Source organism: Methylobacterium sp. Gmos1 (assembly GCF_053764715.1).
This window is the reverse complement of sequence record NZ_JBSNCC010000004.1, coordinates 499,233-556,783: the sequence shown is the minus strand read 5'-3', so window position 1 is coordinate 556,783 and position 57,551 is coordinate 499,233. Positions and strand designations below refer to the sequence as shown.

General features: G+C 71.1%; 45 protein-coding genes and 1 pseudogene (1 of these 46 only partly in view). 20 read left to right on the top strand and 26 right to left on the bottom strand.

The annotated features are described in order from the left end of the window. Window positions 1-653, bottom strand: the 5' end (the start) of a protein-coding gene (locus tag ACS5PV_RS11670) for an aldehyde dehydrogenase family protein (RefSeq protein ID WP_455395488.1). 877 nt of this gene lie to the left of the window's left edge; the window shows 653 of its 1,530 coding nt (coding positions 1-653); its start codon is at window positions 651-653; its stop codon lies beyond the left edge, outside the window. Window positions 654-666: 13 nt separating this feature from the next. Beyond that, window positions 667-1,599, bottom strand: a pseudogene (locus ACS5PV_RS11665) (NAD(P)-dependent oxidoreductase); the annotation flags it as partial. 88 nt (window positions 1,600-1,687) lie between these two features. On the opposite strand from ACS5PV_RS11665, the gene ACS5PV_RS11660 reads away from it, so the two are divergent. From ACS5PV_RS11660 to ACS5PV_RS11645, 4 genes are all read left to right on the top strand, one after another. Next, window positions 1,688-2,602 (top strand): LysR family transcriptional regulator, encoded by a 915-nt coding sequence (locus tag ACS5PV_RS11660; protein WP_455395487.1) that lies wholly within the window; start codon window positions 1,688-1,690, stop codon window positions 2,600-2,602. A 194-nt stretch (window positions 2,603-2,796) separates the two neighbouring features. Continuing rightward, entirely contained in the window at window positions 2,797-3,354 is a 558-nt protein-coding gene (locus ACS5PV_RS11655; protein ID WP_455395486.1) for a YbhB/YbcL family Raf kinase inhibitor-like protein, read from the top strand. 290 nt (window positions 3,355-3,644) lie between these two features. Beyond that, window positions 3,645-7,922 (top strand): AMP-binding protein, encoded by a 4,278-nt coding sequence (locus tag ACS5PV_RS11650; protein ID WP_455395485.1) that lies wholly within the window; start codon window positions 3,645-3,647, stop codon window positions 7,920-7,922. Window positions 7,923-8,062: 140 nt separating this feature from the next. After that, window positions 8,063-8,881: a helix-turn-helix transcriptional regulator gene (locus ACS5PV_RS11645; protein WP_455395484.1), complete on the top strand. Its 819-nt coding sequence runs from the start codon at window positions 8,063-8,065 to the stop codon at window positions 8,879-8,881. Here the strand turns inward: ACS5PV_RS11645 and ACS5PV_RS11640 are convergent. Beyond that, complete coding sequence (locus tag ACS5PV_RS11640) at window positions 8,844-9,338, bottom strand: MarR family winged helix-turn-helix transcriptional regulator (protein WP_455395483.1); 495 nt, start codon at window positions 9,336-9,338, stop codon at window positions 8,844-8,846. The genes ACS5PV_RS11645 and ACS5PV_RS11640 overlap by 38 nt on opposite strands. Before the next feature lie 169 nt (window positions 9,339-9,507). Between ACS5PV_RS11640 and ACS5PV_RS11635 the strand changes: the two genes are divergently transcribed. Beyond that, a complete protein-coding gene (locus tag ACS5PV_RS11635; RefSeq protein ID WP_455395482.1) occupies window positions 9,508-11,961 on the top strand; it encodes a PAS domain S-box protein in 2,454 nt (817 codons plus the stop codon). On the opposite strand, the gene ftrA is transcribed toward ACS5PV_RS11635, so the two are convergent. After that, window positions 11,958-12,965, bottom strand: coding sequence for a transcriptional regulator FtrA (gene ftrA / locus ACS5PV_RS11630; RefSeq protein WP_455395548.1), 1,008 nt, complete (start codon window positions 12,963-12,965; stop codon window positions 11,958-11,960). The two genes, ACS5PV_RS11635 and ftrA, sit on opposite strands and share 4 nt — an antisense overlap. 106 nt (window positions 12,966-13,071) lie before the next feature. Here ftrA and ACS5PV_RS11625 point away from each other — a divergent pair, with 106 nt between their 5' ends. Further along, window positions 13,072-13,473, top strand: a complete 402-nt coding sequence (locus tag ACS5PV_RS11625; protein WP_455395547.1) for a rhodanese-like domain-containing protein — start codon at window positions 13,072-13,074, stop codon at window positions 13,471-13,473. Window positions 13,474-13,676: 203 nt separating this feature from the next. Here the strand turns inward: ACS5PV_RS11625 and ACS5PV_RS11620 are convergent, their stop codons facing one another. The 4 genes from ACS5PV_RS11620 to ACS5PV_RS11605 form a co-directional block, all read right to left on the bottom strand. Continuing rightward, entirely contained in the window at window positions 13,677-13,892 is a 216-nt protein-coding gene (locus tag ACS5PV_RS11620; RefSeq protein WP_455395481.1) for a type II toxin-antitoxin system RelE/ParE family toxin, read from the bottom strand. Beyond that, window positions 13,882-14,157, bottom strand: coding sequence for a type II toxin-antitoxin system ParD family antitoxin (locus ACS5PV_RS11615; RefSeq protein WP_455395480.1), 276 nt, complete (start codon window positions 14,155-14,157; stop codon window positions 13,882-13,884). The genes ACS5PV_RS11620 and ACS5PV_RS11615 overlap by 11 nt, the downstream gene beginning before the upstream one ends. A 109-nt stretch (window positions 14,158-14,266) precedes the next feature. Then, window positions 14,267-15,352 (bottom strand): tartrate dehydrogenase, encoded by a 1,086-nt coding sequence (locus tag ACS5PV_RS11610; protein WP_455395479.1) that lies wholly within the window; start codon window positions 15,350-15,352, stop codon window positions 14,267-14,269. Between the two features lie 14 nt (window positions 15,353-15,366). Continuing rightward, window positions 15,367-16,746 (bottom strand): aminotransferase class III-fold pyridoxal phosphate-dependent enzyme, encoded by a 1,380-nt coding sequence (locus tag ACS5PV_RS11605; RefSeq protein ID WP_455395478.1) that lies wholly within the window; start codon window positions 16,744-16,746, stop codon window positions 15,367-15,369. A gap of 253 nt (window positions 16,747-16,999) precedes the next feature. On the opposite strand from ACS5PV_RS11605, the gene ACS5PV_RS11600 reads away from it, so the two are divergent. The 6 genes from ACS5PV_RS11600 to ACS5PV_RS11575 all read left to right on the top strand — a co-directional run bounded on the left by ACS5PV_RS11600 (window position 17,000) and on the right by ACS5PV_RS11575 (window position 23,571). After that, entirely contained in the window at window positions 17,000-17,209 is a 210-nt protein-coding gene (locus ACS5PV_RS11600; protein ID WP_455395477.1) for a hypothetical protein, read from the top strand. Between the two features lie 236 nt (window positions 17,210-17,445). Then, window positions 17,446-18,588: an acetylornithine deacetylase gene (gene argE, locus ACS5PV_RS11595; RefSeq protein WP_455395476.1), complete on the top strand. Its 1,143-nt coding sequence runs from the start codon at window positions 17,446-17,448 to the stop codon at window positions 18,586-18,588. Between the two features lie 78 nt (window positions 18,589-18,666). Beyond that, a complete protein-coding gene (locus tag ACS5PV_RS11590) occupies window positions 18,667-18,954 on the top strand; it encodes a hypothetical protein (protein ID WP_455395475.1) in 288 nt (95 codons plus the stop codon). Window positions 18,955-19,207: 253 nt separating this feature from the next. Then, window positions 19,208-20,644 (top strand): aldehyde dehydrogenase family protein, encoded by a 1,437-nt coding sequence (locus ACS5PV_RS11585; protein ID WP_455395474.1) that lies wholly within the window; start codon window positions 19,208-19,210, stop codon window positions 20,642-20,644. A 26-nt stretch (window positions 20,645-20,670) separates the two neighbouring features. Then, window positions 20,671-21,804 carry a CaiB/BaiF CoA transferase family protein gene (locus tag ACS5PV_RS11580; protein ID WP_455395473.1) on the top strand — a complete coding sequence of 378 codons (1,134 nt, stop codon included), beginning with the start codon at window positions 20,671-20,673 and terminating at the stop codon, window positions 21,802-21,804. Window positions 21,805-22,059: 255 nt separating this feature from the next. Beyond that, complete coding sequence (locus tag ACS5PV_RS11575; protein WP_455395472.1) at window positions 22,060-23,571, top strand: fumarate hydratase; 1,512 nt, start codon at window positions 22,060-22,062, stop codon at window positions 23,569-23,571. A gap of 288 nt (window positions 23,572-23,859) precedes the next feature. Here the strand turns inward: ACS5PV_RS11575 and ACS5PV_RS11570 are convergent, their stop codons facing one another. Further along, entirely contained in the window at window positions 23,860-24,663 is an 804-nt protein-coding gene (locus ACS5PV_RS11570; protein ID WP_048446558.1) for a response regulator, read from the bottom strand. Window positions 24,664-24,852: 189 nt separating this feature from the next. Here ACS5PV_RS11570 and ACS5PV_RS11565 point away from each other — a divergent pair, with 189 nt between their 5' ends. Next, complete coding sequence (locus tag ACS5PV_RS11565; protein ID WP_455395471.1) at window positions 24,853-25,074, top strand: NepR family anti-sigma factor; 222 nt, start codon at window positions 24,853-24,855, stop codon at window positions 25,072-25,074. Window positions 25,075-25,158: 84 nt separating this feature from the next. Here ACS5PV_RS11565 and ACS5PV_RS11560 read toward each other — a convergent pair whose 3' ends face one another. Continuing rightward, window positions 25,159-25,335: a DUF1328 domain-containing protein gene (locus ACS5PV_RS11560; RefSeq protein ID WP_048429091.1), complete on the bottom strand. Its 177-nt coding sequence runs from the start codon at window positions 25,333-25,335 to the stop codon at window positions 25,159-25,161. Between the two features lie 198 nt (window positions 25,336-25,533). On the opposite strand from ACS5PV_RS11560, the gene ACS5PV_RS11555 reads away from it, so the two are divergent. Then, window positions 25,534-25,734, top strand: a complete 201-nt coding sequence (locus ACS5PV_RS11555; protein WP_455395470.1) for a hypothetical protein — start codon at window positions 25,534-25,536, stop codon at window positions 25,732-25,734. 133 nt (window positions 25,735-25,867) lie between these two features. Here ACS5PV_RS11555 and ACS5PV_RS11550 read toward each other — a convergent pair whose 3' ends face one another. The 14 genes from ACS5PV_RS11550 to ACS5PV_RS11485 form a co-directional block, all read right to left on the bottom strand. Beyond that, window positions 25,868-26,059: a hypothetical protein gene (locus ACS5PV_RS11550; protein WP_455395469.1), complete on the bottom strand. Its 192-nt coding sequence runs from the start codon at window positions 26,057-26,059 to the stop codon at window positions 25,868-25,870. Between the two features lie 202 nt (window positions 26,060-26,261). Further along, complete coding sequence (gene recN / locus ACS5PV_RS11545; RefSeq protein ID WP_455395468.1) at window positions 26,262-27,935, bottom strand: DNA repair protein RecN; 1,674 nt, start codon at window positions 27,933-27,935, stop codon at window positions 26,262-26,264. 112 nt (window positions 27,936-28,047) lie between these two features. Next, a complete protein-coding gene (locus ACS5PV_RS11540) occupies window positions 28,048-28,950 on the bottom strand; it encodes an outer membrane protein assembly factor BamD (RefSeq protein WP_455395467.1) in 903 nt (300 codons plus the stop codon). Between the two features lie 268 nt (window positions 28,951-29,218). Next, the gene (gene lpxC / locus ACS5PV_RS11535) at window positions 29,219-30,166 is read right to left on the bottom strand and encodes a UDP-3-O-acyl-N-acetylglucosamine deacetylase (protein WP_455395466.1); all 948 of its coding nucleotides are present in this window, start codon (window positions 30,164-30,166) and stop codon (window positions 29,219-29,221) included. A gap of 390 nt (window positions 30,167-30,556) precedes the next feature. After that, complete coding sequence (ftsZ, locus tag ACS5PV_RS11530) at window positions 30,557-32,392, bottom strand: cell division protein FtsZ (RefSeq protein WP_455395465.1); 1,836 nt, start codon at window positions 32,390-32,392, stop codon at window positions 30,557-30,559. A gap of 116 nt (window positions 32,393-32,508) precedes the next feature. Then, entirely contained in the window at window positions 32,509-33,834 is a 1,326-nt protein-coding gene (ftsA, locus tag ACS5PV_RS11525; RefSeq protein WP_109957878.1) for a cell division protein FtsA, read from the bottom strand. A 100-nt stretch (window positions 33,835-33,934) separates the two neighbouring features. Continuing rightward, entirely contained in the window at window positions 33,935-34,969 is a 1,035-nt protein-coding gene (locus ACS5PV_RS11520) for a cell division protein FtsQ/DivIB (protein WP_455395464.1), read from the bottom strand. Between the two features lie 496 nt (window positions 34,970-35,465). Continuing rightward, entirely contained in the window at window positions 35,466-36,386 is a 921-nt protein-coding gene (murB, locus tag ACS5PV_RS11515; RefSeq protein ID WP_455395463.1) for a UDP-N-acetylmuramate dehydrogenase, read from the bottom strand. Between the two features lie 373 nt (window positions 36,387-36,759). Beyond that, entirely contained in the window at window positions 36,760-37,062 is a 303-nt protein-coding gene (locus tag ACS5PV_RS11510; protein WP_455395462.1) for an endonuclease domain-containing protein, read from the bottom strand. Between the two features lie 15 nt (window positions 37,063-37,077). Next, window positions 37,078-38,496, bottom strand: coding sequence for a UDP-N-acetylmuramate--L-alanine ligase (gene murC, locus ACS5PV_RS11505; protein ID WP_455395461.1), 1,419 nt, complete (start codon window positions 38,494-38,496; stop codon window positions 37,078-37,080). Window positions 38,497-38,598: 102 nt separating this feature from the next. Continuing rightward, a complete protein-coding gene (locus ACS5PV_RS11500) occupies window positions 38,599-39,714 on the bottom strand; it encodes a UDP-N-acetylglucosamine--N-acetylmuramyl-(pentapeptide) pyrophosphoryl-undecaprenol N-acetylglucosamine transferase (RefSeq protein ID WP_455395460.1) in 1,116 nt (371 codons plus the stop codon). 109 nt (window positions 39,715-39,823) lie between these two features. Then, the gene (locus tag ACS5PV_RS11495; RefSeq protein WP_455395459.1) at window positions 39,824-40,963 is read right to left on the bottom strand and encodes an FtsW/RodA/SpoVE family cell cycle protein; all 1,140 of its coding nucleotides are present in this window, start codon (window positions 40,961-40,963) and stop codon (window positions 39,824-39,826) included. Between the two features lie 131 nt (window positions 40,964-41,094). Further along, on the bottom strand, window positions 41,095-41,337 hold the full coding sequence (locus ACS5PV_RS11490; RefSeq protein WP_455395458.1) for a hypothetical protein: 243 nt from the start codon (window positions 41,335-41,337) through the stop codon (window positions 41,095-41,097). Window positions 41,338-41,470: 133 nt separating this feature from the next. Next, the gene (locus tag ACS5PV_RS11485) at window positions 41,471-42,100 is read right to left on the bottom strand and encodes a ParB-like protein (protein WP_455395457.1); all 630 of its coding nucleotides are present in this window, start codon (window positions 42,098-42,100) and stop codon (window positions 41,471-41,473) included. A 553-nt stretch (window positions 42,101-42,653) separates the two neighbouring features. Here ACS5PV_RS11485 and ACS5PV_RS11480 point away from each other — a divergent pair. From ACS5PV_RS11480 to ACS5PV_RS11470, 3 genes are read left to right on the top strand one after another with little or no spacing between them, the layout of a single operon-like run. Continuing rightward, the gene (locus ACS5PV_RS11480) at window positions 42,654-43,967 is read left to right on the top strand and encodes an efflux RND transporter periplasmic adaptor subunit (protein WP_455395456.1); all 1,314 of its coding nucleotides are present in this window, start codon (window positions 42,654-42,656) and stop codon (window positions 43,965-43,967) included. Window positions 43,968-44,016: 49 nt separating this feature from the next. Then, a complete protein-coding gene (locus ACS5PV_RS11475; RefSeq protein WP_455395455.1) occupies window positions 44,017-47,154 on the top strand; it encodes an efflux RND transporter permease subunit in 3,138 nt (1,045 codons plus the stop codon). Window positions 47,155-47,159: 5 nt separating this feature from the next. Next, the gene (locus ACS5PV_RS11470; protein WP_455395454.1) at window positions 47,160-48,872 is read left to right on the top strand and encodes an efflux transporter outer membrane subunit; all 1,713 of its coding nucleotides are present in this window, start codon (window positions 47,160-47,162) and stop codon (window positions 48,870-48,872) included. A gap of 179 nt (window positions 48,873-49,051) precedes the next feature. On the opposite strand, the gene ACS5PV_RS11465 is transcribed toward ACS5PV_RS11470, so the two are convergent. After that, window positions 49,052-50,596 carry a DUF1598 domain-containing protein gene (locus tag ACS5PV_RS11465; RefSeq protein WP_455395453.1) on the bottom strand — a complete coding sequence of 515 codons (1,545 nt, stop codon included), beginning with the start codon at window positions 50,594-50,596 and terminating at the stop codon, window positions 49,052-49,054. Between the two features lie 26 nt (window positions 50,597-50,622). Then, window positions 50,623-51,492, bottom strand: a complete 870-nt coding sequence (locus tag ACS5PV_RS11460; RefSeq protein ID WP_455395452.1) for a hypothetical protein — start codon at window positions 51,490-51,492, stop codon at window positions 50,623-50,625. Window positions 51,493-52,149: 657 nt separating this feature from the next. Between ACS5PV_RS11460 and ACS5PV_RS11455 the strand changes: the two genes are divergently transcribed. The 3 genes from ACS5PV_RS11455 (at window position 52,150) to ACS5PV_RS11445 (ending at window position 57,482) form a co-directional block, all read left to right on the top strand. Beyond that, window positions 52,150-53,139, top strand: coding sequence for a DUF808 domain-containing protein (locus ACS5PV_RS11455; RefSeq protein ID WP_455395451.1), 990 nt, complete (start codon window positions 52,150-52,152; stop codon window positions 53,137-53,139). Window positions 53,140-53,236: 97 nt separating this feature from the next. After that, window positions 53,237-55,312 (top strand): penicillin-binding protein 1C, encoded by a 2,076-nt coding sequence (gene pbpC, locus ACS5PV_RS11450; RefSeq protein ID WP_455395450.1) that lies wholly within the window; start codon window positions 53,237-53,239, stop codon window positions 55,310-55,312. Between the two features lie 163 nt (window positions 55,313-55,475). Next, window positions 55,476-57,482 (top strand): AI-2E family transporter, encoded by a 2,007-nt coding sequence (locus tag ACS5PV_RS11445; protein WP_455395449.1) that lies wholly within the window; start codon window positions 55,476-55,478, stop codon window positions 57,480-57,482. Window positions 57,483-57,551: the final 69 nt, after the last annotated feature.

The window sequence follows — 57,551 nt, the reverse complement described above, 5'->3', positions numbered from 1 at the left end:
ACGTTGACGACGCCCGGAGGGAGTCCGGCCCGCTCTGCGAGCGCCGCCACGGCGAGCGAGGTCAGGGGGGTGAGCTCGGAGGGCTTGAGCAGCACCGCGTTGCCGGCGGCGAGCGCCGGGGCGAGCTGCCAGCCGCAGGTGAAGACCGGGGCGTTCCAGGGCGTGATCTGCAACACGACGCCGACCGGCTCGCGGCGGGTGTAGTTGAGGTGACTGGTCGGGACCGGGATCACCTCGCCGTGCAGCTTGTCGGCCCAGCCGGCGTAGTACTCGAACATCTCCGCGACCTTGGTCGCCTCGACGCGGCAATCGCGGATCGGCTTGCCGGCATTCAGCGCCTCGAGGCGGGCGAGCGGCTCGATCTCGGCCCGGATCGTGCGGGCGATCTCCTGCATCACCCGGCCGCGGGCCGCCCCCGTCAGCGCGGCCCAGCGCGCCTGGCCGGCTTGCGCCGCCCGGGCGGCCTGCGCCACCACGTCCGGCCCGGCATCCGGGTACTCGGCGAGGGCGAGCCCGGTCGAGGGATCGACGAGGTGCACCGGCTCGCCGGTGCCGGGGACGAGGCGGCCATCGACCCAGGAACCTATGGTGGTCGTCCCAGGGAAGAACGGGCGCAGGAGGGCGGCGAGCGCCTGCGGGCGGGTCTCGGTCATGCGGGTCTCCCGGTCAGTCGAGCTGGAGCTTGACGATGGCGTTGAAGTCGGCGTCGTCCGGGATCCCGGCGCTCTCGCGCCACAGCCGGGCGGCCTCGCCCGCGAGCGGCAGGTCGAGGCGAAGCGCGCCGATCAGGCCTTCGGCGAGGCGCACGTCCTTGCGCATCAGCTTCATGGTGAAGCCGGAATCGAAGGCGCCGTTGAGCACCCAGGTGGGGAAGTTCACCTGCGTCACGCCGCTGCGGCCCGACCCCGCGTTGATCCCGGCGAGCAGGCGCTCGGGATCAACGCCGGCCTCCCTCGCCATCCGCACCGCTTCCGCCGCGGTGATGAGGTGGGCGGCGCAGAGCAAGTTGTTGGCGAGCTTGGTGACGTGGCCGGCCCCGACATCGCCGACATGGACCCGCGTCGCGCTCATGGCGGCGAGCACCGGCTCGGCCCGCTCGACGGCGCGGTCGCTGCCGCCGATCACCATCGTGAGCGTCGCGGCGTGCGCACCCTTCGGCCCACCGCTGACCGGCGCGTCGATCAGGTCGATGCCGGCCGGCTCCAGGGCGTTCGCGATGCGCCGGGTGACGGCCGGATCCGAGGTCGAGGTGTCGATGACGAGCAGGCCGGCTTGCGCCCCGTGCCGCGGCCCGTCGGGCCCGAGCAGCACCGCCTCCACCACCTCGGGCGTCGGCAGCGACAGCACCACCGCGTCGCAGGCCTGCCACAGCGCGGAGGCCCCCGCGACGATCGCGATACCGTCCGCCGCTGACGCCTCGCGCGCGGCGGGGGCGGGGTCGTAGCCCATCACGGCAAAGCCTCGCCGCCGCAGCGAGAGGGCCATGCCCCGGCCCATGTTGCCGAGCCCGATGACGCCGATCGTCCGCATGTCCGAAGTTCCCCGGAGGCGACGCCGGGATCCGTGCCGCGGCGTCTTCTGGGAACGGGAGAGTGGGGCAGACCGGCGTTGAGCGGAATGGCGCTGGCCGGTATTTTACGTTGCCTTGCCGGCAACGCAGCCGGCGCCGCGCGGGAGGGGGGAACCGATGCACAGCCTCGACGAGCGTTGCCTGCGCTACCTGGCGGAGGCGGTCGGCTGCGGCTCGGTCCGCGCGGCGGCCGACAAGCTCGACGTCAACGCCTCGGCGGTGAGCCGCCAGATCGCCCAGATGGAGGGGCAGCTCGCCACGCCACTGATCGAGCGCCATCACCGCGGCGTGCGGGCGACTCCGGCCGGCTCGCTCCTCCTTGACTACTACCGGCGCCAGGCCTCCGACCGGGAGGACGTCCTGGCCAAGCTCGCCGCGCTGAAGGGCCTGCGCCGCGGCCACATCGACGTGGTACTCGGCGAGGGCTTCATCGGCGACCTGATGTCGGGCCTGCTCCAGGGCTTCTGGGCCCGCCACCCCGACCTGACCATGACCCTCGACCTCGCGGCGACCAACGACGCGGTGCGCCGCGTCGTCGAGGACGAGGCGCATCTCGGCCTCGTCTACAACCCGCCGCCCGAGCCGCGCCTGCGCACCCACCTGGCGATGCCCCACCCGATCCGGGTGCTGGTGCGGCACGACCACCCGCTCGCCGGCCATTCCGGCCCGGTCCGCCTCGCCGACCTCGCCGGTCACCGCCTCGGCACGATGCACCCGGCCTACGGCATCCGGCAGATCATCGCGGCCGCCGAGCGGGCGGAGGGGGCGCGGCTCGAACCGGCGCTCATCACCGGCTCGATCGGCGTGCTCAAGCAGTTCGTCGCGTCGGGCGCCGGCGTGACGCTGCTGCCGGCCTTCTGCGCCGCGCAGGAGGTGGCCGAGGGAACCCTGGCCGCCCTGCCGCTGGCCGATCCCGGCCTCACCGCCGTCGAGGCCCGGATCGTCACGCGGCTGGGCCGCCAGCTCCCGCCCGCGGCGGCCGGGCTCCTCCAACACCTCGCCCGCGGGATGGCGGGGGAAGCGAAGGGCTGAAGGCCCGCAACCGCTGCCGGGGGCGCCTTTGACGCAAGCCCCCGCCCCGCCGGGATGCGTGCAGCGCATCATTTCTCGCTGCGTTGCGAAGAATGCGCGTTTCGGCACAAAGATTGAGCGGAATCCGACTAATGGTGCCGGGCGAATCTCCCTAGGCTCAAGACTGTTCAAGTCTCAATGCGGGGAGAGTTCGCATGAAGAAAATATATCTCGGCATCGTACTGCCGCTCTCGATCATCTTTTCCGGTCCGGCCATGGCCGAGTCGTTCAAGCTGACCAGCTCGGACATCGCCCCCGGCAAGTTCATGGGCCAGGCCCAGGAATTCGAGGGCTTCGGCTGCAAGGGCGGCAACCGCTCGCCGCAGCTGTCCTGGAGCGGCGCGCCGGAGAAGACGGAGGCCTTCGCCGTCCTCGTGCACGATCCCGATGCCCCGACCGGGAGCGGCTGGTGGCATTGGCAGCTCGTGAACATCCCCAAGACCGTCACCAGCCTCGCGGCCGGCGCCGGCGACGCGAGCAAGAACCTCCTGCCGCCCGGCAGCGTCAGCATCCGGAACGATTACGGCGTCGCCGGCTTCGGCGGGGCCTGCCCGCCCAAGGGGCACGGCGTCCACCGCTACCAGTTCACCGTGCACGCGCTATCGAAGAAGCTCGACCTGCCCGACGGCGCGTCCGGCGCCCTGACCGGCTACATGGTGCGGGCGAACTCGCTCGGGTCGAGCACGATCGAGGCGCTCTACAAGCGCGACTGACCGGAGCCGGAGCGGCGCCTGCCGCTCCGGCGCCTTGAGGGCGCCGGCCGCTCTCCCGCGACGCCCCGCCCCCCCCGCGAGGACCGGGCCGTCGATCGATCAGAACAATGCAGAACCGGGAGGGAGCGATGACCGAACGCCGCCATCGGCTCGAATAGAGCGCGAGAAACTCAAGCCAATAAAGACTAGCGACACGGGCTACTGGCAGCCGGACCGATCACGGTCCGGCTGCTTGAACGCCGTGTTGCGTGATTTTTTGTCTTGAGTTTTATAATTTTGGAGTTGGAAAAATGGAAAACATATTTCCATTGAAAGCGAAAATTCTCGCACTGCACGGACAGGGGAGCAGCAGCGCCGTCACGGAGCTGCAATTGCACAATCTCGGCCTGGCAGGCTCTGACTTCGCGATCACCTACCTCGACGGGCCCCGGCTTGCCGAAGGCCCGGGACCGGGCGTCGCGGCGCTCGCGGAATGGGTCGCCGGGCCGTGGCATTCCTGGCTGCCGCCGGCGGGGAGCGGCGACTGCGACGGCCGCGCTCTGCGCCGCGCGCTGTGCGAGGCGGTCCGCACCGTGCTGGAGGCGATCGAGGCGCACGGTCCCTTCGACGGCATCTACGGCTTCAGCCAGGGCGGCCTCGTCGCGAGCCTGGTCAACGGCCTGCCCTTCGACGACGCCCTGGCCGCCGCGCTGGCCGAGCATGCCGGCCGGGATTACGCGCACCTGTTCCGCGAGCACCGGCTCTTCGACGGGGTGGTGATCGCCTGCGCGGGCGCACCCGCCACCGTCGCCGAGCTGCGCGCGCGGGCCGGCCTGGGGGCGGGCCCCTCCGGGTTCGCGTCCTCGCAGGTCGTCCATCTCATCGGGCGCAGCGACGAGTACAAGCCGTGGTCGGAGGCGCTCGCCCTGGCCTCCAACCCGGACACGACGACCGTCCTCTACCTGGCCGGCGGGCACGAGATCGCCCGGCTCCGCCCCGAGGATGCCGAGACGGCCGATATCGTCCGGTGCTGCCTCCGGGGAGAGGACGCGACGCGGCGGGCGCGCCCGGTACCGGGCCGCGACGGCTGGCAGGCCTCGAGCGCGCGGAGCCTCCGGTCGATGGCGGAGGACGTGCAGATCGCCGCGGTCCGCAGCGACACGCACGGGCTGCCCGACACGATCCTCGGCCTCCTCGCGGCACAGCCGGCCGAGGCGCCGCTCCTGCGGCACGCGCGCGAGACCGCCGCCGCCCCGTACACGACCTACGGCCAGCTCCTCGCGTTCTGCCGGCCCGGCGGAGACGGCGACCTGCGGCGCCTCGGCGTGCGGGCCGGCGAGGTCGTGGCCTATCTCGCCCCTCCGGGCGGCAACGCCACCGCGGCCGCCGCCTTCCTGTCGATCGCCGCGCAGACCTGTGCCGTCCCGTTCCCGGCGGGACTGAGCGAGGCCGACGCCCTCCAGGCCCTCGAGCAGTACGGCGTGCGCCACATCGTGCAGTTCGACGGCGTCGCGGCCCCGGGGGCGCGTGCGGCCTTCGCCCGCTACGCGCGCGACGGCCGGGCGAGCCTGCACCGCGCCGCCGCCGCGGGCCCGCTGCCGGGATTGTTCCACTACCCCGAGTCGCGGGAGGATGACGGCGGCCGGCCGGCCCTGGCGGCCGCGCCGGACGCGGTCTGCGTGCTGCTGCGCACCTCGGGCAGCACCTCGGTGCCCAAGCTCGTCCCCCTGCGCCAGCGGGACGTGGTGCTCAACGCCGCCATCCTGGCCGACGGCCTCGGCATCACGGCCTCGGACGTGACCTACAGCGTCATGCCGCTCGACCATATCGGGGGCTTGAGCGCGTCGATCCTGTGCAGCGTCGCGGTCGGCGCGTCGATCACCTGCGACGGCCCGTACACCCCGCGCGGCATGGTCGAGGCACTGTCGCGCTCCGAGCCGCGGCCGACCTGGTACTCGGCCGTCCCGACCATCCACAACGCGACCGTCCGCTACCTCGCCGACAACCGCGACGAGTTCCTCGACGCGGCCGGCCGGTGGCGCGGCCACGGCCTGCGCTTCGTCCGCTCGGGCGCGGCCGCCCTCAAGGAGGCCGACCGGACGGTCCTCGAGGCCACCCTCGGCTGCGAGGTGGTCGCCACCTACAGCATGTCGGAGCAGATGCCGATCGCCCAGCCGCCGCGGACCGGCGGGGCCTGGCACCAGAAGCCCGAGGCCGTCGGCGTCCCGGTCGTCGCCTCGATGGCCGTGGTCGATCCGGTCACCCTGCGCCCGCTCCCGTTCGGCGCCACCGGCGAGGTCGCCATCTCGGGGCCGACGGTGTTCTCGGGCTACGCCGACAACCCCGCCGCCAACCGGCAGACGCGGTTCCTGATGCGCACGCACGAGGGCAACGGCTTCGAGACCTGGCTCCTGACCGGCGATCTCGGCGAGCTCGACCGCGCCGGGACGCTGTCGCTGCGGGGGCGGATCAAGGAGCTCATCAAGCGCGGCGGCGAGCAGGTCTCGCCGTTCGAGGTCGAGGCGGCGCTGACGCAGCACCCCTGGGTCGCCACCGCCCTGTGCTTCCCGGTGCCCTCGGAACTCTACGGCGAGGAGGTCGGCTGCGCCGTCGTCCTGGCCTCGCCCGCGGCCGGCAAGGTCACGCAGGCCGAGCTGGTCCGGGAGCTGCGCGATCTCCTGCGGGGCCAGTCCCTCGCGGCCTTCAAGGTGCCGACGCATTGGGCGCTGGTGGAGGACGAGCAGCTGCCGAAGACCGCGAGCCGGAAGTACATCCGCAACGGGCTCGCCGAGGTGCTGGGCCTGCCGGCGGCCCGGGCGGCGGGCGCGGCACCGGCGGCGCGGGACCCCGTCTCGCCTCCCGCCCCGGCCATCGACTGGTCGACGCTCGCGGGGCTGCGCTTCCTGCTCGCCTGCTACGTCATGTTCATGCATATCGGCTCGGACCAGTCCTGGGGCGCCTTCGCCAACCTTCGGCAGTTCCCCTGGCACGTCCACGCGTTCTTCGTCGTGGCCGGATTCTCCCTGGCCGCGTTCATGCCGCCCCCCATCGAGAGCAAGACCGCGTTCTTCCGCGCGCGCATCCTGGCGATGTACCCGCTCTACGCGCTCGCCGTCCTGCTGGCCCTCGTCAACGTGCTCCCGAACTGCCAGCCCGGCATGTTCTCGAGCGTCTTCCACTGGAACGCCCTGCCGGGCGACGCGGCCCGGACCTTCTGCGAGGGGACGCCGCTCCTGCAGGGCTCCGTGCTGAACTCGTGGGGCGCCAACCTCGTCTCGACGCTGGCGATCTACCTGACCGGGTTATCGGCGACGCCGCTGTGGGGCGCATCGTGGTTCCTCGGATTCTATCTGTGGTTCATCTCGATGTACTTCCAGTGCCTGACCGTCTTCCCCTTCCTGTACAACGCGCTGTACCGCAGGCGGGGCAGGACCGGGCAGCTGATGCTGCTGACCGGCCTCGTGGCACTGGCCAACGTCGTCGTGCTCTTGGGCTTCTGGTACGGCTACGCGGCCGACGCCGTCGGCTACCCGTTCGTCGACCAGGCAAGCGGGCAGAGGATCGCCCCGAGCGCGGCGCAGATGCAGGCGGCCGACCGCGATAACGCCGTCATGCTCGGCTTCTACCTGTTCGCCCCGTTCTGGATGATCTACTTCGTCGGCGGCGTGTGCGTGGCGTTCATCTGCGACGCGGTGCGGCCCGCCGCCCAGGCCCGCGCCCATCTCTGGGGCTGGGTCGCCGATGCGATCACCGTCGCCATCGTCCTGTTCAGCGTCGCCCACGTGGCGCAGGGCTACATCCCGCACGGGCCGAGCATGGGATCGAGCATGGCCCGGGCGTCCCTCGACACGTTCTTCCTGCGTCCGGCCGCGGCCGACAGCTTCATGGATCCGGGCATCGTCAACCGGATCTGGGATGAGGTGAATTCGCGCCTCTGGGCGCCGGTCACCCTCGTCTGGCTCCTCGCGCTCAGCACCGGCCGCGGCCTCACCGCCCGGATCCTGCGCTCGAACCCGATCGCCCTGACCCTGGCCCCGACCGCGTATGCCTGCTTCCTGTTCCATCAGATGGTCGGGCAGTGGTACTACGCGCTCACGCGCCACGGCGACTGGTGGAACTGGTGGAGCTACCGCAAGGACTTCTACTGGTTCAGCCCGCAGCCGCTGCCGGTCGAGTGGTACGAGTACTTCTACGTCGTCGGCCTGGTGGTGATCTTCGGCAAGGCGGTGCAGCCGCTCGACGGGGTCGTGCGGCGCGGCCTCGGCGGCGCCGTCCGGCTGCTGAAGGGACAGAACCCGGCGGCCCGGCCGGAGCGGGACACCCTGGCGACGATCCTCGAGATCGTGGGCCGGACCTCGGGCCTGGAGGCGAGGCCGGACTGGAGCCTCGAGGAATGCGGCCTCGCCTCGCTCGGCATCGTGCAGTTCACCGCGACGCTGGAGACCGAGTTCGCGACCGCGAAGCGGAAGCTCGCGCTGTCGGTCTCCGACATCGTGGCCGCGGCGAGCATCCGCGAGGTCGCGGCGATCGTCGACGCCGCGCGGCGCAAGCCGGTCGAGGTGGCCGCTCCGGTGCTGCAGGCGGCGTGACGCTCCGGCTACGGGATCTCCGGCGGCGCGCCCGACCGGCGAACGCCCGCTGACCCTGGGTGAAGGCCCTCTCGCCGGACGGCGAGAGGGCCGATATGCTTGGCGACACTGCCCCCGTAAGCGATCCATGGGAGAAGGGCGTGACGGCCTGTCGTGACGTGCAGGAGTTGATTGCCGCGATGAGGCAGGCGATCAACGCCGATCAGCCGCGTCCATTCTCGGTCTACTCGTCGTTCAAGGAGCAATGCATCCTGAATGCGCCGATCGCCAAGCCGCTGTTGATCTGCGTCCTGGTCGGGGTCAAGGAACTCGGCAGCAAGGGTGAGATCGTCTGTCCGGTGCAGAGCTTCATTTTCCTGCCCAACATCGCCACCATCGACATGCGCAACATCCCGGGGGAGGAGTACCTGGCGCTGCTGATCGAGTTCGAGCATTCCGACTTCGACCAGTTCCGGACCCGGGGACGCAAGGAGCCCCGCCTCGTCCAGGGGGCGATCGACCGCGACCTCGCGCGCACCCTGACCCAGTTCATCGAATGGTCGAGCTACGCCCGGCCGGAACTCTGGCATTTCCGCCGGCAGGAACTCCTCGGCGCGCTCTACCTCGCCGGCCACGAGGACGTGGACTGCATCGCCGGGCGGGACAGCCTGTCGCACCAGATCCACCGGATCGTGTCCGCGAACGTCGCGGACGACTGGACCGTCGAGCAGATCGCCTCGAAGCTGGCGGTCAGCCAGGCGACGCTGCGCCGCCGCATCAAGGCGGAGGATACGAGCATCAAGGCCGTCGTCGAGCGCGCCCGCCTCGGTCACGGCCTCCATCTGGTGCAGACGACGATGGAGCCGGTCGGGCGGATCGCGGAGCGGTGCGGCTACCTCTCGCAGTCGCGGTTCACGGACAAGTTCAAGCGCCTGTTCGGGGTCACGCCGTCGGAGCTGCGCCGGACGCGGATGCCCTGAGAGCCTCCGCCGGCGCGGCCGCGAACGCCTCGCGGAAATCCGGCAGGGCCAGCCGGTACAGGAGGTCGCGCAGGAGATCGGCCTGCTCGGGCCCGAACGCGGCGTCGAAGCGGGCTTGCGCAGCGCGCCACAGCGGCGTCGCCTCGGCGAGCTTGGCGGTGCCGGACGGCGTCAGGGAGATGCGCCGCGCCCGGCGGTCGCGCGGGTCCGGCACCACGCTGACGTAGCCGTCGCGGGTCAGGGGCTTCAGGGTGTGGGCGAGGCCCGAGAGGTCCATCACCATCGCGTCGGCGAGTTCCCCCATGGTCGGGCTGCCGAGGCGGCGGATCGTGCCGAGCAGGCCGAACTGCGTCGTGCGCAGGCCGCTCGGCGCCAGGGCGTCGTCGTAGAGCTGCCCGACGCTGCGCGTCGCCCGGCGCAGGGCCGCATTGCTGCAACGGGTCGGTGGGATCGTCACGCACGCCTCCGGTCCCCATTATGCGTCCTTCGCCGCCCCGTCGCAATGCGGGCCCGGCCGATGGTCGCGGGGCGACAGGGTGGAGACGGGGCACCCGCCTCCGCTATATGGGCGGCAGGGATTGGGCAAAGGCGCGGGAGCGCGCGGCCCCGATGCGGATGGGAGAGGAATGGCGGATCCCGGAGACGGCCCGGACCTCGTCGCGGAGAACGCGCGGCTGCGCGCCGCCCTGGCAGAGGCGGAGCAGGCGCGGGCCGAGGCCGAGGCGGCCCTGGCCCGGGCCGGACGGCTGCGGGAGGAGGGTGGCGTCCTGGCGGATCCGCGCCTGCGCACCGCGCTCGACATCGAGACCGTCGGGGCGATCGTCTTCGACATGGCCGGCCGGGTGCTGGAGGCCAACGACACCTTCCTGGCGATGAGCGGCTACAGCCGCGAGGATCTGGCCCGGGGCCGGCTCACCGGCGCCACCCTGGTGCCGCCGGAATGGCAGGCGATGTCCCGGCGCGTCATCGCCGAGCTCCAGGCGCGGGGCCGCTCGGATTCGACCGAGCGGGAATACCTGCGCAAGGACGGCTCGCGGTTCTGGGGCCTGTGCGCGGCCACCCGCCTCGAGGATGGCACCGGCTTCGAGTTCATCATCGACATCACCGGCCGGCGCGAGGCCGAGGAGGCGCTGCGGCGCAGCGAGACGCGCTACCGCACGCTGTTCGAGGCGATCGATGCCGGCTTCTGCGTCATCGCCCTGCGCTTTGCCGCGGAGGGACGGGCCGAGGATTACCGCTTCCTGGAGGTGAACCCGGCCTTCGCGCGCCATACCGGCCTCGACGACGCGGTCGGGCGCTGGATGCGCGACTTGTCCCCCACCCACGAGCAGCACTGGTTCGACCTCTACGGCCGGGTGGCGCTGACCGGCGAGCCGGCGCGCTTCGTCCAGCCGGCGAAAGCGCTCGGCGATCGCTGGTACGAGGTCTACGCCTTCCGGGTCGATCCGCCGGAGGCGCGCCACGTCGCGATCCTGTTCAACGACATCACCGCCCGGCGCCGGCTCGAGGAGGCCCTGCGCGGCCTCAACGAGACCCTGGAGCGCCGGGTCGCGGCCCGCACCGCCGAGCGCGACCGGATCTGGCAGGTGAGCCGCGACATGCTGGGCGTGGCCGATGCCGACGGCGTCTGGCTCAGCGTCAACCCGGCCTGGACGGCGATCCTCGGCTGGCAGCCCGAGGAGGTGGTGGGCCGCACCTCCGCCTGGCTCGAGCACCCGGAGGACCAGGACCGGACCCGGTCCGAGATCCGCCACCTCGGCACCGGCGCGCCGACGACCTCGTTCGAGAACCGCTTCCGCACCCGGGACGGCGGCTACCGCACCCTGTCGTGGCGGGCGGTGCCGTTCGAGGGCAACCTGTACTGCGTCGCCCGCGACGTCACCGAGCAGCGCGAGCGCGCGCAGCGCCTCGTCCAGGCCGAGGAGGCGCTGCGCCAGTCGCAGAAGATGGAGGTGGTGGGCCAGCTGACGGGTGGTGTCGCGCACGACTTCAACAACCTCCTGACCATCATCCGCTCGTCGGTGGACTTCCTGCGCCGTCCCGAGCTGCCGGAGGCGCGCAAGCGCCGCTACCTCGACGCGGTCTCCGACACGGTCGACCGGGCCGCCAAGCTCACCGGGCAGCTCCTCGCCTTCGCCCGCCGCCAGGCGCTGGCGCCGGAGGTGTTCGACGTCGTCGCCCGGCTCCAGGGCGTGGCCGACATGCTCGACACCGTCACCGGGGCGCGCATCCGTGTGGTGACGGAAAGCCCCGACGAGCCGTGCTTCGTGCGCGCGGACCTGAGCCAGTTCGAGACGGCGCTCATCAACATGGCGGTCAACGCCCGCGACGCCATGGAGGGGGAAGGGACGCTGACCCTTCGCGTGACGTGCGGGGCGGACAAGCCCGAGATCCGCGGCCACGCCGCGGCACGAGGCCCGTTCGCGGCGATCTCGCTCACCGATACCGGCGCCGGCATGACGCCGGCGGTGATCGAGAAGATCTTCGAGCCGTTCTTCACCACCAAGGAGGTCGGCAAGGGCACGGGCTTGGGGTTGAGCCAGGTCTTCGGCTTCGCCAAGCAGTCGGGCGGCGACGTCGACGTGACGAGCCGGCCGGGAGAAGGTTCCACCTTCATCCTCTACCTGCCCGAGGTGGCGGCACCCGCCGAGACCGGCCGGCCGGCGCCGGCGGACGAGGGCCTGGCGCCGGCCCGGGCCGGCCAGCGGGTGCTCCTCGTCGAGGACAATGTCGGGGTCGGCCGCTTCGCCGCGCAGATCCTCAACGACCTCGGCTACGTCGCCACCTGGGTCACCAACGCCGAGGCCGCCCTCGACGTGCTGGCGCAGGACAGCGCCTACGACGCGGTGTTCTCCGACGTGGTGATGCCCGGCATGGGCGGTATCGAGCTCGGCAAGACCTTGCGCCGCCGCCATCCCGGCCTGCCGGTGATCCTCACCTCCGGCTACAGCCACGTCCTGGCGCAGGAGGGCTCCCACGGTTTCCCGCTGCTGCACAAGCCGTACTCGGCCGAGCAGCTCTCGCACATGCTGGCGAGCGCGATCGGGCAGCGCCGCCGCAGCACGGCGCCGGCGGGTTAGGGACTGCGCCCGGCGAAGCTCCGGCGGTAGGCCGCCGGGCTGGTGCCGAGGCGGCTGCGGAAATGGTGGCGCAGGCCGGCCGGGTTGCGAAAGCCGCTCGCCTCGGCGATCTCGGCGAGGGACACGGGTCCCGGCCGCTCCAGCATCTCCCGGGCGAGGCGCAGCCGCTCGGCGATGATCCACTCCCCCGGCGGCAGGCCGGTCGCGGCGATGAACCGGCGCTGGAAGGTGCGCAGGCTCATGCCGGCGAGGCGGGCCAGGGCGGCGAGCGGCCGGTCCTCGTGCAGGCCCGCCCGCATCGCCTCGATCACCGGCCCGAGCCGGGCCGCCTCGCGGGCGCGCAGCACCGGCGCCTCGATGAACTGGGCCTGCCCGCCCTCCCGGTGCGGCGGCACGACGAGGCGGCGCGCCACGGCATTGGCGAGGTCCGGCCCGAAATCGCCGCGCACGACGTGCAGGCACAGGTCGATGCCGGCGGCGCTGCCGGCGGCGGTGAGGATCCGGCCCTCGTCGACGTAGAGCACGCGGGGATCGAGGGCGACGGCGGGGTGGCGCGCGGCGATCGCCCCGGCGTAGCGCCAGTGGGTGGTGGCCCGGCGCCCGTCGAGGAGCCCGGTCGCGGCCAGCACCGCGACCCCTGAGCACAGCGACATCAGCCGGGCACCGCGGGCGTGGGCGTCGGTGAGCGCCCGCACGAGGCCCGGCGGGACGGGTGCATCGATCGCCCGCCAGCCCGGCACCACGATCAGGTCGGCTTGCCCCAGCACCTCGAGCCCGCCCTCGACCGCGAGGCTGAGACCGCCGCCGGCGCGCAACGGCCCGGGCTCCGCCGCGCAGACCGCGTAGCGGTACCAGCCGGGCCCGGCTTCCGGCCGGGGCAGCCCGAACACCTCGTAGGCGACGCCGAACTCGAAGGTGCACAGCCCGTCATAGGCCAGCACCGCGACGCGCGGGCCGGACGGGCTGCTCGGGAAGGCGGCGCTCGATGGGGCGGGGCTCGGCAAGGCGGGACGGTTTGGCACGATCTCGACGCAGAACGGCAGGCGGCCCGGGCGCGGGCCTGCGGCGGAGAGGGCAGGATAGGGCGGTCGAGAGGAAAGCGAAGCCGTCATATCGAACCCGGTCACCGCCGTTCCCCCTGCCCCCGCCGCCGAGGTCGCGGCGCATTACGCCCGCCGCCTGAGCCTGGAGACCGACTGCGCCGACGTGCACGCCGCCTTCGCCAGCCCCGAGCCCGGCTTCGTGCTCCTCGACGTGCGCGGGCCGTCCCTGTTCGCGAAGGGCCACCTCCCCGGCGCCCTCAACCTGCCGCGGGGCAAGATGACGCCCCGGCGCATGGCCGAGTGGCCCGCCGGCACGCTGTTCGTGGTCTACTGCGCCGGTCCCCATTGCAACGGCGCCGACAAGGCCGCCCTGCACCTAGCCGAACTCGGATTGCCCGTGAAGGTGATGATCGGTGGGGTGACCGGTTGGGTGGATGAGCGGTTCGGCCTCTCGCAATCCGCCGACTGAGCGGGCTGGATCAAGCAACGGCAGGAGGCGTCGCCTGTCCCCTGTCGTGCTGCCGAGAGACGCTTCTGTCTGATTCCGCCCGCAATGGTTCCACCTCAATCGGGAGGTAGATACTCAGTGAGGCAACTGGTCGGCTTGGAAATCGCGTCCGGCATAAAGGACTCGCGGAATCTCCACCTGCCCTTGTGGCAGGCGGTAGACGATCAGGATCCTGCGCTCGATCGCCAGGTTCGCACTCCGACCGCAATGTCATTGCGCGGCGTTCCCTTCTCGGGAAAATCTTTGAGGCCGTTGCAGGCCGTCTCGATACGACCGAGATACGTGCTCGCTCGCGCCGAGCCGCTCTGCCGTTCAATGTAGTCGTAGATATCGAACAGGTCAGCACGAGCGAGGCGGTGGAAGACGATCTCACGCGTCACGGCCGGCGGTCTTCAGGCGCTCTGCGTGATACGCACGCAGTTCCTCGAACACCTGGTCGGCAGGAATGGGGGGGCTCGGATCGTTCAGAGCCTCTTGCACCTTCTGGCGGAGCACGGTGTCGAGCGCTGCTTCTTCCCGGTCGAGAGCGCGCAAACCTGCCCTCACGACTTCGCTGACCGATGCGTAGGCACCCGATCGGACCCGCGCCTCGACCTTTTCCTGCATCTCGGCCAGAGTGACGGTGACCGGCTTGCTGCGTCTCATCAAGGCACCTCGCTAGGCACCTCACCGTATCATGCTGTGTGACGATGTCATACAGATCTACCTTTCGGGGCGGTCCGGGACACCTCACGCTTCCGGCCCGCCCCACGCCTCACCCCACCACGAACGCCCGCAGCACCGCCTCTCCCGCGTCGCGGGTGCTCGCCGTGCCCTTGAGGTCGCGGGTGCGCGAGGCCGGATCCCGCAGAGCCGCCTCGATCGCCGCCACAATGGCGCTTGCCGCCTCCACCTCTCCCAGATGCTCCAGCATCATCGCGGCGGTCCAGATCTGGCCGACCGGGTTGGCGATGCCCTGGCCCGCGATGTCCGGCGCCGAGCCGTGGACCGGCTCGAACAGCGAGGGGAAGCGCCCCTCCGGGTTGATGTTGGCCGACGGCGCGATGCCGATCGTGCCGGTGCAGGCGGGCCCGAGATCCGACAGGATGTCGCCGAAGAGGTTGGACCCCACCACCACGTCGAACCGGTCGGGGTTGAGCACGAAGTGCGCCGTCAGGATGTCGATGTGGTACTTGTCGCGCCGCACCTCCGGATAGCGCTCGCCCATCGCCTCGACGCGCTGATCCCAGTACGGCATCGTGATGGCGATGCCGTTCGACTTGGTGGCCGAGGTCAGGTGCTTCTTCGGACGCGATTGCGCGAGGTCGAAGGCGAATTTCAGGATCCGGTCGACGCCGTGGCGGCTCATCACCGTCTCCTGGATCACGATCTCCCGCTCGGTGCCCGGATACATCGTGCCGCCGACGGACGAGTACTCGCCCTCGGTGTTCTCGCGCACGACGTAGAAGTCGATGTCGCCGGGCTCGCGGCCGGCGAGCGGGCAGGGCACGCCCGGCATCAGCCGGACCGGGCGCAGGTTGACGTACTGGTCGAACTCGCGCCGGAACTGGAGCAGCGAGCCCCAGAGCGAGACGTGGTCCGGCACCGTCGCCGGCCAGCCGACGGCGCCGAAGAAGATCGCGTCGGTGGGAGTCAGCAGCTCCTTCCAGCTCGCCGGCAGCATCGTGCCGTGCGCGGCGTAGTAGTCGCACGAGCCGAAGGCGTGGTGCTCCAGGTCGAGACGGAAGCCGAACTTGTCCGCGGCGGCCTCCAGGATGCGGACGCCCTCCGGCACAACCTCCTTGCCGATGCCGTCGCCGGGGATCACCGCGATGCGGTAGTGGCGGTTCTTGGTCGTCATAGCGAGAAGCCTTCTCACGCCAGCGCGGCGCGCACGTCGGCGACGTCGAGGACGTCGTTCAGCGTCCGCTCGAAGCGGGCGAGCAGGGTGTCGATGTCCTCGTCCGTGCAGCAGAGCGGCGGAGCGAAGCCGACGATGTCGTCGGCGAAGGCCCGGAAGATCACGCCGTTCCTGTAGCCGAACCGGGCGAGATGGCCGGAGATGCCGAGGTCCGGTGACGGCTTGGTGCGCTTGGCCTTATTCGTGACGATCTCGACGCCGGCGAGCAGGCCGCGCACCCGCACGTCGCCGACGAGGGGGTGATCGGCGAGGCGGCGGAGGCCCGCGGTGAAGCGTTCGCCGGCGCGCCGGCCGTTCTCCAGGATGCCGCCCTCGGTGTAGAGCCGCAGCACTTCCAGGCCGACCGCGGCGCTGACCGGGTGGGCCGAGTAGGTGAAGCCGTGGCCGATCGGCTTGTTCGCCGGGGCGTGGTCGGCGATGGCGCGGTAGATCCGGTCGGACATCAGCACCGCGCCCATCGGGCTGTAGCCCGAGGTCAGGCCCTTGGCGGTGGTCATCAGGTCCGGCACCACGCCGTCATGCTCGCAGCCGAAGAGCGGGCCGGTGCGGCCGAAGCCGGTGATGACCTCGTCGGCGACGAACAGGATGTCGAGCTCGCGCGCCGTCTCGCGCATCGCCTTCAACCAGCCGTCCGGCGGCACGATCACCCCGCCCGAGCCCTGGATCGGCTCGGCGAAGAACGCCGCGACGTTGTCCTGGCCCAGTTCCTCGACCTTGGCCTTCAGCGCCGCGACCGATGCGGCGATCACCGCCTCGTCCGAGTCGCCGGCCGGGTTGCGGTAGGGATAGGGCGAGGGGATGTGGTGCTGGAGCTGCGTCGGCGCGTCGAAGCCGTCGTGGAAGGCGGGAATCGCGGTCAGCCCGGCGCCGATGGTCGAGGAGCCGTGATAGCCCCGCTCCAGGGCGATCATGTGCTTCTTCGCCGGCCGGCCGGTGACGTTGTGGTAATAGCGGATGAACCGCACCGCCGAATCGACCGCGTCCGAGCCGCCCAGCGTGAAATAGACGTGGTTGAGGTCGCCCGGCGCCAGCTCGGCGAGGCGGGCGGCGAGGCGGATCGCCGGCTCGCTCGAGAAGTGGAAGTAGCCGGTGGCGTAGGGCAGCCGCCGCATCTGCTCGGCCGCCGCCTCGACGATCGACTCGTGGCCGTACCCGACATTGACGCACCACAGGCCCGAGAACCCGTCGAGCAGGGTGTGGCCTTCCGCATCGGTGAGGTACGCGCCTTGCGCCGATTGCAGCACCGTGGCGCCGCGCGCCTCGTGACCCTTCCACGAGATCACCGGGTGGATGAGGTGGTCGCGGTCGAGCTCGATCAGGGAATTGGGGCGCATGGGTCTCGGGGCTCCGGGCGGCTGGGCCCCGACCATGCGCGGAGGACGGCGGGATATTTTGCCGATCTGGCCCCGCAGGCCCGCGCGGGGTGCGGGTTTGACGGGGCGGGGCGGCAGAAATGACGGGCGGGCGGGGATCGCGCCCGGCGCCGCGTCCGATCTCTCATCGACGGGCCGGCCTGTGCTCCTCATTCGGTGTGATGGTGGGCGAGCGGCCCGCCGACCGATGAGAGCCCGTCGACCTGCGAGGGCGGTGCCGCGGAACGTCCTTCTTTCCCACCCACGCCCTCATCCTGAGGTGCCGCGTAGCGGTCTCGAAGGAGGGCTGAAGCCGTCCGCCGAGGGCCGGAAGCTGGCGCGCGACGCGACGATCGCCCCGTACACCGCCATCTTCGCGGCGTTCACGGCCGGCGCCGCCATGTTGGGCGCCGTCGTGACGCTCGTGAAGATCCCCGGGCCGTGATCGTCGGCATCTGATCCCGGACCGACCTTGCTCCGGATCGGGACGCTCACCGGATCGTCGGTGACCGGAATCGTCGCCCGGAGTCGCCCCCTCCGGAGCGACGGCGGTTTCCTGCCGCGCCGGGCGTCTCCCGCCGCAGGTTCTGCCGCCGCGAGCCCCGCTTCGACCGGGGAGCGCCCGCCCGCCCGGGCTATGCTCCGCCAAAGCCCCGCCCGAGACCGCCCCCGAGACCACCCATGTCCGACGCCGCCGCCCTGCTCTCCGACCTCGTCGCGTTCCCGTCCGTCTGCCGCACGCCCAACGGCGCGATCGTGAACTGGGTGCGCGACCGTCTCGCCCGCCACGGCGTCGAGGCGACGGTGCTGCCGGGGCCGGAGGGCGACCGCGCCAACCTGTTCGCGACGATCGGGCCGCGCGACGTGCCCGGCATCGTCCTGTCGGGCCACCTCGACGTGGTGCCGGCCGGCGAGGGCTGGAGCGGCGATCCCTTCGCCTTGCGCTCGATCGGGGACCGCCTGGTCGGGCGGGGCGCGGTCGACATGAAGGGCTTCGTCGCCTGCCTGCTGGCGTTGGTGCCCGAGATGGTGCGGCCACGGCTCGCCCGGCCGATCCACCTCGCCCTGTCCTACGACGAGGAGGTCGGCTGCGTCGGCGTCCGCCACATGATCGCGCGGCTGCCCGAGCTCTGCGCACCCCCCACCGCCTGCCTCGTCGGCGAGCCGTCCGAGATGCGCCCGGTCCTGCGCCACAAGGGCAAGGTCGCCGGGCGCCTCACCGTGCGCGGCCGGGCCGGCCATTCCTCGCGCCCCGACCTCGCCGACAACGCCGTGCATCTCGCCGCCGACATCGTCGGGCTGGTGCGCGGCCTGCACGAGGGCCTTGCCCGCCGGGGTCCGTTCCACCCGCTGTTCGAGCCGGCCGCCTCGACGCTCCAGGTCGGTGTCATCGCCGGCGGCACCGGGGTCAACGTCGTGCCCGACACCTGCCGGGTGGAGTGGGAGGCCCGCGCCGTGCCGGGCACCGACCCGATGACGATCCACGACGCGCTCCAGGCCGACATCGGTGACCTCGTGGCGCCGCTGCAGGCGGCCGGGCGCATGGTCGCGGTCGAGAGCGAGGTGCTGTCGCTCTACCCCGCCCTCGACCTGCCCGACGACGCGCCCCTGCGGAGCCTCGCCGAGGCCTGGTCCGGCCGGGCGGCGCTCGGGGCGGTGAGCTACGGCACCGAGGCCGGGCTGTTCCAGGCCGCCGGCATCCCGTCGATCATCTGCGGCCCCGGCCGCATCGCCGAGGCGCACCGCCCCGACGAGTCGATCGGCCGCGCCGATCTGGAGGAATGCTGCGCGATGCTGCGCCGCGTCATCGCGCATCACAGTTGACGACAGTCGAACCGGATCAGATCGCGCGCGTTATCGGGTCCAGGATCTAGCGAATTCGGGATCCGACAGGAGAGCAGCATGCGTTCGATTCTCGCAGGACTCGCCGCCGGCCTTCTCGTCGCCGGCGCGGCGTCGGCCCAGACCGCCGCCCCCTCCACCGCCCCCGGCACGATGGGCACGGCGCCTGCCACCACCGGCACCGTCGCGCCGACGCAGAACAACACCGGCGGCCGCACCGGCGGCGTTGTGGCGCCCGGACCGACCGGCGCCTCGACCATCACCGGCAACTCGGCCGCCGGCGGCAATGCCGGCCAGCCGGAGCGGGCGGTGCCGCAGGGCAGCAGCAACAGCGGCGGCGGCCGGTAAAGGACGGCGGACCGAAGCGGGGACGGGGCGCGCCGCGCATCCGCCCCGCCTCGGCAACCCGGCGTGCGGCGACAGCGATCGCCATGGCGCTCCACGTCCCTCCCGCACGATCGGGGATGCCCGGCGCCATATCGCGATTCTATCGCGGGTACCCGTCGATGATATTGGATTACGACCTCCCGGCGCGGTAACACCGCGCCCAAGAGCTGGCCGGCCGCCGTCAGGGCGGCCGGCCGCCACGGGAGGTTGAAGCATGAACGCCCACCAGCACTTCATCGGCGGCACCTGGACCGGCAGCGAGGCGAGCCTGCCGGTACTCAACCCGTCGCACGGCCAGGAGATGGCCCGCATCGCCCGTGGCGGCGCGGCCGAGATCGACGCCGCCGTCAAGGCCGGCCAGGCCGCCATGGACGGCGAGTGGGGCCGGCTCGACGCCGCCTCCCGCGGCCGGCTGCTGCTGAAGCTCGCCGAGCTGATCCGCCGCGACGCCGAGATCCTGGCCAAGATGGAGAGCGAGGACGTCGGCAAGCCGATGACGCTCGCCCGCAACGACGCCCAGGTCTGCGCCCGCTACTTCGAGTATTACGGCGGCGCCGCCGACAAGGTGCACGGCGACACGATCCCGTTCCAGAACGGCTTCACCGTCATGACCGTCTACGAGCCGCACGGCGTCGTCGGCGTGATCGTGCCGTGGAACTACCCCCTCCAGATGACCGGCCGCTCGGTGGCGCCTGCGCTCGCCATGGGCAACGCGGTCGTGCTGAAACCCGCCGAGGACACCTCGCTCTCGGCGCTGCACCTCGCCAAGCTCGCGGCCGAGGCCGGCTTCCCGGCCGGCAGCCTCAACGTGGTGACGGGCTTGGGCGAGGAGGCGGGCGCGGCGCTCGCCTCCCACAAGGGCATCCACCACATCAGCTTCACCGGCTCGCGCGAGGTCGGAACCCTGATCCAGACGGCGGCGGCCAAGAACACGATCCCGGTGACGCTCGAGCTCGGCGGCAAGTCGCCCCAGGTGGTCTTCGCCGACGCGGATCTCTCGGAGGCCGGCAACGTCATCGTCAAGGCGATCACCCAGAATGCCGGCCAGACCTGCTCGGCCGGCTCCCGCGTGGTGATCGAGGACGCGATCTACGACAGCTTCACCGCCGATCTCGCGAAGCGCTTCAAGGACCTGCGCGTCGGTTCGGGCGAGCAGGACCTCGACCTCGGCCCCGTGGTCAACGCCAAGCAGTGCGAGCGGGTGCAGAGCTACATCGACCTCGCCCGCCGCGACGGCCTGACCATCCTGGCCGAGGGGGAACTCGGCACCAACGTCCCGGGCGAGGGCTACTACGTCCGTCCGACCCTGATCGGCGACGTGCCGCCCGACCACCGCCTCGCCCAGGAAGAGATCTTCGGGCCCGTCCTGGTGGCGATCCGGGTGCGCGACGAGGCCGAGGCCTTGAGGGTCGCCAACGGCACCGAGTACGGGCTGGCCGCCGGCATCTGGACCCAGGATCTCGGCAAGGCCCTGCGCCTGTCGAAGGGCATCAAGTCGGGCCAGGTCTTCGTCAACAATTACGGCGCGGGCGGCGGCGTCGAACTGCCCTTCGGCGGCGTGAAGGGCTCAGGGCACGGCCGCGAGAAGGGCTTCGAGGCGCTCTACGGCTTCGGCTCGATGAAGATGATCGCGATCAAGCACGGGGTCTGACGATCATGGCGACGGGGAGCGGGGCAGTGGGAAATGGGGTCCTGCCGCTCAAGGGCCTGACCGTGGTGGCGCTGGAGCAGGCGGTGGCAGCCCCCTACTGCTCCTCGCGCCTCGCCGACGCGGGCGCCCGCGTCATCAAGATCGAGCGGCCGGAGGGCGACTTCGCCCGCGGCTACGACGCCGCGGTCAACGGCCTGGCGAGCTACTTCGTCTGGCTCAACCGCGGCAAGGAGAGCCTGGTCGCCGACATCAAGGAGCCGGGCGATGCCCGGCTCCTCCACGCGGTGCTGGCCAAGGCCGACGTGTTCATCCAGAATCTGGCCCCCGGCGCCGCGGCGCGGGCCGGGTTCGGCTCGGAGAGCTTGCGGGCGCGCTATCCGCGGCTCATCACGGTCGACGTCACCGGCTACGGCTCGGGCCATTCCTACTCCGACATGAAGGCCTACGACCTCCTGGTCCAGGCCGAGAGCGGCCTGGCCGAGATCACCGGGCACCCGGCCGGTCCCGGCCGGGTCGGGGTGTCGGTCTGCGACATCGCCTGCGGCATGGCGGCCCACGCCGCGGTGCTGGAGGCGCTGATCGCCCGGGGCATCACCGGCGAGGGGGCGAAGCTCGAGGTCAGCCTGTTCGACGGCATGGCCGACTGGATGAACGTGCCGCTGCTCTACTTCGAGGGCACCGGCCGGGCGCCGCAGCGGGTCGGCTTGGCGCATCCGTCGATCTGCCCGTACGGCGCCTTCCCGACCCGGGACGGGGCGATGGTGCTGCTCTCGATCCAGAACGAGCGCGAATGGCGCAAGTTCTGCGCCGAGTTCCTGCGCCAGCCCGACCTGCCCGCGCGCGCGGGCTTCGAGAGCAACAACGCCCGGGTGGCCAACCGGCCCGAGGTCGACGCCGTGGTGGCGAAGGTCTTTTCGGAGTTGAGCCGCGACGAGGCGGCGGACCGGTTGCGCACAGCCGGCACGGCCTTCGGCTTCGTCAACGGGCTCGCCGACCTCGTCTCGCACCCGGCGCTCCGGCGGGTCACCGTCGAGACCCAGGCCGGCCCGGCCTCGATCGTGGCGCCGCCGGCACTGCGCAACGGCCAGGCGCCGGCGCTGGGCCGGGTGCCGGGGATCGGCGAGCACACCGAGGCGATCCGGCGGGAATTTGCGGCGTAGACCTTCCGCAACACCGGTAAAGTCCAGCACACTCCCCTCTCCCATGTGGGAGAGGGGTCGGGGGTGAGGGTGGCTCGGGTTCAGGATCGAACTCAACCGTCGAGCTGCCGGCACGACGGTAAGTGCTTCATACGGAAGCGCGCCACCCCGCGCGATCTTCGATCGCCCCTACCCCTCTCCCACACGGGAGAGGGGATCCCGCGCCTTATAAAATTACAGCTGCGGTGATCAGATCATTGTCTCGGGAGGACAACCATGGCCACCATCCGCGAAGACGACCTGGTCGCCTCCATTGCCGACGCCCTGCAATTCATCTCGTACTACCACCCGGCGGACTACATCCAGAACCTCGCCGATGCCTGGCGGCGCGAGGAGAGCCCGGCGGCCCGGGACGCGATGGCGCAGATCCTGGTCAATTCCCGCATGGCCGCCTTCGGCCGGCGGCCGATCTGCCAGGATACCGGCACCGCGCAGGTCTTCATGAAGGTCGGGCTCAACGCCCGCATCGTGTCGAACCGCTCGCTCCAGGAGATCGTCGACGAGGGAGTGCGCCGGGCCTGGCGCGAGGAGCGCAATCCGTTGCGCGCCTCCGTCGTCTCCGAGCCTTTGTTCGGGCGCCGCAACACCGGCGACAACGCGCCCGCCATGCTCCACGTCGAGATGGTAGCGGGCGACACGGTCGAGGTCCACGTCGCGGCCAAGGGCGGCGGCTCGGAGAACAAGGCGAAGTTCGCCGCCCTCAACCCGAGCGATTCCGTCGCCGACTGGGTGGTGCGCACGGTCGAGACGCTGGGCGCCGGCTGGTGCCCGCCCGGCATGCTCGGCATCGGCGTCGGCGGCTCGCCCGAGAAGGCGATGACGCTCGCCAAGCTCTCGCTCCTCGACCCCATCGACCTGCCGCAGATCCGCGCCCGCGGCCCGTCCTCGAAGGAGGAGGAGCTGCGCCTGGAGATCTTCGAGCGGGTCAACGCGCTCGGCATCGGGGCGCAGGGGCTCGGCGGCCTCACCACCGTGCTCGACGTGAAGCTGAAGACCTTTCCGGTCCACGCCGCCTCGCTCCCCGTCGGCCTGATCCCGCAATGCGCCGCCGACCGGCACGCCCACTTCACCCTCGACGGCAGCGGTCCGGCGGTCTTCACCCCGCCCTCCCTCGACCTCTGGCCGCAGGACATCAGCGTCGCCACCGCCGCCGGGCGGCGGGTCGACCTCGACCGGCTGACCCGCGAGGAGGTGGCGACCTGGCGCGCCGGCGAGACCCTGCTGCTGTCGGGCCGCCTGCTCACCGGGCGCGACGCGGCGCATCTGCGCCTGACCCAGATGCTGGAGGCGGGCGAGCCGCTGCCCGTCGATCTGCGCGACCGGGCGATCTACTATGTCGGGCCGGTCGATGCGGTCGGCGACGAGGCGGTGGGGCCGGCCGGCCCGACCACCGCGACGCGCATGGACAAGTTCCTGGAGCCGATCCTGTCGCGGACCGGGCTCCTGGTGATGGTCGGCAAGGCCGAGCGGGGTCCGGCCGCCGTCGAGACCATCGCCCGCCACGGGGCCGCCTACCTGATCGCGGTCGGGGGCGCGGCCTATCTCGTGTCGAAGGCGATCAAGTCGGCGCGGGTGCTCGCCTTCGGCGATCTCGGCATGGAGGCGATCCACGAGTTCATCGTCGAGGACATGCCGGTGACGGTCGCGGTCGACGCCGCCGGCACCTCCGTCCACCGCGACGGTCCCGCGAGGTGGCGCCGGCCCGCGCGGGAGATGGCGGTGGTGTGAGAGCCGGACGGGTCGTCGGACGAGCGGGCGCCCCCTCCCCCGCTGCGGGCCACGGCCTGCGCGGGGACGCCGGCAGGCACAAAGCACCATGCGCGCCTGCAGATCGGCCCGGCCCCGCCTCTGCTCGGGGCGTCGGCGAGACGGCACGAACCGGCGCCCTGCGGCCGCTCGATACTGTCATGTCGACGCTGTCACGCCGCACAGGCGGCACCGGCAAAGACGAGGCCCCGGCACCCGCCTCGCGGCGGGCCCGGGGCCTTCGGATCCGTGCTGTGGTCGCGCGCGGCGTCAGGCGCTCGCGCGGGCCTCGCGGCGGCGGGCGCTCTGCTGGAAGAACAGCGCCTGGCTGATCACCGCCGAGACGTTGGCGGGCTGGAAGGGCTTGGCGATCAGGAAGGCCGGCTCGGGCCGCTCGCCGGTGAGGAAGCGCTCCGGGTAGGCGGTGATGAAGATCACCGGCACCTCGAACGACTTCAGGAGGTCGTTGACCGCGTCGAGGCCCGACGAGCCGTCGGCGAGCTGGATGTCGGCGAGGATCAGGCCCGGGCGCTTGGTCGAGGCGAGCTTGACCGCCTCGGTGCGGGTGCGGGCGACGCCGGTGACGTTGTGGCCCAGACCCTCGACCAGGGCCTCGAGGTCCATGGCGATCAGCGGCTCATCCTCGATGATCAGGATCTCGGTCGCCATGTCGGCGGCGAGCTCGCGGCCGGCCTCGTCGACGAGGTCGCGGACCTCCGAGACGTCGACGCCCAGGATGGTGGCGGCGTCCTCCTCGGAGAATCCCTCGAGGCAGGAGAGCAGGAAGGCCTGGCGCGGCAGCGGGGTGATCTGGCCGAGCCGCACCTCGGCCGGCAGGTCGTGCTGCGCCTGCTCGGTCTGGCCGTTGACGGAGAGCGAGTTCCAGATCCGGGTGAAGACGCGGAACAGGTCGGCCTTGACGTTGGTGCTGCGCCCGAGGGTCTCGGGCTCGTTCACGAGCGTTTCGAGCGTCGCGGCCACGTAGGCATCGCCGGCCACCTGGCTGCCCGTGAGGGCGCGCGCGTAGCGGCGCAGGTAGGGCAGGTGCTGCACCACGAGTTGTGCTGTCGACATTCAGGTCCCCTTGGTGTTGTCGTTCGCGCGTCGGCCCTCACGCCTCAACGCCGTGAGGGAGCATTCGTTCCGGATGGCTGCGGAACTGACTGCGCCGGCGCGCGTTGTCGCCGCAAGCGCGCGACCCGGCATACCGGGCGCCATGGCATCGCCCTGTCCGCATGTCCAGGACGGGCGAAGGGGAATGGTATGATCGAAGGCAAGGGCCCGCGGGCGCCCCTGGAAGAGGATGTTCCCGCCGCCGGGCCCGAGCAGCCCGCCCTCGACCGGAGCGTCCAGGGACGCATCGGCTCGCACCTGCGCGCCATGTACGACGAGCTGATGCAGCAGCCTATTCCCGACCGCTTCGTCGACCTCATCGCCGAACTGGAGCGCAGCGCGACCCGGGAGACGCCGGAGGCGGAATCCTGACCCGGCCCCTCTCACGATGACGCCGTCCCCGCGGGAGGGACGGCGCATGACTTGACGGCGGTGGAGCGTCGTCGGCCGGCGACGTCAGAGTGTCGGCGACCGGCCCCGCATCAGGCCGACCACGGCCGAGATGGCGAACAGCACGACGGCGACGAAGAAGATGAGCTTGGCGGCCTCGACCGCGGTGCCGGCGATGCCGCCGAACCCGAACAGCGCGGCGACCAGGGCCACGACGAGGAAAGTGACAGCCCAACCCAGCATGGCGAGACCCTCTTGTCTGATTCTCGGCCCCTCGGCCGATCGTGAGCAGACAACGTCAAGCATGACCTTGAGTTCCGCTTTGTCGCAGGTGGCGCGAACGGGTCGGGCACCCCACATCATGGTGACGGCCGGGGGAGCGGCCGGGCGGAACTCCGGTTTCGCGCCACACGTTCTCACCGGCGTCTGGATGGAGGCTTGATGATGATCCGTTCCAATGCCCTGCGTGCCGGCCTCGCGCTGCTCGCCCTGCTGGCGGGTCTTCTCACGGCCTCGCCGATGGTCGTGACCGGTATCGTGACGGCGCTCGGCCTCGCGGGGGCCCTGGCGCTCGCCGGGGCGCGGGCGCAGGCGGCGCCGGCTCTCGTCCCGGTGCGGGTGCGCGACCGTCGGCGGCGCTGAAGCCGCCCTCCCCTGCCGGTCCCGTTGCGGGACCGGACCGGCGAGGACGCGAGCCGTTCGCTCCTCGCACATTCCGCTCCGCCTTTCCGGCGGAGCGCTCCATGCTCATCGGTGATGTCGAGGTGACCGGCCGTCAGCGCTGGCGCTGCAATTCGCGCTCGCGATGCCGCAGGCGCAGCAGCAGGTCGACCTGATCGAGGGGGATGGGCTGGCCGTCCACCGTGCGCTCGTAGAGCGAGCGCAACGTCCGCCCGAGCCGATGCTGCGCCTCGATGCAGATCGCCGGCAGGGCCGGATCCTGGACGGTCTCCCGGGACGCACTCACTTCCTGCTTCATCGGACCACCGGCCCCGTACCGTTGCGCGGGTCCGAGGGAAGGCTGGCCCGCGCCGAGAGGAGGCAGTCTCGGCGGATATGGTAAAGAAAAAGTTAACTTTTCTCTTTGTTCACCATGCCGGCGGCGCGTAGGGGCGGTCGCCGAATCGCCCGGCCGAGCTTAACCGCATGGCAATGTCTGTCGAGGGGCGTCACGCCGAGGCCGCCTGGAGCAGCCGGGCCGCGGCGGCGCGGGCCTCCTCGGTCACCGTGGCGCCGGCGAGCATCCGGGCGATCTCCTCCTGGCGTGGCACCGCCGCGAGCGGCTTGACCCGGGTCGCGACCCGGTCCGAGCCCTTCACCGCCTCCTTGGCGATCAGGAAATGCGTCGAGGCGCGGGCGGCGACCTGGGGCGCGTGGGTGACCGCCACGGTCTGGACCCGGGCCGAGAGCCGGGCGAGGCGGGCGCCGATCGCGTCGGCCACCGCGCCGCCGACGCCGGTATCGATCTCGTCGAAGATCAGCGTCGGGGCCGAGCCCTTGTCGGCCAGCACCACCTTGAGGGCGAGCATGAACCGCGACAGCTCGCCGCCGGACGCCACCTTCATCATCGGGCCGGGCCGGGTGCCCGGGTTGGTCTGGGCCCAGAACTCGACCCGGTCGAGGCCGGCGGGGTCGCGGGCCTCGGGGTCGGTGGCGATCTCGGTGATGAAGCGGGCGCGCTCCAGCTTCAGCGGCGGCAATTCGGCCTGCACCGCCTTGTCGAGGGCGGAAGCGGCCTTGCGCCGGCCCTTGCTCAGGGCCTCGGCCTTCTCGAGATAGGCCGCGTCGGCCGCCGCGAGGTCGGCCTCGAGCCTGCCGAGCGCTTCCTCGCCGGCATCGATCACCGCGACGTCGCCCTCGTAGCGCTCGCGCAAAGCCGCGAGGTCGTCGACCGCGACGTTGTACTTCCGCGCCGCCGCGCGCAGGCCGAACAGCCGCTCCTCGACCCGCTCCAGCTCGCGCGGATCGAACTCCGCCGCCTGGAGCGCGTCCTCCAGGCTGGTACGGGCCTCGTCGAGGGCGACGAGCGCGTTGTCGAGGGCGTTGATGCTGGGCTCGACCAGGCTCGGGGCCTGCGCGGCGCGGCGCTCCAGCTTGCGCAGGGCCGCCGAGAGGTGCGCGGTCGGCGAGCCCTGGCCGGCGACGGCGTCGAGGGCCTCGTTGAGCTCGCGGGCGACCTTCTCGCCCTGCTGCATCGCGGTGCGGCGCTCGGCGAGCTCGGTCTCCTCGCCAGGCTTGGGGTGGAGGGCGGCCAGCTCCTCGACGGCGTGGCGCAGGAAGTCGACCTCCTTGCGGGCGGCCTCGACCCGGGCGCGGTGCTCGGTGAGGGCGAGGCGGGCCTGGCGCACCCGGCGCGCGCTCTCGGCCACCGCCGCCTGCCGGGCGTTCAGGCCGCCGAAGGCGTCGAGGATCGCCCGGTGGGTGGTCGAATCCGACAGGGCCCGGTCGTCGTGCTGGCCGTGGATCTCGACCAGCGCCGCCCCGATGGCGCGCAGGACCTGCACGCCGACCGGCTGGTCGTTGACGAAGGCGCGGGTGCGCCCGTCCGCGACCTGGACCCGGCGCAGGATCAAGTCGCCCTCGGTGTCGATCTCGGACGCCGCCGCGAGCGCCCGGGCCGGATGGTCGGCCGGCACATCGAACACCGCGGTCACCTGGCCCTGCGCCTCGCCCTGGCGCACCAGGCGCCCGTCGCCGCGCCCGCCGAGCGCCAGCGTGAAGGCATCGAGGAGGATCGACTTGCCGGCGCCGGTCTCCCCGGTCAGGACGCTCAGGCCTTCGCGAAAGTTCAGCTCGAGCTTATCGATCAGGACGATGTCGCGGATCGCGAGCTGAACCAGCATGCCACCCTTGCCGGGACGTGAAGGAGGAGATCGGGCGGGTATCTACAGCCGAACGGGCCGCGGCGCGAGTGCGCGCCACGGCCGCATGTCTCGGGTTCGAATCGCGAGGCTCTTACTGCGCCTCGGCGGTGCGCGTGTCCATCCCGATCACGCCGCGGAACGCCTTGCTGATCCACGACGCCTTCTCCTCGCGCGGCTGCAGGCCGCCGTTCTGGAGCAGGTTGTAGGCGTCCTTGTACCAGGGCGAGTCGGGGAAGTTGTGGCCGAGCACCGCCGCGGCGGTCTGCGCCTCGCCGGTGATGCCGAGCGCCATGTAGGCCTCGGCCAGGCGCTCCAGGGCCTCCTCGACGTGGCGGGTGGTCTGGTACTTGCTCACGACGTCGCGAAAGCGGTTGATCGCCGCCGGGAAGTTGCGCCGCTCGAGGTAGTAGCGGCCGATCTCCATCTCCTTGCCGGCGAGCTGGTCGCGGGTGATCTGGATCTTGGCCTTGGCGTCGACGGAGTATTCCGAGGTCGGGTACTTCTGCACCAGCTCGGTGAGCGCCACGAGGGCCTTCTCGGAGCGGTCCTGGTCGCGGGTCACGTCCGGGATCTGCTTGTAGTGCGACATCGCCAGCAGGTACTGGGCGTAGGCCGCGTCCTTCGAGCCCGGGTGGCGCTGGAGGTAGCGCTTCGAGGCGGTGATCGCGTCCTCGTAGCGGCCGCCCTCGTAGTTCGAGTAGGCGGTCATCAGCACCGCCTTCCGCGACCAGTCGGAATAGGCGTACTGCTTGTCGAGGTCCTCGAACTTCTTCGTGGCGCCCTCGTAGTCGCGGTCCTCGAGCTTGCCGAGGCCCTGGCTGTAGAGCTTGTCGGCCGGGATGTCGGCCACGACCTCAGTCTTGTACTTCTCGGATGCGAACGGGTTGATCGAGTCGATCGCGTCGCAGCCGGCGAGCCCCAGGCCGCACGCCGCCAGCAGCGCGGTCCGCAGGACGGTCACCTTCGCGTCGCGAAGCGGGTGGGCGAACGGCATTCGGGTTCTTCCCCAAGCAGGCGGCCTTGCATGGCCGCTGATCCACGAGCCCCTTAGCCCAGGCCGGCGCGGCGCGCCAAGCCCGTGACGGCCACAGCACGGAGCTGGCGGCCATCGGTCAGGAACCTCTTAACCCTGCGGGGCGAATGGGGCACCAAGACGGCGCGGAGGCGGCGCGAGGCGGTGCAGGTTCCGGTGGTCGCCGTCGCGCGGCGACGAAATCGTCCCGATGTGGCCCGGCGGCAACGCGGGCCGGACGACGTCTCGTTCAGAGTTCCGGGGCGTAGACGGCGGCGCCGAGGCCGACGCCGAACTCGGCGAAGACCGGCTCGCGCCGGGCGCCCGCGCCCTCGACGATGGCGTAGTTGGCCCGGTCGGCGAAGAGCTCGCCCAGGACCGCCACGTTGAGGCCGTGGCCGCCGCAGAACGACTGGTAGGCGCCGAGGATCGGCAGGCCGGCGAGCGCCAGGTCGCCGACCGCGTCGAGGATCTTGTGGCGGACGAACTCGTCCGGGTAGCGCAGGCCCTCCGGGTTGACCACGCCGCCGTCGCCGACCGCGACGGTGTTCTCCAGCGAGGCGCCGAGGGCAAAGCCCGCCTTCCAGTAGCGCTCGACGTCGCGCATCATCCCGAAGGTGCGGGCGCGGGCGATCTCGCGGCGGTAGGCGGCGGGGGTGAGGGTCAGGGCCTTGCGGCTGCGGCCGATCACCGGGCTCTCGAAGTCGATCTCGACGTCGAGGTGGAAGCCGCGCTCGAACGGGCGCAGCTCGGAATAGGCGCGGCCCTTCTCGGTCCGGACGGTCTTGAGCACCTTGATGAAGCGGCGGGGGGTGCCGCAGGAGGTGGTGCCGACCGCCTCGATCGCCGCCACGAAGGGGGCGGCGCTGCCGTCGAGGATCGGCATCTCGGGCCCGTCGATCTCGACGAGGCAGTTGTCGATGCCGAGCCCGTAGAGGGCGGACATCAGGTGCTCGATGGTGGCGACGGCGCCGGTCTCGCGGCTGCCGATGACGGTGCAGAGCTCGGTGGCGCTGACCTGGGCGTACTGGGCCTGGATCAGGCGGTCGCGGCCATTCGCGAGGCCGGTGCGCAGGAAGGCGATACCGTGATGCGCCTCCGCGGGATGGAGAGTGATCGCGACGGGGTTGCCGGAGTGGACGCCGATGCCGGAGAGGCTCGCGGCGGAGCGTAGGGTCGTCTGCTGACTTGTTCTCATTACCTCAGCCCTCGGCCGCGACTCACCAGCGTGTCCCGTTTCCAGGCCCACGTTTCGAGGCGATCCGTCCGTTGCTTGAAGCCCCTGTGGGTGTCCGTGCCGGCGGTCCCGCGCGGCCTTCGCCCTTGTGCGTAGGACACCTATAGTCGCGCTCGAAAGCACGGCCAAATCACGGATTCTTACGCTCTGTAACAGTCCCGAGGTTCCGCTACGGACACGAAAAGCCGTTATCCCTCAAAAGCTTGAACAACGCGTAAACCCCGAGGCCGGGCGGCCTCGGGGTGTGTCATTTGGGCGGCACCGGCGCCCCGCGTGGCAGGATCGTGGCGCCCGGCGACGGCCCCCGGGCCGTCGCGCCTTGCGGCGCAGGCCCGGGGGCCGGCCCCAGCGTCAGTTGGCCTGGCGGCGCAGGAAGGCCGGGATCTCGAGCTGGTCGTCGTCCATCATGCGGGCGCCGGCCGGCACCGCGCGGCCCTGCGGGTCGAGGTTGCCCTGCGCCGGGCGGTAGCCCTGGGGCTGGGCCGGGTAGCCCTGCGGCGCGTAGGCCTGCGGCGGGGCCTGGCGCGGCGCGGGGGCATGGGCCGGGGCGGCGTGGTGCTGCATCGGAGCCTGCTGGCGCACCGGCGCCTGGGGCATCGGCCGCTGCTGGACCGGCTGCGGCGCAGGCGCGGGAGCGGCCTGGACCGGCTGGCCGGCTTCGTCCTCGCGCCGGCCGCCGAAGCCGACGGTGGCGAGGCGGCGCAGCAGCGAGGTGCGCTTGGCGTCCGGCGTCGGCGTCTGGTGCAGCGGCTCCTCGCCGCGGCTCGCCCGGATCTGGTTCTGGCCCGGCAGCGGCAGGTCCTGGATCCGCGGCATCGCCGGCGCGCGCACCACCGTCGGGGACGGCGGGATGAACGGGCCGGAGGCCATCGGCATCTGCGGCTCGGGCGCCGGGACCGGGGCGGGCTCGTAGACCGGGGCGCTGCGCGGCTGGGCCGGGGTGATCTGCACCTCGTCGCGCATCAGGCTGGCGAGCTGCTGGGCGCTCGGCATCTCCATCCGGACCGGCTCAGGCTGCGGCGCCGGGGCGTGCGCCACCGGCTCCGGCGCCGGGGCCCGCGCTACCGGGGCCTCGGCGGGACGAAAGGAGGCGGTGGAGGGGGGCGCCGACGGGGTGGCGGCCCGGGCCCGGGCCTCGGCGCGCAGGCGCTCGGCGACCTCGGCGATGCGCTGCTCGGTCTGGGCGATCTCCGGCGAGCCGATCGCGTTGGCGTTGATCAGCGCCGGCTCGATGCCGGTGGCGACCACCGAGACCCGGATGATGCCGTCGAGGCTCTCGTCGAAGGTGGCGCCCAGGATGATGTTGGCGTCGGAATCGACCTCCTCGCGGATGCGGGTGGCGGCCTCGTCGAGCTCGTAGAGGGTCAGGTCGTTGCCGCCGGTGATCGAGATCAGCAGGCCGCGGGCGCCCTTCATCGAGACGTCGTCGAGGAGCGGGTTGGCGATCGCGGCCTCCGCGGCGCGGTTGGCGCGCTTCTCGCCCGACGCCTCGCCGGTGCCCATCATCGCCTTGCCCATGCCGCGCATGATCGCCCGCACGTCGGCGAAGTCGAGGTTGATGAGACCCTCCTTCACCATCAGGTCGGTGATGCAGGCGACACCCGAGTAGAGCACCTGGTCGGCCATCGCGAAGGCGTCGGCGAAGGTGGTCTTCTCGTTGGCGACCCGGAACAGGTTCTGGTTCGGGATCACGATCAGGGTGTCGACGGCCTGCTGCAGCTCGTTGATGCCCGACTCGGCGGTGCGCATGCGGCGCACGCCCTCGAACTGGAACGGCTTGGTGACCACGCCGACCGTCAGGATGCCCATGTCGCGGGCGGTGCGGGCGATGACCGGGGCCGCGCCGGTGCCGGTGCCGCCGCCCATGCCGGCGGTGATGAAGCACATGTGGGCGCCCGAGAGCTGGTCGCGGATCTCGTCGATCACCTCCTCGGCGGCGGCGCGGCCGACGTCGGGCTGCGAGCCGGCGCCGAGCCCCTGCGTCACCCCGATGCCCATCTGGATCACGCGCTCCGCCTTCGAGGAGGTCAGCGCCTGGGCGTCGGTGTTGGCGACCACGAACTCGCAGCCGAGGAGACCCGACTCGATCATGTTGTTGACGGCGTTGCCGCCGGCGCCGCCGACGCCGAACACGGTGATGCGGGGCTTCAGTTCGCGGATGTCCGGAGCTTGCAGGGAGATGGCCATGATGCGCGAGCCTCTGATGATACGTTACGTTTCTGGTGGCGCCTGATCGGCGCCGTTTGCCGTCCCACCTCGCCGGCGCGGCCCGTTTCCGGGGCCCGCGCCGGGAGGCGATCCCGTTAGAAGCTCTCCCGGATCCAGCGTCCGACCTTGGAGAGGTAGGTGTCGGAACCGAGGCCCGCATGGCCGGACTGGCCGCGGGGCTCGAAGTGCTCGACGTGCGAGACCTGGGGGTAGACCAGGAGGCCGACCGCGGCCGAGAAGGCCGGGCCCTTGGCGGCCTCGGGCAGCCCCTTGATGCCGAGGGGCCGGCCGATCCGGACTTGGCCCTGCAGGATGCGGCGGGCGACCTCCGGCAGGCCGACGAGCTGGCTCGCGCCCCCCGTCAGCACCACCCGGCGCCCGGCCTGAGCGGCAAAGCCCGCGTTGCGCAGGCGGTCGCGCACCAGCTCCAGCACCTCCTCGACCCGCGGGCGGATGATCCGCACGAGGTGCGATTTGGGGATGTGGTGGGGCAGGTCGCGCTCGTCCTCGTCGACGCCGTGGACCGCGATCATGTCGCGCTCGTCGGACGCCGTCGCCATCGCGGCGCCGTAGAGGGTCTTCAACCGCTCGGCCGCCGCGACCCGGGTCGAGAGCCCGCGGGCGATGTCCATGGTGACGTGGTGGCCGCCGACCGCGAGCGCGTCGCAATGGACGAGGTGGCCGCCGGAGAACACCCCGACGCTCGTCGTGCCGCCGCCCATGTCGACGACCGCGACCCCCATCTCGGCCTCGTCGTCGACGAGCGCCGACAGGCCCGAGGCGTAGGGCGTGGCGATCACCGCCTCGACCCGCAGGTGGGTGTTCTCGACCGCCAGCATCAGGTTGCGGGCGGCCGCGATCTCGGCGGTGACGACGTGCAGGTCGACGCCGAGGCGCTCGCCGAGCATGCCGGACGGATCGACCACCGCGCTCTGCTGGTCGAGGGAGTAGCCGGTCGGCAGGGCGTGCAGCACGGCGCGGCCCGGGCTGATGCTGTGGGTGCTCGCCGCCTCCAGCACCCGCTGCACGTCCGAGCCGGTGACGGCGCCGGTGCGCACCGGGACCTTGGCGTCGAAATGCTGCGAGCCGAGGCGGCCGCCCGACAGGCTGACGATGACCGACTGCACCTCGACCCGGGCCATGCGCTCGGCGGCGTGGACCGCCTGGCGGATCGCGGTCTCGGCCGCCTCGAGATCGACCACGGCGCCGCCCTTGAGGCCGAGCGAGCGCTGATGGCCGATGCCGATGATGCGGGCGAGGTGGGTGCGGCCGCGCAGCGTCGCCAGGGTCTCGACCGGCTGCAGCTCGGCGACGAGGCAGACGATCTTGCTGGTGCCGATGTCGAGCACCGACAGGGTCGCGCTGCGGCGCGCCGAGAGCGGCTTTAAGCGCGGCGTGAGACCGTGCTGGAGGAGACTCATGACGCGATGCTCACGGACAAGGAAACGGTGATGGCGGGGCGGGGGTAACCGGCGGGCAAAGATCCCGGGAGACCCGCGGGCGTCACGTCTCGCGCGCGGGTCATGTCTCGGTTCCCTTCGGTTTCTTCTGCTTCTTCTGGGCCTCCAGGCGCGCCGCCGCGCCCTCCTCGGTCAGCCGCACCACCACCCGGTCGGGCAGCCGCAGGTCGACCGCGATGATGTCCTTCTCGAGCAGGCTCGACTCGGCCTCGAGCTTGACGAGGCGGGCGACCGCGTCGCGGGCGCCGGCCTCGGGCAGGCGCACGTCGATGCCGTCGAGCTTGAGGGTCCAGCGCCGGCCGGAGACCAGGGTCCCGGCCCGAATCCGCTCGCGCAGCGGCCCCGCCGCCTCGAGCAGCGCGAGGTATTCCTTGGTGCGCAGGTTGGCCTCGTCGCCCACCACCAGCGGCAGGTTGGCGAAGCGGCCGTCGCGCATCTGGTCGATCACCGTGCCGTCGGCGGCGATCACGGCGATCTCGCCGTTGCGCTGCCACAGGGCGCTCGGCTCGCGCTCGGTGAGCGTGACCAGGAGCTCGCGCGGGTAGATCTTGCGCACCGAGACCGCGCCGATCAGCGGCACCGTGGACAGGCGGTCGCGCACGTCGACGACGCTGAGGAAGGGCAGCGAGTTGCGCTGGTCGATGCCGGCGGCCTTCAGGATCTCGGCCGAGCGCAGCTGGACGAGCCCGGTGATCGTGACCTTGTCGAGGCCGAAGCCTAAGCCGCGGGCGGCCATGTCGAAGGGGGTGCCGTAGCGGGCCGAGACCTCGGCGTAGCCGCCGCCGGACACGAAGCCGGCAACGGCCACGAGGCCGAAGAACCCGAAGGCCAGGCCCATCCCGAGATGGCGCGGCATCCGCCGCTCGATCGGCACCGCCACCGAGGCGCGGCGCGGGCGCAGGAAGCGCGGCAGGACGCGGGCGAGACGCGACTCGCCGAGACGCGGTTCGCCAAGGCGCAGGTCGCCGAGCCGCGCATCGCGCGAGGGACCGCCCCAGGCCGGCGCCGTCCCCGGCGGGGGAGCGGGCATGCCGGCCTCCTCGCCGGCATAGCCGGCGTCGGTCAGCGGCTCAGGGAAGCGTCCACCACCATCCATGGGGCGAGTTCACCGAAAACGATACCCGGCACGGGCTGCGATCTCCGGCGCGGAGGCGGTCTCGGATCGTCCGGGATTCGCTGTGCCGCCCCGCCTCCGGCCCGCCGGCCGGGGCCGATGGGTCGTCGCGAGGGGTCGGCACGGCTCACGCCCGGCATCCAAGTGCTTGATGCGCCGTTAACGCCAACTCTCGAACTCGCTGGTAAATATCCGGTAAAATTTTCGGGTCCCGCACAGGGATCGCGCAGCCCCGGCGGCCCCCGTCGCCGGGGCGCCACGCCGCGGCGACGGCCCGGCCCGGGATCGTCCCGCGGATCGCGACGGGGCCGGAAAGAGCCGCATCTTCAGGCATTTGCGGGCGGGTCCGCGGGCCCATGCCCCTAGCCGGGATCGGTCCCGGCGGGCGCCGGGAGGCCCCGCGCGGGCGCGGGGCCGGGAGGGTGCGAATGGTTACCGACGGCGGTCCCTGGCGGGGCGCGCCCGGGTGATTCGCGAATCAGCGCGCGGCGACGCCGATGCGCTTGATCTCCCAGTGCAGCTCGATGCCGGAGGTCTCGCGCACCCTCTTGCGCACCTCCTCGCCCAGGCCCTCGATGTCGGCGGCCGAGGCGCCGCCGCGGTTGATGAGGAAGTTGCAGTGCATCTCCGAGACCTGGGCGCCGCCGCGGGTCAGCCCGCGGCAGCCGGCGGCGTCGACGAGCTGCCAGGCCTTGCCCCCGTCCGGGTTCTTGAAGGTCGAGCCGCCGGTGCGCTCGCGGATCGGCTGCGCCGCCTCGCGGGCCGCCGTCACCCGGTCCATCTCGGCCTCGATCGCGGCGCGGTCGCCGGGCCTCCCGCGATAGGTCGCCTGGGTGAAGATCAGGTCGGCGGGCGCCGAGCAGTGGCGGTAGGCGAAGCCCATCTCGGCGTGGGACAGGACGTGCAGGGTGCCGGCGCGGTCGACGGCGCGGGCCTCGACCAGGACGTCGGTGGTCTCGCCGCCATGCGCGCCGGCATTCATCCGCAGCGCGCCGCCGACCGAGCCCGGGATGCCGCGGTAGAAGGCGAGGCCGTCGAGCCCGGCCTCGGCCGCGGCGCGGGCGAGCTTCATATCGGGCACAGCCGTGCCGGCCCGGATCGTCTCGCCCTCGATCGTGACCGACCCGAAGGCCTTGCCGCCGAGGCGGATGACGAGCCCCGGCACGCCGCCGTCGCGCACGATCAGGTTCGAGCCGAGGCCGATCACCGTCACGGGCACCTCCGCCGGCAGGGCCGAGAGCGCGGCGGCGAGGTCGTCCTCGTCGGCGGGCGTGAACAGCACGTCGGCCGGGCCCCCGACCCGGAACCAGGTCAGGTCGGCGAGCGGATGGTCGGGCAGGAGGCGGCCGCGCAAGCGCGCGGGTTCCAGGGCGGCGAGGATGGCGGCGGAGGTCGTCATGGATCCGTTCGGGATGATGCAGGGTGCCCCTCCCCGCTCGCGGCGGGGCTGTCCGAGGCCAGGAAAAGGTGCGGGTTCTCCCCTCTCCCCGCGGGCGGGGAGAGGGCTGCGTCCCCGTTCAGGGGATGCAGCGAGCCCGGAGGGCGGGGGTGAGGGGGTGTCTCCGAAATAGCCTCACTCGTCGAGCCCCCCTCACCCTCGCTTCGGCTTCGCCTTCGCTTGCCGTGTCCCCTGAACGGCGACACGGCCCTCTCCCCGCCCGCGGGGAGAGGGGAAACCCGCGCCTCTTCTTTCCCCGGACAGCCCTGCCGCCTGCCGGGAGAGGAGGGGCGGCGTTCCGTGATGGAAGCCAGGATGGTCTCGACGACGCCGGTCATGTTGCGGGCGAGCCGCCGTTCCAGAAGCGGAGCACGCGCCAGCCCTGCGAGGAGAGCCAAGCGTCGCGGGCGCGATCGTAGCCGCTCTCCGCATGCTGGCTGCCGTCAAGTTCCACGATCAGCTTCGCCTCCCGGCAGGCGAAATCGGCGAAGTAGCGCCCGATCGGCAGTTGACGCACGAACTTGGCGTCCGACAGGCGACGGTCACGCAAGCGCGACCAGAGCGCCCGCTCGGCATCGGTCTGGGTCCGCCTCAGTGTGCGGGCCCGCGCCGTACCAGGATCGTCGGGGCCGCGCATCGGAATGTCAGCGCCTCACGCCGCCTTCTCGCCGCCGGCCGACGCGAGCTCGCCCGGGAGCGCGTAGGCCCACTGGGTGATGTTGCCGGCGCCCAGGCACACCACGTAGTCGCCCGGCCCCGCGAGCCCGCCGACGATGCCGGCCAGGTCCTCGGTGCGCTCGAGCGCGATGGCGTTGCGGTGGCCGCGGGAGGTGAGGCCCGCCACCAGGGTGTCGCGGTCGATGCCCTCGATCGGCGCCTCGCCGGCGGCGTAGACCGGGGCGACGATCACCGTGTCGGCGTCGTTGAAGCAGGTGCAGAAATCGTCGAACAGCGAGGCGAGCCGCGAGTAGCGGTGCGGCTGCACCACCGCGATCACGCGGCCGTCGGTCGAGGCGCGGGCGGCCTTCAGCACCGCCCGGATCTCGACCGGGTGATGGCCGTAATCGTCGAAGATCTGGACGCCGTTCCACTCGCCCGTGCGGGTGAAGCGCCGCTTGACGCCGCCGAAATTCGCCAGCGCCTTGCGGATCGCCTCCGGCGACACGCCGAGCTCGTGGGCGACCGCGAGCGCCGCGGTGGCGTTCAGCGCGTTGTGCTTGCCCGGCATCGGCAGGACGAGGTCCTCCATCTCCATCCGGAAGCCGGGGCGGCGGTCGCGGATCATCACCCGGAACCGGCTCTGGCCGCCCTTCAGGTCGACGTCGATCAGGCGGACGTCGGCCTGCGGGTTCTCGCCGTAGGTGACGATGCGCCGGTCCTCGATGCGCCCGACGAGGTCCTGCACCGTCGGGTGGTCGATGCACATCACCGCGAAGCCGTAGAACGGGATGTTGTCGATGAAGGCGCGGAAGGCGTCCTTGATCGCGTCGAACGAGCCGAAATGGTCGAGGTGCTCGGGGTCGATGTTAGTGACGATGGCGATGTCGGCGGGCAGCTTGAGGAAGGTGCCGTCGGATTCGTCGGCCTCGACCACCATCCAGTCGCCCTCGCCCATGCGGGCGTTGGTGCCGTAGGCGTTGATGATGCCGCCGTTGATGACCGTCGGATCGAGGCTGCCGGCGTCGAGCAGGGTGGCGACGAGCGAGGTCGTGGTGGTCTTGCCGTGGGTGCCGGCGACCGCGACGCAGGACTTGAAGCGCATCAGCTCGGCCAGCATCTCGGCCCGGCGCACCACCGGCAGGCGGCGCTCGCGGGCGGAGACCAGCTCCGGGTTGTCGCGGCGGATCGCGGTCGAGACCACCACGAGGGCGGCGTCGGCGAGGTTCTCGGCCCGATGGCCCACGAAGGTGCGGATGCCCTTCTCGGAGAGCCGGCGCACGTTGGCGTTGTCGGACGCGTCCGAGCCCTGCACCGTGTAGCCGAGATTGTGCATCACCTCGGCGATGCCGGACATGCCGATGCCGCCGATGCCGATGAAGTGGATGGGTCCGAGCTTGTCCGGCAGCTTCATGGAGTCGGGGTCCTTCACGTCTTCTTGTTCGGTCAATGGCCGCTGCGGGCCGACATCGTCTCTGGGCGGCCGCTACCGAGCCGACATGGCTTGCTGGCGGCCCTAACGGACCGCACGGGCGGTCTCGACCACCAGCGCGGCGAGGCGCTCGGCGGCGTCGGGCAGGCCGGCCCCCTTGGCGGCGGCGGCCGCCTTGGCGAGCCGGTCGGGATCGCCGAGCAGCGCGCCGAGATCGACGGCCAGCCGCTCAGGGGTGAAGTCCGTTTGTGGTCTGGGAAAGGCGGCGCCGATCCCTCCCAGCACCGCGGCGTTCGCCGCCTGGTCCTGGTCGAGGGAGCCGGGCAGCGGCACCAGGATCGCCGGCCGGCCGATCACCGCGAGCTCGGCCACCGTCGAGGCGCCGGAGCGGGCGACGACGAGGTGGGACGAGGCCATCTTGGCCGGCAGGTCCTTGAAGAACGGCGCCACCGTGAAGGCGGCAAGGCCCGCGCCCTCGTAGAGCGCCTGCACCCGGGCCATGTCCTCGGCCCTCGCCTGCTGGATCACGGTCAGGCGGGCGCGCAGGGGCGCCGGCAGGCGCACGACGGCGTCGGGCACCACGTCGCTCATCACCCGCGCGCCCTGGCTGCCGCCGAAGGCGAGGAGTTGGAGCGGGGCATCCGGGCCGACGCCCGGATAGGGCATCTCGGCCGCGGCCAGCACCGCCGGGCGGACCGGGTTGCCGGTGTGCACGCGCCGCGCCGTCGCCTTCTGCGGCACGCCGCGCACCTCGGGGAAGCCGGTGGCGATCACGCTGGCGCCGCGGGCGAGAAAGCCGTTGGCGCGGCCCATCACGGCATTCTGCTCGTGCAGCAGGGTCGGCACCCGCAGCATCTGGGCGGCGAGCAGCGGCGGCACGGTGGGATAGCCGCCGAAGCCCACGACCACCGCCGGGTTGAGGCGGCGCACCTCGCGAAGCGCCGCCGCAAAGCCGCGCCCGAGGGTCGCGAAGGCGGTGACGCGGCGCAAGGGAGAGCGCCCGCTCGACGGGGTGGCGGAGGGCACCGCCACGATCTCGGCGGCCGGGAACTCGCCCGAGAGCGCCGCGACCCGGCTGTCGGTGGCGAGCACGACCCGGATGCCGCGCTCGCGCAGGCGCAAAGCCAGGGCCTCCGCCGGAAAAAGGTGGCCGCCGGTTCCGCCGGCGGCGAGCAGGACGAGGGGCTGGGCGACGGTCATCGGGCGGCCGGTTTGCGGGGGCTGTGCATGCGGTCTTCCGGTCAGGGATCGGCGTCGAGGGCCCCCCGTGTGTCACGGCAGGCCCCCGCGGTCACCCCTCGAGTGGTTTTCAGCGCGCCGCGCCCTCGTCGCGGTTGAGGAGCGTGGTGCGCGGCCGGCGCCGGGTCAGGGCGACGAGGAAGCCCATCCCGAGGGCGAGCGAGATCAGCGACGAGCCGCCGTAGGAGATGAACGGCAGGGTCATGCCCTTGGCCGGCATCATCCGGGTGTTCACAGCCATGTTGATGCAGGCCTGGAGGCCGAAGAGCGCGGTGAGCCCGGTGATGGCGAGCCGGCAGAAGATGTCGTCGCTGCGCCGCGCCAGCATCAGGCCGCGCATCACGATGAAGGCGAACAGCAGCACGATGCCGATGCAGACGATGACGCCGAACTCCTCGCCCGCCACCGAGAAGATGAAGTCGGTATGCGCGTCGGGCAGGTGGCGCTTGGCGACGCCCTCGCCCGGGCCGGTGCCGAGCCAGCCGCCGGAATTGAACGATTCCTGCGACCAGAAGGTCTGGAAGTTGTCGCCCGAATCCTTGTCCATGAAGCGCTGGATGCGGGCGCGCACGTGGGGCAGGAACTCGTAGGCGGCCGCGACCCCGATGAGGCCGGCCCCGCCGAGGCCGCCGACCCAGAACCAGTGCAGCCCGGCCACGAACACCATGCAGCACCACACCATGGTGACCAGCATGGTCTGGCCGAAATCCGGCTGGAGGATCAGGGGCACGATGGTCATCGGCAGGAGCAGCACGGCGAGCGTGCCGCCCGGCATGTCGCGCCGGCGCGCGCCCTCCGCGAAGGCCCAGGCGGCCAGGATCACGAAGGCGGGCTTGACGAACTCGGAGGGCTGGACGCCGATCGGCCCGAACTGGATCCAGCGATGCGCGCCCTTGATCTCCGGCCCGTACTTGGTGGCCGCGATGCACAGGACGATGCCGAGGCCGTAGGTGACGAGCGCCATGCGCCGGATGTGGCGCAGCGACAGGAACGACACCGCCAGGATGAGGGCGATGGTCGGCAGCAGGTACATTACCTGCCGGTTGAGGAAGTGGAAGGTCGGCAGGCCGAGGCGCTCGGCCACCGGCGGACCGCCGGCCATCAGGAAGACAAGGCCGGCCGTCATCAGCACGCCGAGGCCGGCGAGCAGTGCCCGGTCGACGGTCCACCACCAGTCGCCGAGATGCGAGCGTTCCGCACGGGACATCATGGCTTGCAGGGCCCCTCGTTCACCATGCGCGACCATCGGACGGAATGGTAAACCGAGTGTTGCAGCGGCACCGCAGGCGACGCGGGAACCCGTGATGCCGCCGCGGACCGGCCCCGGCTGGCCCTAACGGATCAGCCCTGGAACATGCCGTGCGGCGCCAGCTCGAAGTGACGGGCGTAGTCGTCCTCCAGGGTCTCCCACGGCATCAGCATCACGCCGTGCAGCGGCGCCGCGCCGGCCGTGAGCGCTCCGAAGCGCCGCAGGATCAGGGCGAGCTCGTAGGCCGTGATGTCGGGCTTCGGGGTGAACTTGTAGAAGTGGGTCTCGTTGTCGACCGGATCGGCGCCCATGCTCTTCAGCAGCGAATCGAACATGACGGAGGTCCCCCGTACCGGCGCGGCTCCCCTCGCGCCCGACGGGAGGTTAGGCCGGGCGGCGGCCTGCGGCAAATAAACTTGATGGGAGGGGCCGTGGGACGTCGCGAGCATCCCTTCCGGCTCCGATCGCTCAATCCTTGTGCGCCCCGCACCAGCCCGGCAGGTACACCGCCGCCTTGGAGCGGGCGAGCGACAGGGCCTCCTCCAGCGCGTCGGAGAAATCGTGCTTCACGTTCTTGCGCTTGATGTGCCGGCGCAGGAAATCGGCCCACAGGAACTCGCTGAACGGGGTCGTGTCCTTGGCAAAGCCCCCGGCCCGGCGCAGCTCGCCGGCGAGGCTGCGGAAGGGATCGTCGGCGAGGTCCTCGATGCTCTTCGGGAGGTCGTCGATGTCCCGGCGCACGCCGTCGGCATCGTAGGGGTGGACCCAGGCGCGGTGGTCGGCCACGACCCAGAACGCGTCCTTCTCGAGGTGGTGCAGGTCGGCCACCACGATGGTGAACACGCTCTCCACTCCCTCTTCCTGCAGCGCGCGGGCGAGGTGGTGGTGGTCGAGGACGTAGCGGCGCTTCTTCGGCCCGAGCAGGACCGGGATCATGTGCGAGGCGAGGAAGGCCTCGCGGTCCTTCTCGTCCTGGGTCTCGCGCCAGCGCCGGCGCTTGGCCTCCACCTCCCGGTAGCCGACCGTCATCTGCGTCGGGCGCAGCTCGGAGATCGGCGTGCTGTGGAGGATCGGGTCGCGGACGGAGGAGCGGCTCATCGGGCGGATCATCGGGGTTGCACGCGCGGGACGGCCGCGCCGGATTCAGAGAGTTTGGGCGGACCGTCCCTTGGGTCAAGCGGCCGGGCCGAGGCCTCATGATCTAACGGACCCGCCGACGCGCCGGCCACGCCTCATCCAGACGGATTAATCCGCATCGCCGAAGGCCTTGCCGCGACCGCGGCAAGCCGTTGACGCATCGATCGATTTACCGCTCGAACGACCGTGACGGCAGGGCTTGGCGGTCGGCCGCCGCCGCGGGCGGATGCGCGGCTGCACATCCTTGACTTGGCTTCGGTTTGCTCGCCAAGAGACGGTCACCGGAGCGCCGCCCGCGAAGCGCAGCGCCCCGGCCCGGTTCCTGCTTCGATACTCCCGTCCGTCACGGAATTGACGCGGGGACAGGGCAGGACGCTCGGTGGACCCAGGATTGAGGCACAGGCAGGGGGCCGTCGGCTGGCTCGGGACCGCTCGGACGCCGCCCCGTCGCGGGGCGTAGCGTGGAAGCGCCCGAGGATCCGGCCGTAAACCCCCGGCGAATGGTCGGCGCGCGATGGATACCAACAACCCCCTGACCAAGGAGCCTCTGACCTCCCGGGCGGCGGCGCGGCGGCGCGGCGGCCTCGGCTGGGTCGTCACGCTCCTCGTCCTCGCGGGCGCCGGCGCGGCGATCTGGTTCGTGCCCGCCCTCGCGCCGGTCCGCGAGCGCCTGGAAGAGCTCCTGGTGCAGCGCCAGGGGGTCGAGGGCCAGGCGCCGGAGGCCGGCGAGACCGCGGCGGCGCCGGTGTTCCGGCCGAGCAAGCAGCAGCGCGCGAGCTTCGGCATCGAGACCGTGCAGGCCCGCGACTTCCGGCCCGAGGGCTTCGCGGAAGGGCGCATCACCGTCAACGAGGACGACAACGTCCCGGTCTACACGCCCTATGCCGGCCGGGTGACCAAGGTGATGGTCCGGGCCGGCGACCGGGTGAAGGCGAACCAGGTGCTGTTCACCCTGGAGGCCGCCGACATGGTCTCGGCCCTCAACGACTTCCAGGCGGCGACGAACGCGCTCGCCAAGAACCAGGCGCTGCTCAAGCTCAACCAGACCGTGGCGGCCCGGCTCCAGGAGCTGTTCCAGGCCAAGGCGGTGGCGCTGAAGGACTGGCAGCAGGCCCAGAACGACGTGATCGCGGCCCAGAGCGACCAGCGCTCGGCGGAAGCGGCACTCCAGGCGGTGCGCAACCGCCTGCGCATCCTCGGCAAGTCGGACGCCGAGATCGACGCCTTCGCGCGCAACGGCGCGATGAGCCCCGAGACCGAGATCCGCGCGCCGATCGCCGGCACCATCGTGCAGCGCAAGGTGGGCCTTGGCCAGTACCTCGCCTCGGGGAGCGACCCGGCCTTCATCATCGGCGACCTCTCGACCGTGTGGCTCGTCGCCAACGTGCGCGAGAGCGAGGTACCGCGGATCAAGCTCGGCCAGGAGCTCGAGGCCAGCGTGATCGGCTTCCCCGACCGGGTGTTCAAGGCGAAGATCAGCTACATGGCGGCCTCCCTCGACCCTGCGACGCGCCGCCTGCCGGTGCGGGCCGAGATCGACAACGCCGAGGGCCTGCTGCGCCCCGAGATGTTCGCGACCTTCACGATCCTCACCGGCCGCGACGAGAGCGCCCCGGCGATCCCGGCCTCCGCCATCGTCTACGAGGGCGCCCGCGCCCGGGTCTGGGTCGAGCGGCCGGACGGCACCATCGCGTCGCGAGGGGTCACCCTCGGGCTCTCGGGCGGCGGCCTCGTGCAGGTGGTGGACGGTCTGAAGGTGGGCGAGCGGGTGGTGACCCGCGGCAGCCTGTTCATCGACCGCGCCGCCTCCGGCGACAAGGCTTCGTGACCCCTGGCCTTCCCGGGCCCGTGAATTCAAACCCCGCGAGAGGGGCACCATGAACCGCCTGATCGATTTCGCCCTGCGCCAGCGGGTGCTGGTGCTGCTCCTCTTCATCGCGACGCTCGGGATCGGCTACGCCAGCTTCCAGCAGCTCAACATCGAGGCCTACCCGGACCCGGTGCCGCCGCTCGTCGACGTCATCACCCAGAACCCGGGCCAGTCGGCCGAGGAGATCGAGCGCTACATCACCATCCCGCTGGAGGTGCAGCTCGCCGGCATCCCGAACGCCACGGTGACGCGCACGATCTCGGTCTTCGGCCTCTCGGACGTGAAGATCCAGTTCACCTACGACTTCACCTACCAGGAGGCGCTCCAGCGCGTCCTCAACCGGCTGTCGCAGCTCGCACCGCTGCCCAACAACGCCCAGCCGCAGATCTCGCCGACGAGCCCGATCGGCGAGATCATGCGCTACCAGGTGGCGGGCCCGCCGGGCTTCTCCTCGACCGACCTGAAGACCCTCCAGGACTGGGTGCTCCAGCGCCGCTTCAAGGCGATCCCCGGGGTCGTCGACGTCTCGGCCTTCGGCGGCAAGACCAAGGAGTTCGAGGTCGCGGTCGACCTGCGCAAGCTCCAGGCCCAGGGGCTGACCCTGGTCCAGCTCGTCACGGCGCTCAACAACTCGAGCACCAATGTCGGCGGCCAGACCCTCAACGTCGGCGAGCAATCGGCGGTGGTGCGCGGCATCGGGCTGATCCGCGACATGGACGACATCCGCAACACCATGATCACGCAGGTCAACGGCGTGCCGGTGCTGGTGCGCGACGTCGCCGAGGTGTCGGTCAGCAACGCGCCGCGCCTCGGCATGGTCGGGCACGAGAACAACGGCGACATCGTCGAGGGCATCGTGCTCCTGAGCCGCGGCGGCAAGAGCCTGCCGACGATCCAGCGCGTCGAGGCCGAGATCCAGAAGATCAACTCCTCGGGCATCCTGCCGCCCGGCGTGCAGGTGGTGCCGCTCTACGACCGCAGCGCGCTCATCCACACCACCACCCACACGGTGATGCACAACCTCGTCTTCGGCGTGGTGCTGGTGTTCCTGATGCAGTGGCTCTTCCTCGGCAGCCTGAAGAGCGCGATCATCGTCGCCGCCACCATCCCGTTCGCGCTGGGATTCGCCATCACCATCATGGTGGCGCGGGGCGAATCGGCCAACCTCCTGTCCCTCGGCGCGATCGATTTCGGCCTCATCGTCGACGCGACGGTGATCATGGTGGAGAACATCTTCCGCCACCTCGCCGAGCACAAAGGGCCGACGCATCGCGGCAGCGGGGTCAAGCTCGGGCTGATCGCGTCGGCCGCGCGCGAGGTGAACCGGGCGATCTTCTTCTCCGCCTCGATCATCATCGTGGGCTTCCTGCCGCTCTTCACGCTCACCGGCGTCGAGGGCCACATCTTCGGCCCGATGGCGAAGACCTACGCCTACGCGCTGGTCGGCGGATTGATCGCCACCTACACGGTGTCGCCGGCGCTCTCGGCCCTGATCCTGCCGAACCACGTCGAGGAGCGCGACACCATCGTGGTGAAGATCCTGCGGGCGCTGTTCCGGCCGCTCCAGAGCTTCACCCTCAGCAACCGGATCCTGACCGTCCTGATGACGGTGGCGATGCTCGGCTGCACGGGCGTCGCGATGCGCACCCTCGGTCTCGAGTTCCTCCCCACCCTGGAGGAGGGCAACCTCTACATCCGCGGCACGATGCCGGCCTCGATCTCGCTCGAGGCGGGCAACCCCTACGTCGAGCGGATGCGCAAGCTGATCGGCTCCTACCCGGAGGTGACCACGGTCGTCTCGCACCAGGGCAGGCCCGACGACGGCACCGACGCCACGGGCTTCTTCAACGTCGAGATCTTCGCGCCCCTGAAGCCCGCCGACCAGTGGCGCCCGGGGCTGACCAAGGAGAAGCTGATCGACGAGATCTCGGGCCGCTTGCGCGAGGAGCTGCCCGGCATCGAGTTCAACTTCTCGCAATACATCCAGGACAACGTCCAGGAGGCGGCCTCGGGGGTGAAGGGCGAGAACTCGGTCAAGATCTACGGCACCGACCTCGCCGAGATCACCCGCGCCGCCAACGACGTGAAGGCGGCGCTCGCCACGGTGCCGGGGGTGACGGATCTGGCGGTGTTCACCTCGCTCGGCCAGCCGACGGTGCGCATCGACATCGACCGGGCGCGGGCCGCCCGCTACGGCCTGGCTCCCGGCGACATCGCCACCACGATCTCGGCGGCGATCGGCGGCCAGGCCGCCGGCGACCTCTACGAGTACGGCAGCGACCGCCACTTCCCGATGCGGGTGCGGCTGGCGCCCGAATACCGCCGCTCGCTGGAGACGATCCGCAACATCACGGTCGGGGTGACGAACCCGAACGGCGGGGTGATGCAGGTGCCGCTCTCGGAGATCGCCCAGGTCCAGCTCGTCTCGGGCGCGGCCTTCATCTACCGCGAGAACCAGGAGCGCTACATCCCGGTCAAGTTCAGCGTGCGCGGGCGCGACCTCGGCGGCGCGGTGATCGAGGCGCAACGCCGCGTCGCCGAGCAGGTCGAGCTGCCGGCCGGCTACCACCTCGAATGGGTCGGCGAGTTCACCAACCTGCAAGGGGCGATCGCGCGGCTGAAGCTCGTGGTGCCCTTGACGATCGGGCTGATCGCGCTTCTGCTCTACGTCAACTTCGCCTCGCTCACCGACACGCTGCTCACCTTGAGCGTGATCCCGATGGCGCTGATCGGCGGCATCTTCGCGCTGGTGCTCACCGGCACCCCGTTCTCGGTCTCGGCGGCGATCGGCTTCATCGCCCTGTTCGGCATCTCGACCATGGAGGGCGTGATCCTGCTCTCCTACTGCAACCAGCTGATGGACGAGGGCTGGGCCCGGGCGGAAGCGATCCACCACGCTGCCGACGTGCGGATGCGCCCGGTGATGATGACCTGCGTCGCGGCCTGCGTCGGCCTCCTGCCGGCGGCGGTCTCGACCGGCATCGGCTCGCAGGTGCAGAAACCCCTCGCCCTGGTGGTGGTGGGCGGCATCCTGCTCGCGCCGATCCTGATCCTGGTGGTGCTGCCGGTGCTGATCGCGGCGTTCTCGCGCCACCGTCCGCGGGTGCCTGTCGCCCCCGTGCGACAGCCCGAGCCGGCGGAGTGAGCTAGATGCTGTCCCGACCCGACACGCTCACCCCCGCCAGCATGCCCCCTTCCATGCGCGCCCTCCTGCGCCTCTCGACCGCGATCACGGCCCCGCGCGCCGCCGCCGCTCCCGCGGCGCAGGACGCGCTGCCGGGCGATCCGACCCTGGACGAGGCGGATCCGGACGAGGCGGGCACGGGGGATCAGGCGGGGCCCCGCCCCGCCGCGCGCACCGCGGCGCGCATCCTGGCGGCGGCGCTCGCGGCTGCCTCGGCCTCGGCCTGCATGGTCGGGCCCGATTTCCAGGGCGCGACCCCGCCGCCGGTCTCGCGCTACACCAAGGAAGCCTTGCGCAACCCGGACACCAGCGCCGAGGACCGCCGCAACGGCGCGCTCAGCCAGACCTTCGCGACCGGGCGCGACGTGCCGGGCGAGTGGTGGACGCTGTTTCGCTCCAAGGCCCTCAACACCCTGGTGGCGGAGGCGCTCGCCCGCAACCCGAACCTCGAAGCGGCGCAGGCCTCCTTGCGGGCGGCGCGGGCCACCACCGAGGCGCAGCGCGGCGCGCTCTTCCCGCAGGTCGGCTTCAACTCCCAGGCCTCCTACAACAAGGCCCCGGGCGGCGACCTGCAATCGCCGCTCAACAACAACGACCTGCTCTACAGCCTCGTCACGCCGCAGGTGACGGTGAGCTTCACCCCCGACGTGTTCGGCGGCACCCGGCGCGCCCTCGAATCGCAGGCGGCACAGGCCGAGGGGCAGCTCTGGCAGCTCGAGGCGGCCTACCTCACGCTCAGCGCCAACGTCGTCGCGGCGGCGATCCAGGAAGCCTCCCTGCGGGCCCAGATCGCCGCGACCGAGAAGGTGATCCAGGCCCAGACCGACCTCCTGAACCTGATCACCAAGCAGCAGAATGCCGGCCAGGTCGCGGGCGCCGACGTGGTGCAGCAGACCGCCCTGCTGGCCCAGTCGCAGCAATTGCTGCCGCCGCTCCAGCGCGCGCTGGCGCAGCAGCGCAACCTGCTCACCGCGCTCGCCGGCCGCTTCCCGAGCGAGGAGGTGAGCCAGACCTTCACGCTCGCCTCGCTGCACCTGCCCCGCTCCCTGCCGGTGAGCCTGCCCTCGCGACTGATCGAGCAGCGCCCCGACGTCAAGGCGGCGGAAGCCGCGGTGCACGCCGCGAGCGCCCAGGTCGGCGTCGCGGTGGCCAACCGCCTGCCGCAATTCACCATCTCGGGCGCGGTCGGCGCCAGCGCCACCAACTTCGCCGCGCTCCTCAACCCGGCCGCCAGCCTCTGGACCATCGCCGGCGCGGTCGCCCAGCCGCTCTTCGACGGCGGCACCCTCTTCCGGCGCCAGCAGGCGGCGGAGGAGAACCTGGTCCAGGCGCAAGCCCAGTACCGCGCCACCGTCATCACCGCCTACCAGAACGTCGCGGATGCGCTCCGCGCCCTCCAGGCCGACGGCCGCGCGGTGGCGGCGGCCAACGCCGCCGTCAAGGCGAGCCAGCAGAGCGTGGAGCTGGTGCGCAAGCAGTTCGGCCTCGGGGCGGTCAGCAGCGCTTCGCTGCTCATCACCCAGTCGGCCTACCTCCAGGCGGTGGTGACCCAGGCCCAGGCCCAGGCCAACCAGTACGCCGACACCGCGGCCCTGTTCCAGGCGCTCGGCGGCGGCTGGTGGAACCGGCGCGACGTGAAGCCGATGCGGGACCCGAAGGATCCAGCGCCGTTCCTATAGGGAAACGGCATTCCTTGAGGCTTCGCCGTAGCGGCGTGCGACAGGCCTTTGCGCGCCACCGGTCGCCCCTTGCCGATGACGAGGCCGACCTCGGCCCCGGGGCACGACGGCGCGAGTGTCTGCATCCCGCACGGGAGAGGACCGGCCCCGGCCGGGAGCGCAACCGCCGCTTCTTCGGGCTACGTACTCTTCCCCTTCATCACCAATCGCGCGGCACAAGCAGCGCCAATCAACCCGATAGGGATGATGTACATCAGACTTTTGAAATCATAGCCCTCGCGCCTCGGTGGAGGAGGATCCGCCAGCTTGACTGTCTGAGATTCGAGCCGCTTGAAAAAATCGCTCGTCTCGGATGTGGTGGCTTTCGGCGGTTCTGCATCCAGCGCCAGCACTGCCCAGCTGATGGCACGGGCGGACGGCCTCGAACGGGTGATTTGGCCGGAGAGACGCATCCCCTGAGAGATGCCGGGTTCGGTCTTCCGCAATCCACGGTGGAACTCCATGGACACTCCACCGCAGACCCTGTGCGTCAGCGTGGATCGCCCGCCCTTGACGTCACGGGTGAACTGCTCCCAGCGTGACAGACCGGGCAGCGTCGTCGGCACCTCGACTTCGAAATGCTCGAATTCGTGGACCAACTTGTGAAGGCGATCTCTTCCACGTGGTTGCTCTGCATATTCTTTGGCGTATGCAAGTCCGATTGCAAAATGCCTGAACACATTACCAAGTTCTCGCCAGATCGGCTCAGACATCTCGATTTCTGCCATTCGTGCAGTCCATGAGCACGCAAAGGCTCGCGCATCGGCATTCACCTGTCCGGTTCCCTGATTGGAACCAACAACCTCGTCCTCGGCGCTTAGAACCACATCGGATCGGTCAAGGAAAATCGTATTGTTGGATTTTTGGTAAGAAAATTCTCCAGGATGGAACCAGAATCTCGTCGAAGTGCTCCCGGACTGATCTTTCCCCTGCTTGGCACGCTTCCAAACTTCATCGAATGTCCCGGGCAATCCAGGCTTGATCGGCAGGTTGACCCGGCTCAAGCCGACCATTTTCATGCGATAATCGGCGTCGACAAGTACCTTGGCCGCGCGTGATTGGCGCGGCATCCCCTCGACCCTCACATTTTGCCCGCCCGAACAGATTTCGACATATTTGTTTTTAGCGCCAGCCTCCTTCGATTTGACATTTCCGGCGCGGGCAAGAATTTCTTCGACCGGATCAATCGAGATCAGGCGACCTGATCGGCCCGTTGAATAAGAATATTTATTAAGCTGGGCTGCGACGTTCGGCTGCGACGACTGGGACGAATATTTGTCCGGAAACAAGGCGATCTGCAGTCCGAGAATGAAATCCGTCAAGTATAGTTCCGGCTGCCCGGGTTCCAAAACGCCCCAGACGATGATGTCATCGTCGGTTTCGAGGTAGCCGTCCATCCGGGTCAGTCCCGGGATGCGAGCGTCCGGGGAAGGCCTGCTTTCCAGCAGCCGAAGGATGGAGACGGCTCTTTCGGGATTCGGCTCGCTGGATCCGGCTCGCGGGGGCGCGCAGGCCGTTTGCGTCGGCGGGCTTATCGCCTCGAACGGCATGACCATGCGATTTTCAGGAAACGAATCTTTACCCAAGGCCCGTGCCGCAACCGGTCCGAGCACAGCCCCAGCCGCTGCTCCGGAGACCATCCTCAGCATCGTTCGCCGTGATATGATCGGATCGGATATCTTCATGGCAATATGCCCTCACATCAATTTATTCAATTCGCAGATTGCAATTTCAGGATTTTTTCTTTGATATCGAAGGGAGCAGCCTGCACTTTCTGAGGATCCGGATTGATGATGACGCCACCGGCCTTGCTCGATTGTCCGGATGCCGAGCCGGGTTTCGCACTCGCCGCCGGCAGCATCGACGAGCGCGCCGGCACATTGGCTCCCGGGTCGGAGGGATGGTTCACCGGCACGGGTGATGAGTTCCGCCCCGGACCTCCCAGACCTGAGATGCCGCTGGGGCGGCGCTGCGCATCCCGCAGGATATCAGGATATCTGGACGCTGGATTGGAGGGATCCCCGGAGTGGGTGCGTGACTTTCCGGGATCGATCTTCATCGGGCGAACAGGATAGACAATGGCAGCCTGCGCCGCGATGGCGATCCCGAATTTGAGAATCTCGTTGAGATAGGGGTCGATGACGGGGCTGCGCCTGCTGCCCGGCGGCATCTGCCGATCCTGCTCGGCGTTTCGCCCCTGTTGCGGCAGGTTCCGCCGCTGCGAGAAGACCGGGATCTTCGCGCCGGTCCGTTTCGAGAGATCGGCCAGTTCGTTCTTGCACTCCATTTGAAGGAGGGTGAAACGCGTCTCGGACGGTTTCCTGCCGCGCCTGGAGTCCTCGGTGAAGTCCTTAATCTTCTTGGCACATCGTTCCTCGTCGGTCAGGCGCTGGGTGACGCAGCACCAGTCGATGCCCGTCGGATCCGTCCCGCGACTGCCGATCTCACCCTCACGGCTCGTACAAGCAGGTCCTTCGAGGCGAACAGGATAGACCGGACCACAAGCTTGGAACCAAGCCTCTTCAGCTTGAGCTGCACAGCTAGACAGGCTAAAAAATACGATCGCATACTTGATATTCATCGATTATATCAATCTATTACCACAAAAAATACGCACGCCGATCCGGCTGGACGGTCAGCATCGAGCGCCGCCGTTCCGCATGGTAAAATATATCTTCGCGCAACAGATCTTGTCAATCGACTACGCCAGCAACTTGCTGATGGCTTCAGTCAATTAGAAATATTTGCAAAATCATACATAAATTCATGCCCTTATTTTGCAGAACCAAAACAGATAGGATTGCAATATGTTTATCATAAAACCTCCTCAAAATCATAATATGCAATTATATTAATAAACAACTCCCTTACGCCTGACTTGCAGGCAATCACGGTGCCGATTTCGGACATTGCATTGTCTCGTATGCCATCGCGACTGGCTGGCGAAAGTGCAGTGTCGCCCACCCCTGCGAGAGGAAGTGCCCTGGTAGCAGCACCGGAGCAAAGTCTCGCCAGGATCGAACTCGGTATGGCTACACACTTCCTGCGCACCTCGACCTCAAAGCGGCGCAGGACTGCTCGACCAACGTCTTCGACCGAACCGGCGCGCTCCTATGACCTTTGCGATTGCGCAGGGAGCGGACAAGTTCGTCGGTGACGTCCGGCCGATCGCGGCACGGAGCCAAATCTGCCATGGTCCGTTTCCAGCAAGGCTGTCGTGGGCTTGAGGGGATTGACCGTGAGCGTCGGATTGTTGGCCCTGCTGGACGACGTCGCTTTCATGGTCAGGAGCGCGGCGGCCTCCCTCGACGACGTCGCCGCGCAGGCGGCGCGGGCCGGGACGAAGGCCGCCGGCGTCGTCATCGACGATGCGGCGGTGACGCCGCGCTACGTCGTGGGCTTTTCGGCCGAGCGCGAGTTGCCGATCGTGGGCAAGATCGCGCTCGGCTCGCTGCGCAACAAGCTCCTGTTCCTGCTCCCCGGCGCGCTCGCGCTGAGCGCCTTCGCACCGTGGGCGATCACCCCGCTCCTGATGCTGGGCGGCGCCTATCTCTGCTACGAGGGCGCCGAGAAGGTCTACGAAGCGGTGTTTCCGCATCGCGCGCACGGCGACGAGGAGGAGGCCCGGGCCGGCGCGGGCCACGATCCGGCGCTGGAGGAGCGCCGGGTGGCCGGCGCCATCAAGACCGACTTCATCCTGTCGGCCGAGATCATGGCCATCACCCTCGCGGCCCTGCCGGAGGGCAGCATCTGGATGAAGGCGGCGGTCCTCGCCATCGTCGGCATCGGCATCACCGCGGCGGTCTACGGCGCCGTCGCGCTCATCGTGAAGGCCGACGATGCCGGGCTGGCGCTCGCCGGGAGCAAGTCGGGGCCGCCGTTCGGAAACCTCGTCCGGGGGATCGGCCGGGGTGTGGTCAGGGGCATGCCGGTCCTGCTCAAGCTCCTCGCCGTCGTCGGCACCGCCGCCATGGTCTGGGTCGGCGGGGGCATCCTGGTGCACGGGCTGGAGGAGTACGGCGTGACGGCGCCGGCGCATGCGGCGCATGACGCGGCGGCGTGGGCGGGGGCGCTCCTTCCATCGGTCCGGGGCGTCGTCGAGTGGCTGGTGACGGCGGCGGCGTCGGGCCTCGTCGGCCTCGTCGTCGGCGGGGCGTTGATCCCGCTGGCGAAGGCCGCCTCGCGGCTGCGCCGCGGCGCCGCGCCCGCCGCCGAGACGCAGGCCTGAGCGCGCCTTCCGACGTTCCGCGCCCACCGGCCCCCATCGCCCCGGCCCGCGAAATGCGGCAGGATCGGCCGGACGAGACCGCAGGACGGGGCCCGGAATGGGAGCAGGCACGACACGGGTGATCCGCCTTCGGGTCGTCCTCGCCGCCGCCGCGGCGGGGCTCGCCCTCGGCGCCGGCACCTGGCTCTGGTCGGCCCTCGCCCATCTGCCCCCCCTCGACCTCGCCGCGGCGAATGCCCGCTCCGCCATCGTCCTCGACCGGGCCGGCACGCTTCTGCGCCCCTTCGCCACCCAGGATGGCCGCTGGCGGCTGCCGCTCGACCCCGAGGCGGTCGATCCCCGCTTCCTCGCCATGCTGACCGCCTACGAGGACCGGCGCTTCCGGGCGCATCCGGGGGTCGACCCAATGGCGCTCCTGCGCGCCGCCGGGCAGTGGCTCGCGGCCGGGCGGATCGTGTCGGGGGCCTCGACCCTGTCGATGCAGGTGGCGCGCCTCGTCGAGCCGCGGGGCGAGCGCTCGCTCAAGGCCAAGCTCCGCCAGATCGCCCGGGCGATCGAGCTGGAGCGGCGCCTCGGCAAGGACGGGGTCTTGCGGCTCTACCTCGCGCTCGCGCCCTATGGCGGGCCGGTCGAGGGCCTGCGGGCGGCAAGCCTCGCCTATCTCGGGCGCGAGCCGGCGCGCCTCACGCTCGCCGAGGCCGCCCTGCTGGTCGCCCTGCCGCAGGCGCCGGAGGGGCGGCGGCCCGACCGCTTTCCCGAGGCCGCGCGCCGGGCCCGCGACCGGGTGCTCGATATCGCCGCCGCCCGCGGCGTGGTGCCCGCAGTCGACGCCGCCGCCGCCAAGGCCGAGCCGGTGCCGCATTCCCGAAAACCCTTCCCGATGCTGGCGCCCCACGCCGCCGAGGCCGCCCTGGCGCAGGAGCCGGGCCGAATGGTGCACCGGCTCGCGATCGACGCGCGGCTGCAAGGGCGGCTCGAAGCGCTCGTCGCCGAGCGGGCGGCCGCCCTCGGCCCCGGCCTGTCGGCGGCGCTCCTCGTCCTCGACAACGCCACCGGCGAGGTCCGGGCGCAGGTCGGCAGCGCCGGCTACCTCGATGCCGCGCGCGCCGGCGCCATCGACATGACGGGGGCTTCGCGCTCGCCGGGCTCGGCCCTCAAGCCCTTCGTCTATGCCATGGCGTTCGAGGCCGGGCTCGCGCATCCCGAGACCCTGATCGAGGATCGCCCGTCGCGCTTCGGCGCTTCTTATGCGCCCGAGAACTTCGACCTCACCTTCCAGGGCACGGTGACGGCGCGGCGCGCGCTCCAGCTCTCGCTCAACGTGCCGGCGGTGGAGCTGATGGAGGCGGTGGGCCCCGCCCGCTTCGTCGCCCGCCTGCGGGCGGCGGGCGCCGCCATCGCGCTGCCGCGGGATGCGGCCCCGGGGCTTCCGGTGGCGCTCGGGGGCTTGGGGATCACGCTCTCCGACCTCGCGCGGCTCTATGCGGGGCTTGCCCGCGGCGGCGAGGTGCCGGTGCTCAGGCGCCGCCTCGACGCGCCGGCGACCGATGCGGCCCTGCCGCGCATCGCCGAGCCGGTGGCGGCCTGGTACGTCGCCGACGTCTTGCGCGGCACGCCCCCGCCGGAGAGCGCGCTCCCGAACCGCCTCGCCTACAAGACCGGCACGTCCTACGGCTACCGCGACGCCTGGGCGGTCGGGTTCGACCGCCGCACCACCGTGGCGGTGTGGCTCGGGCGGCCGGACGGGGCCGGGGTGCCGGGCCTCGTCGGGCGGATTGCCGCCGCGCCGCTGCTGTTCGACGCGGTCGCCCGTCTCGGGCTGGACCCCGAGCCCGTGCCCCGCCCCCGCGACGCCCTGGTGGCGACGACCTCCGCCCTGACGCCCCCCTTGCGCCATTTGCGCCGGGAGGCCGGCCCCACCGACCGGCTGCGCATCGCCTACCCGCCGGACGGGGCGCGGATCGACCTCGGGGCGCTGGAGGGCGCACCCGCCGGCCTCGCCCTCAAAGCGCTCGGCGGCACCCTGCCGCTGACCTGGCTCGTCGGCGGCCTGCCGGTGACCGAATCGGACCGGCGCCAGGCCGAGTGGCAGCCCGACGGCGCCGGCTTCGTGCGCATCTCGGTGCTCGACGCCGCGGGGGCGAGCGACAGCGTGATGGTGCGGATCGAGTAGCCCCGCACACGTTTTCGCGAGGATGGCGCTGGGTCAGCGGCGGATCGTTTCGCCGTCCGCCCCGTTCCCTCCCGGTGGAAGCGTGGCGAGACGGCGAGCGCCGCGCGCGTGGGAGTGGCGTCGCATGGCGGATGCGCGGGACGATCGCAGGCGGCCTTTTTCGATGAATCCGGCCCGGGTCCAGGCCGCCGAGACCCCCGGCGACGGTCTCGCGGCGCCGCTCGTCATCGCGGCGGTGATCGTGGCGGCGCTGTATTTCGGCCGCGACATCCTGATCCCGATCGCCATCGCGGTGCTGCTCAGCTTCGTGATCGGGCCGCTGGTGGCGCTGCTGCGCAAGCTCCGGCTCGGGCGGATCCCGTCCGTCGGCGTCGCGGTGCTGCTGCTGCTCGCCGTGGTGGCGGGGTTGGGCGGCCTCATCGGCATGCAGGTCGCCGACCTCTCGACCGGCCTGCCGCGCTACCAGCGCACCATCGCCGAGAAGGCCGAGAACCTGAAGGCGGGCCCTCTCGGCGACATCGCCGGCTACATGCGCAGCATCAACCACCAGATCCAGCAGGCCGGGGCGCAAGATCAAAGGCCAGAAGCGCAGAAGCCGGAGGAGAAGAAGCCCGAGGGCAGGCGCGCCCCGCCCCCCGGGGTGCAGAACCCCGACAAGCCGGTGCTCGTCGAGATGCGCGACCGCGAGCCCGGCCCGGTCGAGCTCGCCGAGAAGGTGCTGGCCCCGGTCATCTCGCCGCTCGCCACCCTCGGCATCGTCTTCGTGGTGCTGATCTTCATCCTGGTCCAGCGCGAGGACCTGCGCGACCGGATGATCCGCCTCGTCGGCTCCAGCGACCTGCACCGCACCACCGTGGCGATGGACGACGCGGCGCGGCGCCTGAGCCGGTTCTTCCTGGTCCAGCTCGCGCTCAACGCCAGCTTCGGCCTCGCCATCGGCATCGGGCTGTGGCTGATCGGCGTGCCGAACCCGATCCTGTGGGGCATCTTCTCGGCGCTGATGCGCTTCGTGCCCTATATCGGCGCCTTCCTGTCGGCGCTGCTGCCGCTGGCGCTGGCGGCAGCCGTCGATCCGGGCTGGAACATGGTGCTGGCGACCGCCGCCCTGTTCCTGGTGCTGGAGCCGCTGGTCGGCCAGTTCATCGAGCCCCTGGTCTACGGCCACTCGACCGGGCTGTCGCCCTTCGCGGTGCTGGTCTCGGCGCTGTTCTGGACCTGGCTGTGGGGGCCGGTCGGGCTCCTGCTCTCGACGCCGCTCACCGTCTGCCTCGTCGTGCTCGGCCGCCACGTCGACAAGCTCGAATTCCTCGACGTCCTGTTCGGCGACCGCCCGGCCCTGACCCCGGTCGAGAACTTCTACCAGCGCATGCTGGCCGACGATCCCGACGAGGCGCAGGAACTGGCGGAAGCCATCCTCGCCCAGTGCTCCCTCTCCTCCTACTACGACGAGGTGGCCCTCAAGGGCCTCCAGCTCGCCGCGACGGATGCCCGCCGCGGCGTGCTGACCGAGAGCCAGCTCGATCGCATCCGCGTCGGCATCGGGCAGCTGATCGAGGACCTCTCCGACCGGGACGACGTGGCGCCGGAGGTCAAGACCACCCTGGCCGGCCGCCTCCTGTCGGGCCGCCAGGACGAGGACGCCCCTTGCGAGGCCGCCCCCGCGGTGCCGGACGCCCCGGCCCCGGACGCCCTGCCGGACGAGTGGCGGCGCGAGGGCGCGGTGCTCTGCGTCGCCGGCCGCGGGCCCCTCGACGAGGCCGCCTCGATGATGCTGGCCCAGCTCCTCGAAAAACACGGCTTCGGCACCCGGGTGGTGCCGTTCGAGGCGGTGTCGCGCGCCGAGATCGCCTCGCTCGACGCTGCTGCTGCGCGGATGATCTGCATCTCCTACCTCGAGATCAGCGGCACGCCGGCCCATCTGCGCTACCTGATCCAGCGGGTGCGGCGGCGCGCCCCGGCGGCGCAGGTGCTCGTCGGCCTGTGGCCCTCCGATGACGCGGTGCTCAGCGATCCCGGCGCCCGCGAATCGCTCGGCGCCGACCACTACGCGGTCAGCTTGCGCGAGGGCGTCGAGGCCTGCCTGGAGGCCTTGCGCGACGTGCCGCCCGCCGCCCCCTCCCCTGCCCCGGCCCGGGAGCACGCGCCCGAGCCCGAGCACGAGGAGGCGTGACCCCCGAAAATCCCCGGGCGACGGCCCCGGGGCTTGACGCCGGGGCCGCGCCGCCCTTTCGATCCGGCA

What these genes read in the sequence shown, in the direction of transcription:
- ACS5PV_RS11660 (WP_455395487.1), top strand. Translation starts at nt 1,688, where the DNA reads ATGCACAGCCTCGACGAGCGTTGCCTGCGCTACCTGGCGGAGGCGGTC.
- ACS5PV_RS11655 (WP_455395486.1), top strand. Translation starts at nt 2,797, where the DNA reads ATGAAGAAAATATATCTCGGCATCGTACTGCCGCTCTCGATCATCTTT.
- ACS5PV_RS11650 (WP_455395485.1), top strand. Translation starts at nt 3,645, where the DNA reads ATGGAAAACATATTTCCATTGAAAGCGAAAATTCTCGCACTGCACGGA.
- ACS5PV_RS11635 (WP_455395482.1), top strand. Translation starts at nt 9,508, where the DNA reads ATGGCGGATCCCGGAGACGGCCCGGACCTCGTCGCGGAGAACGCGCGG.
- ACS5PV_RS11615 (WP_455395480.1), bottom strand. Translation starts at nt 14,157, where the DNA reads ATGAGACGCAGCAAGCCGGTCACCGTCACTCTGGCCGAGATGCAGGAA.
- ACS5PV_RS11610 (WP_455395479.1), bottom strand. Translation starts at nt 15,352, where the DNA reads ATGACGACCAAGAACCGCCACTACCGCATCGCGGTGATCCCCGGCGAC.
- ACS5PV_RS11605 (WP_455395478.1), bottom strand. Translation starts at nt 16,746, where the DNA reads ATGCGCCCCAATTCCCTGATCGAGCTCGACCGCGACCACCTCATCCAC.
- argE (WP_455395476.1), top strand. Translation starts at nt 17,446, where the DNA reads ATGTCCGACGCCGCCGCCCTGCTCTCCGACCTCGTCGCGTTCCCGTCC.
- ACS5PV_RS11590 (WP_455395475.1), top strand. Translation starts at nt 18,667, where the DNA reads ATGCGTTCGATTCTCGCAGGACTCGCCGCCGGCCTTCTCGTCGCCGGC.
- ACS5PV_RS11585 (WP_455395474.1), top strand. Translation starts at nt 19,208, where the DNA reads ATGAACGCCCACCAGCACTTCATCGGCGGCACCTGGACCGGCAGCGAG.
- ACS5PV_RS11575 (WP_455395472.1), top strand. Translation starts at nt 22,060, where the DNA reads ATGGCCACCATCCGCGAAGACGACCTGGTCGCCTCCATTGCCGACGCC.
- ACS5PV_RS11570 (WP_048446558.1), bottom strand. Translation starts at nt 24,663, where the DNA reads ATGTCGACAGCACAACTCGTGGTGCAGCACCTGCCCTACCTGCGCCGC.
- ACS5PV_RS11565 (WP_455395471.1), top strand. Translation starts at nt 24,853, where the DNA reads ATGATCGAAGGCAAGGGCCCGCGGGCGCCCCTGGAAGAGGATGTTCCC.
- ACS5PV_RS11560 (WP_048429091.1), bottom strand. Translation starts at nt 25,335, where the DNA reads ATGCTGGGTTGGGCTGTCACTTTCCTCGTCGTGGCCCTGGTCGCCGCG.
- ACS5PV_RS11555 (WP_455395470.1), top strand. Translation starts at nt 25,534, where the DNA reads ATGATGATCCGTTCCAATGCCCTGCGTGCCGGCCTCGCGCTGCTCGCC.
- recN (WP_455395468.1), bottom strand. Translation starts at nt 27,935, where the DNA reads ATGCTGGTTCAGCTCGCGATCCGCGACATCGTCCTGATCGATAAGCTC.
- ACS5PV_RS11540 (WP_455395467.1), bottom strand. Translation starts at nt 28,950, where the DNA reads ATGCCGTTCGCCCACCCGCTTCGCGACGCGAAGGTGACCGTCCTGCGG.
- lpxC (WP_455395466.1), bottom strand. Translation starts at nt 30,166, where the DNA reads ATGAGAACAAGTCAGCAGACGACCCTACGCTCCGCCGCGAGCCTCTCC.
- ftsZ (WP_455395465.1), bottom strand. Translation starts at nt 32,392, where the DNA reads ATGGCCATCTCCCTGCAAGCTCCGGACATCCGCGAACTGAAGCCCCGC.
- ftsA (WP_109957878.1), bottom strand. Translation starts at nt 33,834, where the DNA reads ATGAGTCTCCTCCAGCACGGTCTCACGCCGCGCTTAAAGCCGCTCTCG.
- ACS5PV_RS11520 (WP_455395464.1), bottom strand. Translation starts at nt 34,969, where the DNA reads ATGGATGGTGGTGGACGCTTCCCTGAGCCGCTGACCGACGCCGGCTAT.
- murB (WP_455395463.1), bottom strand. Translation starts at nt 36,386, where the DNA reads ATGACGACCTCCGCCGCCATCCTCGCCGCCCTGGAACCCGCGCGCTTG.
- ACS5PV_RS11510 (WP_455395462.1), bottom strand. Translation starts at nt 37,062, where the DNA reads ATGCGCGGCCCCGACGATCCTGGTACGGCGCGGGCCCGCACACTGAGG.
- murC (WP_455395461.1), bottom strand. Translation starts at nt 38,496, where the DNA reads ATGAAGCTGCCGGACAAGCTCGGACCCATCCACTTCATCGGCATCGGC.
- ACS5PV_RS11500 (WP_455395460.1), bottom strand. Translation starts at nt 39,714, where the DNA reads ATGACCGTCGCCCAGCCCCTCGTCCTGCTCGCCGCCGGCGGAACCGGC.
- ACS5PV_RS11495 (WP_455395459.1), bottom strand. Translation starts at nt 40,963, where the DNA reads ATGATGTCCCGTGCGGAACGCTCGCATCTCGGCGACTGGTGGTGGACC.
- ACS5PV_RS11490 (WP_455395458.1), bottom strand. Translation starts at nt 41,337, where the DNA reads ATGTTCGATTCGCTGCTGAAGAGCATGGGCGCCGATCCGGTCGACAAC.
- ACS5PV_RS11485 (WP_455395457.1), bottom strand. Translation starts at nt 42,100, where the DNA reads ATGAGCCGCTCCTCCGTCCGCGACCCGATCCTCCACAGCACGCCGATC.
- ACS5PV_RS11480 (WP_455395456.1), top strand. Translation starts at nt 42,654, where the DNA reads ATGGATACCAACAACCCCCTGACCAAGGAGCCTCTGACCTCCCGGGCG.
- ACS5PV_RS11475 (WP_455395455.1), top strand. Translation starts at nt 44,017, where the DNA reads ATGAACCGCCTGATCGATTTCGCCCTGCGCCAGCGGGTGCTGGTGCTG.
- ACS5PV_RS11470 (WP_455395454.1), top strand. Translation starts at nt 47,160, where the DNA reads ATGCTGTCCCGACCCGACACGCTCACCCCCGCCAGCATGCCCCCTTCC.
- ACS5PV_RS11465 (WP_455395453.1), bottom strand. Translation starts at nt 50,596, where the DNA reads ATGAAGATATCCGATCCGATCATATCACGGCGAACGATGCTGAGGATG.
- ACS5PV_RS11460 (WP_455395452.1), bottom strand. Translation starts at nt 51,492, where the DNA reads ATGAATATCAAGTATGCGATCGTATTTTTTAGCCTGTCTAGCTGTGCA.
- pbpC (WP_455395450.1), top strand. Translation starts at nt 53,237, where the DNA reads ATGGGAGCAGGCACGACACGGGTGATCCGCCTTCGGGTCGTCCTCGCC.
- ACS5PV_RS11445 (WP_455395449.1), top strand. Translation starts at nt 55,476, where the DNA reads ATGAATCCGGCCCGGGTCCAGGCCGCCGAGACCCCCGGCGACGGTCTC.